Raw genomic sequence first — 54,861 nt, 5'->3', positions numbered from 1 at the left:
TAGCAAGGACGTGCAGACGGGGGGCGGCGCGCAGCAGCAGTACGGCGAGGTCCGCGCATGCTTCCACGAGGTGCTCGCAGGTGTCGAGGACCAGCAGCATGCGCTTGTCCTCAAGGTGATACCCCGTCGTCGAACTCGTTCGCCGCTTCTGCGGCTGAGCGCACGGCGATACGGGTCTTGCCGACCCCTCCGGTCCCCGTCAGGGTTACCAGCCGGGAACGGGTCCAGGCCTTGCGCAGCACAGACAGCTCGTGACGGCGGCCGATGAAGCTCGTCTCCTCCCTCTCCGTAATCGCATGTTTTCGGGGTGCTCAATGATCACGGCGCGGGGGGGCGCTCCTGCCGAGCAAAACGTCATCGCGTCGACGCAGGTCGGCGACAACTTCCGCCCCTGGAGGAACAGTTGAAGGGTTGACGGGGCCCCGACAATCAGTATGGTCTAGGCCAATGAGTCGACCGAGGCGCCCGGTTGTCTCCGTCCCCCTCATCCCCCCACCTCCGAGGGAGCAGAGATGAACAAGAAGCAGAAGCTGGCGGCCGCCCTGGGTGCGGCCTTCGCGCCCGTACTAGTGCTGACCTCCGTCACCCCGGCCGGCGCGCACGGATACGTCAACGCGCCCCCGAGCCGTCAGGCCCAGTGCGCGGCCGGCACGGTGAGCTGCGGCGAGATCACCCACGAACCGCAGAGCGTCGAGGGCCCCAAGGGTCAGACGACCTGCAGCGGCGGCAATGAGCGGTTCGCCGAGCTGGACGACGACAACAAGGGCTGGCAGACCACCGACGTCGGCTCGTCCCAGGAGTTCAGCTGGAAGCTGACGGCGGCTCACGCGACCAGCACCTGGCAGTACTTCGTCGGCGGCAACAAGATCGCCGAGGTCGACGACGGCGGCGCCAAGCCGGGCGACACCGTCACCCACACCGTCGACTTCGGCGGGCTCAGCGGCAAGCAGAAGGTGCTCGCGGTGTGGAACATCGCCGACACCTCCAACGCCTTCTACGCCTGCATCGATGTGAACATCACGGGCTGAGGAGGCCAATCCGCGCGGGGTGGTTCCCCCACACCATCCCGCGCGGTCCGCTTGGCCGGCGGACCGCAACCGGCACCGATGGCTTCGATGACTCCGAGGCGCGGCGGGAGTCCTACCTTCGACCACATGCCCGTCACAGGTTGAGAAGGTGGACGCATGGCCGATCTGCGCGAAACGCTGGAAGCACACGTCGACAAGGGCTCCGTGCCCGGAGCCGTGGGCCTGGTGGCCCGCGGTGACCGCATCGAGGTGGCGGCCGTCGGGTCCGTCGACGTCGAGGGCAGCGCCCCGATGGCCAGGGACTCGATCTTCCGTATCGCATCGATCACCAAACCGATCGTTGCCGCGGCCGTCATGATGCTGGTCGAGGACGGGCGGGTCGCGCTCGACGACCCGGTCGCCCGGTGGCTGCCCGAGCTGGCGTCACCGAGCGTCGTACGCACGCCGGCCTCGCCGGTGGACGACGTGGTCCCCGCGGTGCGGCCCATCACCGTCTTCCATCTGCTCAGCTCCCGCGCCGGATACGGCTTCGCGCCCGACTTCTCGCTGCCCGCGGTCGCGGCGCTGGCCACCGAGCTGAAGCAGGGCCCTCCCGCGCCGCAGGCCGTGGCGGCGCCCGACGACTGGATGGCCACCCTGGGGCGGATTCCGCTGCTGCACCAGCCGGGCGACGGCTGGCTGTACAACCTCAGCTCCGAACTGCAGGGCGTGCTGATCTCCCGGGTCACGGGCAGGACGCTGCCCGACTTCCTCGCCGAGCGGATCTTCGAACCGCTCGGGATGACCGACACCGCCTTCGCCGTGCCGCCCGCCAAGCTCGACAGGTTCACCGCGTACTACGGGGCCCGTCCCGAGGGAGGCCTCGACCTCCTCGACGCCGCCGACGGGCAGTGGAGCCATCCGCCCGCGTTCCCGTCCGGCGCGGGCGGCCTGGTCTCCACCGCCGACGACTGGCGCGCCTTCGGCCGGATGCTGCTGGCCCAAGGGGCGGCAGGCGACCGCCAGTTGCTCTCCCCCGCGTCGGTCCGGCACATGACGACCAATCATCTGACCGTGGCCGAGCGGGAAGCCGGCGGCTTGTTCCTCGAAGGCATGGGCTGGGGCTTCGGCGCCGCGGTCGACGTCGAGCGGGCCGAACCCTGGAGCGTGCCGGGGCGCTACGGCTGGGTCGGCGGCACCGGCACGACCGCGCACATCATCCCGGCCACCGGCACGGTCACCATCATGCTCAGCCAGCTGCAGATGGGCGGGCCGAGCTTCCCCGAGCTGATGCGGGACTTCTGGCGGTACGCGGCGGACGCCTGACGGGCAGCCACGGCGGCCGCACGGCGTCGATCATGCGCCAGGTACCGCCCGCACCAGAGAGGCCCTTCTGTGCAACGACGTGACTTCGCAGCCGCCCTGACCGCCGCCGTCGCCACCCCGGCCGTCCTCGGCGCGGCACCGGCCGTCGCGGCCGACCGCTCGGGCGGCGGGCTCGACCACCACATGCGCGCGACGCTCGCCGCGGAGCTCGACGACCGGGGCGCCACCCGCGCGCTCGTCCCGCACCTGCACGACGTGGGCTTCGAGACAGGTGATCGTGCCGTCGGGTGGCCGAGCTCCGCAAGAACCTGCCCGGCGGCACCGAGTCGGGCCAGCCCTGGAGTCGCCGCCGCGACCTGTACCTGGTGCACGACATGGCCGCCCAGTGGGCGGTCCTGCGCGACAAGCTGGTGAAGGAGGCCTGTCCGAACGGCTGAGGCCGGGCCACGGGGATGTACGTACGCAGTCGTCAGGCCAGCGGGCAGTTGGCCAGCAAGGTCGTCGGGTCCGCCCCGGTGGGGCGCGGGATCGTGTGGCTGGGTGGTGCGGCGTGGCCGGTGCGGAGCCAGTGTTCCGTGGCGGTGAACGCCGAGCGGTGGCAGGGCAGCAGTGGGCGGAGCTTGTCGGGGAAGGTGTCGAACAGCGAGTCGGTGTGCGTGGCGCCCTCTATGCGGTAGGAGCGGAACAGGTCGCCGCGGCCCGCGTCGCGGACCATGCGGGCGTACACGTCCGCGTCGCGGCTGATGGGCAGCAGCACATCGAGGGTGCCCTGCAGCGTGATCAGCGGTTTTCCGATCCTGCCGGTCAGCGCTACCCGCTGCACGGCCCGGTGGACCTCCGCCGGACGGGACGCGTAGTCGTAGTCCGCGTCGCAGGCCGGCGTGCCGGGCGCGCAATACGGGGTGCCTGCCTCTGTGGAGCCGTCGAAGTCGGGGTCGAACTCCTCTCGGTAGACGCGCTGGGTCAAGTCCCAGTACGAGCGGTGGTGGTAGGGCCACAGGAACTCCGAGCCCGCGGGGAAGCCCGCCGCAAGCATCTGCCGGTGGGCTCGGGCGACGCCGGAGCCGCCCGCCGCGTAGGCGGGGTACGCACGCAGCGCGGTCGGCAGGAAGGTCAGCAGGTTCGGTCCGTCCGCGCGCCACAGCGTGCCTTCCCAGTCCACACCGGCGTCATAGAGCTCGGGATGGTTCTCCAGCTGCCAGCGCACCAGGTAGCCGCCGTTGGAGATACCCGTGGCCAGGGTGCGGGTGGGATGCCTGCCGTAGCGCTGGGCGACGACCGTGCGGGTGGCCTTGGTGAGTTGGGTGACGCGCCGGTTCCATTCGACGACGGCGTCGCCCGGCCGCCGGCCGTCGCGATAGAAGTGGGGTCCGGTGTTGCCCTTGTCGGTGGCGGCGTAGGCATACCCGCGGGCCAGCACCCAGTCGCCGATGGCCCGGTCATTGGCGTACTGCGCCCGGTTTCCAGGGGTGCCTGCGATCACCAGGCCGCCGTTCCACCGGTCGGGCAGCCGGATGACGAACTGGGCGTCGTGGTTCCAGCCGTGGTGGGTGTTGGTCGTGGACGTGTCGGGGAAGTAGCCGTCGACCTGGATGCCGGGCACGCCGGTGGGGGTGGACAGGTCCTTGGGGGTCAGGCCCGCCCAGTCGGCCGGGTCTGTATGACCCGATCCGACGGTTCCGGCGGTGGTCAACTCATCCAGACAGGCGCCCTGTTGGCGTTCGGCGCCCGGCACTTCAAGACGGTCGAGGCGGGCGCAGCTCCCCTCCGCGGGCGCGGGCGGCACGGCTGCGCTCGGGGCGGCAGTGAGCGCAAGGAGCAGGGCCGCTCCGGTGGTGATGCGGAGCAGCAGGCGGAGGCGGAAGCGGTCTGAACTGCGATGCCCGGGTGGGATGTTGGCGTCGGCTCTATGGGGGCGCATGCGGCTGTCTCCGTGTACGGGAAAGGGATGCGGCGGGCGGAGGCGCGACGACCTGCCGGATGAAAACAGTCGGATGAGGACAGTCAGACGACGACAGTCAGCCGCCGTTGAGCCCGAAGAACTCGGTGATCCAGTGGCTGGAGCAGATCGATGCGATGAAGTGCGCGGTCCCGGTGGCGCCGCACTGCTGGGCAGCGGTGCCGGGGTCCACCGGTGTGCCGTGGCCGACGTTCGGCACCCGGTCCACCTCGACCGCGACGCTGCCGTCGGCGGCCAGGTACTGCTCACGTCGCGTGCTGTTCGGCCCGATGGCGGACGTACGGTCCGGGCTCTGCCCCAGGCCGTGCACGGCCGTCCACTGATCGCGCAGGGCGTCCGCGTTCTTCGGTACGACCGTGGTGTCCCGGTCGCCGTGCCAGATGGCCACCCGCGGCCAGGGGCCGGTGTGGCCGGGGGCGGCGTCCGTCACGTTCTTCGCCCAGGCCGCGGGGGTCCGGGTCACCCCCGGGTTCATGCAGGTGTACGCGGAGACGACGTCGGTGGCGCAACGGTGGGGCAGGCCCGCGACCACCGCCCCGGCCTGGAAGACGTCCGGGTAGGTGGCGAGCATGGCCGCGGTCATCGCACCGCCCGCCGAGAGGCCCGTGACGTAGGTCCGGGCGGGATCGCCGCCATAGGCGGAGCCTGCCTTGGCGACCATCTGCCGGATCGACGCGACCTCGCCCTGGCCCCGCTGCGTGTCCCCGCTCTGGAACCAGTTGAAGCACTTGTTGATGTTGTTCGACGTCGTCGTTTCGGCGAAGACCAGCAGGAATCCGTACTGATCGGCGAACTTGGTCAGCCCCGAGTTGTCGGCATAGATCTGGGCGCTCTGCGTGCAGCCGTGCAGGGCCACCACCACCGCCGGATGGGCGGGCAGCGACTCCGGCCGGTACACGTACATGTTCAGAGCGCCCGGGTTGGCCCCGAAGTCGGTCACCCGCTCCAGAGCTACCGCCGCCCGGGCCTGCGGCGCCGGGGCGAACAGGGAGGCCCCGGCGGCGAGGGCGAGAGCGGCGACCGGCAGGCCGATCCTGCGCAGCCGGCGTCTGAGCGAGGCCGCACGACGGGGCAACGGGGCCGTGTGGGTGGGGGGTTGGGCGATTCCGTCCATCATGGAAGCCTCCTACGGGCAGCGGCGCCGAGCGGCTCGCCGCCGCGGCGAAGTGCCGGTCACCCTAGGAGGCGATCCAGCCGCCGCGACATGGCGACGAACCCCACAACCACGGCGTACGCCAAGGGCGTTCGCCCTGTTGCGCGACCCGCAGCCCGCCGACCCGCAGGGGTCCGGCGCGAGCCGACCATGACCATGACTACTCTGCGAGCGTGCTGACACTGAACACGGAACCTGATGCCGAACTGGCAGTGGCGGCGGCCCGAGCCGGAGCCGCTGTCGTGCGCACCATGTACGGGGATTCGCTGCCCAGGTTCGAGAAGACGGCCGGCGACTTCGCGACGGCCGCGGACCTCGCCGCGGAGAAGGCCATCTGCGACGTCCTGCGTACCGCTCGGCCCGATGATGCCGTCACCGGCGAGGAAGGCGGTCATCAGGGCGCGGGCGACGCGGCACGCCGATGGCTGGTCGACCCCCTGTGCGGCACGCTCAACTACGCCGCGCACACCATGCTGGTCGCGGTGAATGTCGCCCTGCGGGTGGGAACGGACATCACGGTCGCCGCGTCGGCCGATCCGTTCACCGAAGAGGTGTTCTGGACCGACGGGGAACGCGCCTGCCTGCGCCGCGGTGGCGTGGACGAGGAACTGGCGCCCTCCCCCGATTCACGCCTTGTGGACGTCAACCTCGACCCGCCGTTCCCGAACGACCCTTCCTTCCGGGCGGTTCGGCTGCTCGCCGACCCGGACTTCGTCCAGGAGTTCCGGCCCCGCGTCGTCTCCACCACTCTGGCGGTGGCCTGGGTCGCGGCCGGCCGCAGGGCCGCCTACATCACCGACGGACATCTCCGCGACAGCGTGCACTTCTCCGCCGGTATCGCCCTGTGCCGCGCCGCCGGCTGCACGGTGACCGGCATCCACGGCCAGCCTCTGCACACGGGCGCGGGCGGCCTGATCGTGGCGGCCGACCGGCAGACCCATGCCGCACTGCTTGACATGATCAGCCGTCAGACCCGTCGAGCCGGGATCAGATCCGGCGATTAGCCTCTCCGCTCGACCAGCTCTTTGAGGCGGGCGATCTCGGCAGCGTGCTCGTTCAGCCGCTGGGAGGCGACGCCGCTGGTGTGAAGGACCGCTCCCGCGACGGATACCGGCACCGAAAGACCAAGGATGCCGAGCAGTTCGGGCCAGTCCCGCTGGGCGGCGCACGGATTGCGGAAGTCCGCCTGTGCGTTGGCGGTGGGGCCGTCCGTGAACAACCGCGACTCGCACGTACCGGAGCCGCCGGCGTCGTACGGCACCAGCAGGAGCACGGCGAACCACACCCACAGCGCGATGGCCACGGCCATCAGCACGAACCCCCACGCCTCTGCGTTCTTGGCGCGCTTTCGCAGACGTATGTCGAGAGGTATCGGGGTCATGACAGACGAACCTATCAAGTCCGCGATCACCGTCCGTCGGCACGGATCAGGCTTGCGGCCGCTGATGGTCCCTCAATGTCCCCGAGGACCTTTGATCGGCGTCGCGCGAAGAATGGACGCGTGCCGCCTTTCGATCAGACACGTCTCCGGCTGCCTCGTGGCGCCGGCGCCGACGCTGCACGGGCCGTCGGCACGTTCGTGCTGGTGGCGGTCGCCGAGGGACAGCGGCTGAGCCGGGGCGAGGACGGCGCGGGTATCCGGTGGCGGTGGGCTGGTTCACGGTGCTGGCCATCGGGGCGTACTACCTCCCAGGGCCGGATGCAGGCCGCCATCGCCATGGCGGCGACGATGGTGATCGGCCACAACATCTCGATGATCAACGTGCAGGCGGGTGCGGCTCTGTACCGGCTGGCGCTGTACCGGCTGAAGAAGGATCCCGCCCAGGCCGAGGAGGCGCTCGGTGCGATCAAGGCGGGCAGCCGCGAGACGCTGCGGGAGCTGCGGGCCGCCCTTGGTGTGCTGCGCCAGGTCGATGAGGAGGCACCCGCGGCGGCCGGGGCCATCGTGATCGTGGTGTTCGGCGCCTTCATGCTGAGCGCCGACCGGATCCTCCAGCAGTTCGGCCTCGGCCTCGCCGTGGCGATCCTGATGGACGCGTGCCTGGTGGCTCCCCGCCCCGCTCGCCCGGCGACTGCCCAAGGCGGCGCTCGAGCGCCTTGCGCAGATACGTGCCTGTGCTCAGGCGAGAGACAACACAGCCACGTCGTACCGCTCCCTCACAGGAACCGGTCGGGTCGTCGGCTCGTCCTCGGCGTCGGCCCGCAGCCGCCCAAGCCCTTCCTGGAATTCCGCGGCGGTGAGCTGGGCGAACTTCGACTGGGGCTGCGAGGGCATGCGGGCGTGGTAGTCGCGGAGACTGGCGGTGACGGGGCGAGCGAAGGAGATGACGGTCCGGACCGTGAATCCGGCCAGGGCGAAGTCCTCCAGCACCTCGGACCTGGAGGGAAATCGCTGTTCGTCCAACTCACGGAGGCCGGGCCAGTAGTCGTAGACCAGGGCGTCGAGCCGCTCGCGAAATGTCGTGCGGATGACGGTCGTTCCGCCGGGCCGGAGAACGCGGGCCAGCTCGTGGGCGACCCGGACGCGGTCGGGCAGATGGTGGATCACGCGCGACAGCAGGGCCAGGTCGAACAGATCGGAGCGAGTGGGCACGGCCTCCGCTGTGCCCGCCAAATACTCCACCGTCGCATGGGAGTTGTGCCGCCGAGCCTCAGCAAGCATGGGCACGGAAACGTCGATCCCGATCACTCGCGAGGGGTTGAGCCGACGGGCCATCGAAGCGCAGAACATACCCGTGCCCGCCCCGATCTCCACCACCGCAGGCGACGGCCGCCCCACGAAGGAACCGATCAAGTGTGTCCAGTCGTGGAGTGACGCATCGGGCATCTCATTGCCGCCCTGATATACGCCCGCCAGCCGCTCATCGTCATAGACCCTGCCCATGCCGATCATGCTTACGGTTCTGACGCCGCAGGACAAGACCGCGACCGGCCGCCGCCCCGTGCTGCTCGCCTTGCCCGAAGGCTTTGCCCAAAGGCCTTACGCATCAGCCTTACGCAAAATCAAATTCCCCCGGCGGAACCGCTCCCCCTCGCCCGGCTCACGCAGCATCCGGCCGACTTCGACGAATCCGGCCGCGCCGGCCAGCCCCGCGAGGTCATCGATCGGCCACCGGTAGGCAGTCGCCACTCTGTGGTCGAACGGCGTGACCGGCTCCCCCTCCGACTCGAAGAAGCCGAGCAGGAGATGTCCTCCGGGTGCGAGTACCCGCTGGAACTCGGTGAAGTACGGGGGCAGTTCCTGCGGTGGGGTGTGAATGACCGAGTACCAGGACACGATGCCGTCCAGGCTGCCGTCGGACACGTCCAAGGCGTCCATGGAACCGACCTCGAAGCGCAGGTCCTGGTAGGCCGCGCGGGCGAGGTCGATCATCACCGGCGAGAGGTCTACGCCGAAGACGTCGAGCCCCAGGTCCCGCAGGTACGCGGTCGTCTGCCCCGGACCGCATCCCAACTCGGCGACGAGCCCCCCATCGGCGCTCCGCACGATGTCGGCGAACGCGGTGAGCACCGCGCGATCCAGCGGAAGCGCGTCAAGCGAGTTGCGGGCGAACTCCGCGTAGATGACGGCCATGGCGTCGTAGGCGTCCGCTGTTGCACTGAGGTAGGAGGAAGGTTGAGTCACAAGCGCGGATACTAGGGGGCCTGCCCGATCGGCCCGATGGCCGCCCCTCCCGTGACAACTCCGCCCGGGTCAGGCGTCGGAACAGCACCGCAGCGTGCGGAACAGCGCGTAGCGTGGCAGTTCCCAGTCATGCGCACGGCGGGCGAAAGCGAGAACTGCGCGAGATCGGCGCTCTGGCTGGAGACGGCCCCCGGCGAGTGCTGGACCCGCAGCTACTGTCTGCTCTACCGGCAGTTGGTGCTGTGGCTCTCGCACGGCGACTCCCGGGCCGAGGAGCGGGACAGACTCGGCCGCGAGGCACTGGCCCTGAAGCAGACCGTGGACGACCGGCTCGGCGCGGCCATCGCGCTGGAACTGCTCGCCTGGTCCGCGGCGCGCGCGGGACGCGACGAACGGGCCGCCTGGCTCCTTGGAAGTGCGGACTCGATCTGGGTCAGGATCGGCGGCGTGCGGCTGTTCAACGTGGCCATACTGCACACTGAACACGACACGGCCGTCGCCAAGGTGCGGGCGGCGCCGGGAGATTCGGCGTACGCGGCTCAGCACGAGCGGGGTGCCGGGCTGAGCCTCGCGGAGTCGGTGACGCACGTGACCGAGGGCACGGACGCGCTCCCCGAAGCGGGGGGCGAGCCTTCGGCCGGGCGGCGCTCCGCGCCGGTCCCGCGGGCACGGGACCGCGCCACCGCACAGCCGGGCAGCCTCACGACCCGGGAGCGGGAGGTGGCTTCGCTGGTCGCGGAGGGGCTGACGAACCGGCAGATCGCCGAGCGTCGCGGACGCAGATCACGGACCCGGAGGCCTGACGCTGCGGAACGAGCGCCGGTAGCTGTGCGGCGGCACCCCGACGACCCGCTTGAACTGGCGCCGCAGGGTCGTGCCGGTGCCCATGCCGGTGGCCAGTGCGATCGACTCGATGCTCTCGTCGGTGGCTTCAAGCAACTCCTGGGCGCGGCGTACCCGCTGGATCAGGAGCCACTGGAGTGGCGTCTGCCCGATCACCGACCGGAACTGCCGTCCGAGATGGCGCGGGCTCGTGTTGGCCTTCCGCGCCATGTCCGTCACGGTCAGCGGCTTGTCGAGGCGCTCCTGTACCCAGGCGAGCAGGTGGGACAGCGTGTGGTCGCCCGTGACCTGTACCGGCGTCGACACGAACTGAGCCTGGCCGCCGGGCCGATGGGGCGGCACGACGAGGCGGCGCGCGACGGAGTTGGCGACGGCGGCGCCGTGGTCGAGGTGGACCAGATGAAGGCAGAGATCGACGGCGGCTGCCTTGCCTGCGGCCGTAAGCACGCTGCCGTTGTCCGTGTACAGCACGTCCGGATCGACCATGGCGCGCGGATGGCGTGCGCTCAGCTCCGCGGCGTGAGCCCAGTGGGTGGTGGCCAGTCGGCCGTCCAGCAGGCCCGCGGCGCCGAGCACGAACGCCCCGGTGCACAGGGAGGCGACCCGGGCGCCCGCCTCGTGAGCCGCCCGCACGGCGTCGATCAGCTCCCCCGGCAGCGGATCGTCGATGTCGGCGCACGCGGGCACGATCACGGTGTCGGCATCGGCCAGCCGCTCGAGACCGTGATCGGGCTCGACCGTGAACGGGCCGACCCGCACCGGTCCCGGCCCGCAGAGCAGTACGTCGTACCAGCCCTGGGTGGCCTCGCGCGGAGGGTTGCCGAAGATCTCGTAGGCCACCGCCAGTTCGAAGTGCAGCAGGTGACCGGCGGCCGGCAGCGCGACAGTGGGCATGTCCGAAAGTGTATGGGTGTTGTCGTTCCGGACCATCACGGTCGGGCCGCATCGGCGGCAACACTGGACCCATCAGCACATCGCGAGCGGGGGAACCATGCGTACAGCAGGAGCAGTTGTGGTTTACGGCGCGACCGGGCACACCGGCCGCTTCATCGTCGCCGAGCTGCGAAGACGCGACTTCAGCACGATCGCCTCCGGTCGCAGCGCGGTCCAATTGGACGCGCTGTACGCCGAGTTGGGGGACGTGGACGTGCGGCCGGCCACCGTGGACGACGCGGGCTCGCTGGACCGGGCCCTTGCCGGGGCGGCGGCGGTCATCAACTGCGCGGGGCCGTTCGCGGTGACGGGAGGCCCGGTGGTCGAGGCGGCGCTGCGCGCGGGGATCCCGTACATCGACGTCGCGGCGGAGATCGAGGCGAACGTCGCGATGTTCGCCGACCATGCGGAAGCGGCCCGGAAGGCGGACGTACCCGTGGTGCCCGCGATGGCCTTCTTCGGCGGTCTCGGCGACCTGTTGGTGACCGCGGCGATGGGCGAGTGGTCCGCCGCCGACGAGGCGCATGTCGCCTACGGGTTGACCAGCTGGCATCCCACGGCGGGCACCCGGGCCGCGGGCGAGGTGTCGCACGACCGGCGCGGGGGCCGTCGGGTGCGGTTCGCGGGCGGGGCGCTGGAGTACCACGACGACAAGCTGCCGGAGCAGGACTGGGACTTCCCCGAGCCGCTGGGCCAGCGAGCGGTGATCGCGGAGTTCACCATGGCCGATGTCGTCACCGTCCCCAGCCATGTGGCCGTACCCGAAGTCCGTACCTATATGGCCGCCGACGCCGCGCGGGACCTGGCCGACGAGGACACGCCCGCGCCGGAGCCGGTCGACGGCCTGGGGCGATCGGACCAGACGTTCGTCGTCGACGTCCTGGTTCGCGCCGACGGCGTCGAGCGGCGCGCCACGGCCCGTGGCCAGGACATCTACGCCGTCACCGCTCCCCTGGCTGTGGAGGCCGTGCGGCGCGTCCTGGCCGGGCGGACCCGCACCACGGGGGTGGCTTCGGCCGGCGCGATGTTCGACGCGGCGGACTTCCTGCGGGCACTGCACCCGCACGTGTCGGTCGAGCTTCCCCACTGACCGGCGGGGCCGGCTCACGGCGGCGTCTTGGCTGGTCAGCGCCTACACTGCTGCGGTGAGCGAGAACCTTCCCCCCTGCCCCGAGTGCGCCGGCGCCTACACCTACGAGATGGGCGCACTCCTGGTCTGCCCGGAGTGCGGGCACGAGTGGTCCCCGGCAGCCGCCGAGACCCCCGACACCGACGGTGGAACCGCCGTCATCAAGGACTCGGTCGGAAACGTGCTCGCCGACGGCGACACGGTGACCGTGGTCAAGACCCTGAAGGTCAAGGGCAGCCCCAGCGGGATCAAGGCGGGCACCAAGGTCCGCAACATCCGCCTCGTGGAGGACGGCGTGGACGGCCACGACATCGACTGCAAGATCGATGGATTCGGCCCCATGCAGCTCAAGTCCAGCGTGGTCAAGAAGGCGTAGTGGTCCAGAAGGCGTAGTGGTCCAGAAGGCGTAGTGGTCCAGAAGGCTCAGGGGCCGGCGCGTCCAGCGCCGCCGGCCCCAGGGCCCCCGCTGCACGGCCTCAGCGCGCGGTGCGCACCTTCGCCTCCGCTTCGCGCAGCATCCCCGGCACCAGTCGGCGGTGGACGGCGGACAGCGGGGGCCACAGCCATCGGCCCAACCACCGGTCGTAGCGCAGGAACGTCCCCAGCGACACCCGCCCATCGGCCGCCTCCACGAGAAGGTTGCCGGTCAGGAACCAGGAGGCGGCCTCGAGCCGTATCCAGTCCTCGCCGCGTTCGGCGATCCGCCAGCCGGCCACGGTCTGCGGCGATCGCCCCCGGCTGAGCCGGATCCCGAGCAGACCGCGCCAGATGAACCGCTCGGCAGGGCTGGGGACGTCGCCGAACATGGCACGGGCCCACTGCTCCGGGGAGGCTACGGCGTCCGTGGCGAGGGCGAAGCGGTCGACGTAGTCGATGACCGGCAGTGAACTCAGCGCACAGAAGGCCTCGGGGAGACGGCGCACTCCCACCGCACCGTCGATCTCACGCGTAATCACGGCAGTCCCCTACTTCTACTTCGACACGAGGGGGTGGACCTGGCGGGGCTTGCGTTCGCGTTCGTCGAAGGCGACGGCGTCCAGGTCGCGGGCCGCCGCGAGCGCCGCCCGGTGGGCCTCATCGGACTCGAACGTGCCGATCGTGACGACGGCGTCGCCGTCGGGGGTGGCCCAGACATCGACGGACAGGCACCCCGAGCTGGCTCGCAACACGTCGCCCACCTGGTGCGCGCGGCCGACGAATTCCTCGAAGTGCTCAGGGTGCGGGTAGTGGAAGGCGACAAAGCCGACGGTCATCTCGCTGTCTCCGTTCACTTATACGGTGGCGTATAAGGCGACGATAGCCCGTTTATACGGTGGCGTACACGCGGCGGGAAGTGAGGTGGGGCACATCATGGGCGCGACACGCATGCCGCGTGCGGCGAGGTCGAGGCCCGCAGCCTGCTCGCCTTCTGCGCGGCGATCGGCGAACACGTCCTCGCCGCCGACCACGGCGACCGCAGCCGCGCCCAAGTGCTAGGGCCTGTCCGATGGGTCCTGCCGGGGTCGCGACCCCTGGCACGCCCATCTGCCGCGTTGTCGTCGGTTGCCAACGCTCCGCGTTGTCGCCCTCCTCCGCCTTGCAGCTGCACGCACCAGGGCCCGCTCGGCCCTGCTGAATCGGCACCCGGCGCAAAGACCGGCCCGACCCATCGGACAGGCCCTAGGCCGTGCCACGGATCTGCTGCTCGACCGCCACCCCGATGACAGCGGCCGCCGGCGGCCGTCCCGCAGGTGATCCGCGGCGGCGGTTCCTGCCAGGATGGCTGCCGACAACCGCTGTTGTCCGTGACCACCGCCGGTGTGCGCCTGCCCGCATCCGGCCCTGCCGTCACGGCCCGCCCCGACGAGCAGGATGATTCCGATGGCCCCGCACCCCGCGCCCTCGTCCTCCGACGACGAGTCGGCCGCCGCTCCTCATGACGCCTTCCACCCCGACCTCCCCGGCCATGCGTCCGGCGCACCACCGCTGAACTCCCGCCTGCATCACATCCGCGCCGATGCCCTCGACGGGGAGACGGCGCAGACGGGCGGCATGCGGCGGTTCGCCGCGATCAGCGGGCGGAGCGTCGGTTCGGAGCGCATCTGGATGGGTCAGACGCACGTCGCCCCGAGCACCGCATCCTCCGACCACCATCACGGCGCGTCCGAGACGGCCATCCATGTCATCAAGGGCCACCCGGAGTTCGTCTTCCTCGACGACTCCGACGGGACCCCGCAGGAGATCCGGATCCGCACGGCACCGGGCGACTACGTCTTCGTCCCCCCGTACGTCCCGCACCGCGAGGAGAACCCGAGCCCCGACGAAGAGGCGGTCGTGGTCATCGCCCGCAGCACGCAGGAGGCCGTCGTGGTCAACCTGCCGGAGCTGTACGTCCTGGGCGGCGAGCCCGGCGCAGGGCGGGCGGAGGGCTGATGCTCAACCGCCCGTGCTCTCCCTGACCCCCCCGTTCGTACAGGGCGGCTGTTCTACGGCCTGTACCGGCAGACCGGCGGCAGGTTCCTACTGCCGGAGGGCGGGCCCGCCGAGGTCGACGTGGACCGCATGGCCGAGGTCATCGCCTTCATGGCCAGGCTGCTCGACGGCCGGGTCAACCCCCGGCGGCTCAACTCCGGGCCGAGGTCTATACGAACTGGCAGATCAGCGGAAGGCGCCCTCGCCCGTGAGGGCCTTGCCGATCACCAGCGTGTGGACCTCGCTGGTGCCCTCGTAGGTGAGGACCGACTCGAGGTTGTTGGCGTGGCGGATCACCGGGTATTCGAGGGTGATGCCGTTGGCCCCGAGCAGAGTGCGGCACTCGCGGGCGATCGCGATGGCCTCGCGTACGTTGTTGAGCTTGCCGAGGCTGATCCGCTCGGGCGTCAGCTGCCCCGCGTCCTTGAGGCGGCCCAGTTGCAGCGCGAGCAGCATGCCCTTGCCGAGTTCGAGCGTCATGTCGGCGAGCTTCTGCTGGGTGAGCTGGTAGGAGGCGAGGGCGCGGCCGAAGACGGTGCGGTCGCCGACGTAGGAGATCGCCGTCTCCAGGCAGTCGCGGGCGGCGCCCAGTGCGCCGAAGACGATGCCGAAGCGGGCTTCGTTGAGGCAGCCGAGCGGGCCGGAGAGCCCGCGCGCTGACGGCAGCATGGCCTCGGCGGGCAGGCGGACGTCCTCAAGGACCAGCTCGCTGGTGACGCTCGCGCGCAGCGACAGCTTCCGCTTGATCTCGGGGGCGGAGAAGCCGGGGGTGCCGGTGGGGACGACGAAGCCGCGCACGCCCTCGTCGGTGCGGGCCCACACGACGGCGACGTCGGCCACCGAGCCATTGGTGATCCACATCTTGGTGCCGTTCAGGATCCAGTCGGTGCCGTCCCGGCGGGCTGTGGTGCGCATGGAGCCGGGGTCGGAGCCCGCGTCGGGCTCGGTCAGGCCGAAGCAGCCGATCTTCTCGCCCGCGGCCATCCCGGGCAGCCATTCCCGCTTGTGCTCCTCGGAGCCGTATTTCCAGATCGCGTACATGGCGAGGGAGCCCTGGACGGACACCAGGCTGCGCAGTCCGGAGTCGACGGCCTCCAGTTCGAGGCAGGCGAGGCCGTAGGACAGGGCGCTCGTGCCGGCGCAGCCGTACCCCTCCAGGTGCATGCCGAGAACCCCCAACTTGCCCAGTTCGCGGGCGAGTTCACGGGCAGGGATGGCACCGTCCTCGAACCACTGCGCGACCTGCGGGCGCAGTTCGCGCTCGCCCATGGTGCGGACGGTGCGCTGGATCTCTCGCTCCTCCTCGGTGAGCAGGCCATCGATGGCGAACAGGTCGAAGGGATGGGTGCGCATGGGCGGCCTCCGGATCGGGGTGTGCGGGGCAGGTGGGGCATAGGCTAGCCCCAGATCGGATTTTGGATCCAGTATTGATTATCCGCTCTCCGGTGCGTACGTTCTCGGGCCGGAGGACCATGCGTACGTTCTCCGGCCGGAGGACCAGAGGAAGGGAGCCGCCATGCCGGGCCGGCTCAGCCCCGCGCCCCCGGGGGCACTGTCAGGGATCGTCGTCGCCGACTTCGGGCGGGTGCTCGCGGCGCCGTACATGACCATGCTCCTTGCCGATCTCGGCGCCGAGGTGATCAAGATCGAGCGGCCGGGCACGGGGGACGACACCCGGGCCTGGGGCCCGCCCTTCGCCGACGGGGAGGCCACGTACTTCCTGGGCGTCAACCGCAACAAGCGCTCGGTCACGCTCGACCTCGGGCAGCAGGCGGGGCAGGAGGCTGCCCGCGCGATCGTGGCCCGGGCTGACGTACTGGTCGAGAACTTCCGGCCCGGCACGATGGACCGCCTCGGCCTCGGTTACGAGGAGATGCGGACCCTCAACCCCGGCCTTGTGTACTGCTCGGTGAACGGGTTCGGCACCGACGCCGGGGCCCGGCTGCCCGGCTACGACCTCCTCGTCCAGGCCATGGGCGGCCTGATGAGCGTCACCGGGGAGCCCGGCGGGCAGGGCACCAAGACGGGCGTGGCCCTGGTGGACGTGATCACCGGACTCCACGCCGGCCTGGGCATCCTTGCCGCGCTGCGGCACCGCGAGCACACCGGCGTCGGCCAGAAGGTGGAGGTGTCCCTGCTCTCCTCGCTCCTGTCGGCGCTGACCAACCAGGCTTCCGCGTACGTCGGTGCGGGGGTGGTGCCCCAGGCGATGGGCAACCGGCACCCGAGCATCGTCCCGTACGAAGTGATCGCGGCGAAGGACCGGCCGCTGGTCCTCGCGGTCGGCAACGACCGGCAGTTCACCACCCTGTGCACGTGCGTCGGCCGGGCGGACCTCGCGGACGACGAGCGGTTCGCGACGAACAGAGCGCGGGTCGCCCACCGCGAGGAGCTCCTGCCCGAGCTTGCCGCGGCGCTCGCCGCGCGGACCGCGGACGAGTGGTTCGAGGACCTGACCGCTGCGGGGGTGCCCTGCGGCCCGATCAACGACCTGGCCGCGGCCTTCGACCTGGCCGAGCGCCTGGGGCTCGACCCGCGGACGGCCATCGACGACCCGCGCGGGGAAGCACCCGCCGACCAGGTGGCCAACCCCATCCGGCTCGGCGCCACGCCCGCCGCCTATCGCACCGCGCCACCACGCCTCGGGGAGGACACCGCGGCGCTCCTCGCCGAGCTCGGCCTTGAGCAGGACGGGGCCGCGGACGCACCGGAGGCGGCCGGATAGGAAGATGGACGCGGCGTGACCGAGGACCGGGCGCCGGAGAAGAAGAGGTGACGGGTGATGAGCAGCACGGCACAGCGGCGGCGGCCACCGACCGCCCAGCAGTTCGTCCTGGACGAACTGCGGCGCGCCATCACCAGCGGCGAGCTGAAACCGGGCACCGCGATCCGCCAGGACGCGCTCGCCGAGCGGCTCGAGGTGAGCCGGGTGCCGCTGCGGGAGGCGCTGAAGATCCTCGAGGGCGAAGGCATGGTCGTGCACCGGGTGCACCGCGGCTATTTCGTCACGCAGTTGTCCCTCGACGACCTGCGCGAGGTGTACCGCATCCGCGAGCTCCTCGAGGCCGAGGCCGTCCGCGAGGCCTGCACGCGGCTCTCCCCCACGCTCCTCGACGCGCTCGACGAGGCCGAGCGCGCCGTGGAGGAGGCGAGCGAGGCCGGCGACGTCAGCGCGATGGCCGCCGCCAACCGACGCTTCCACTTCGCCCTCATCGAGGCGTCCGGCATGCCCCGGCTGATCCGGCTGATCTCCACGCTGTGGGACGCGACGGACGCCTACCGCTCCCTGTACTACGTGGCGTCCCCCAACCGTGAGCGCGTCGTCCACGAGCACCGGGCCATCGTCGAGGCGCTGCGGGCCGGTGACACCGAGACCGCCGTCCGGCACCTGGACGAGCACCGCGCGCACGCCGTCGACACGCTGCGCGAGATCCTCGAGGAGAAGTGAAACGGGCCGCGGGTCCCGCCCGGCGGACCGTCCTGGGCGCCACCGCGGCCGCCCTTCCCTGGCTCGCCGCCGCATCCGGATGCCTGCCGGGAGGGTCCGAAGGACCGACCGCCCGACTCACCCTGGCGACAGGTGCCCAGGGCGGCCCCTTCGCCCGCTTCGGGGAGCGTCTCGCCCACGAGCTCGGCACCCGGGAGCCGGGGCTGAAAGCCCACGTCCTGCACACCTCGGCCAGCGTGGCGAACCTGCGTCTCCTCGCGACCGGCGATGCCGACCTCGCCCTGTCCCTGGGCGACACCGCCGCGGACGCACAGGCGGGCGCGGGCGGCTTCCGGTCCCCCGTCCCAGTGCGGGCATTGGCCAGGATCTACCTCAACTACCTCCACCTGACCGTCCCCGCGGACTCCCCTCTGCGGAGCCTGACGGACCTGGCCGGTCGCCGGGTCGCCGTGGGCGCGGCGGGCTCGGGCACCGCAGTGGTGGCCGAACGGGTGCTCGCCGCCGCCCGCCTGCCCCGCCCGGTGCGGGAGGTACGGCTCGACCTCGACGCGTCCACGCGGGCCCTCGCGCGCGGCGACGTCGCGGCCCTCTTCTGGTGCGGCACCATCCCCACCGCGGCGATCACCCGCCTCGCGGCCGGGACACCGGTACGTCTGCTGCCGCTCGACGGCCAGGCGTCGGCGCTGCGCGAACGCCACGCTGCGCCATACGTCCCGGTAGAGGTGCCGGCCGGCACCTACGGGGTTCCGCACGCGGTGCCCACGGTGGGCGTCCCCAGCTATCTGGTGGCCCGCCGTGGCCTCTCCGCGGAGGTGGCGGAGGCGGTGACCCGTGTGATGTTCGAGGCCAGGGAGCAGCTGCCGGGCCCCGAGGTGCCGGGCGGCTATCTCGACGAGCGGTACGCGATCGGCACGGGCAGCGTGCCACTGCACCGAGGGGCCGTCGCCTACTACCGCGCCGCTTACGGCTGAAGCTGCCGAGACCCATGCCGTCCACGTTGCAGTACCTGCCGAACACCGCACGCGATCGGCACCGGCAGCATGCCACTGCGCCCAAGGCCCGTCGCCTACTATCCGCACCGCCTACAGCTGACACTGCCGAGACCCATACCGTCCACGTTGCAGTACCTGCCGAACACCGCACGCGATCGGCACCGGCAGCGTGCCACTGCGCCCAGGGGCCGTCGCCTGCTATCCGCGCCGCCTACGGCTGAAGCTGCGGGCTACGACTGAAGCGGCAGCCGCAGCCGCGTAACCAGGCCGTGCGGCTCGTGCGACAGCAGGTCCAGGCTGCCCCCGCTCGCGCGGGCCAGCTCGTCGGCGAGGGCGAGGCCGAGGCCGCTGCCGTCGATGTTGGAGTGGCGGGGCGAGCGCCAGAACCGGTCCATGGCCACGGCCAGTTCGTCGGGCGTGAGCCCCGGCCCGTCGTCGGCGACCCGCAGCAGCGCCTGCCCCTCGGCCGCGGCCACGGTCACATCGACCCGCCCTCCGGCCGGGGTGAACTTCAGCGCGTTGTCCACGGCAACGTCCAGGACGCGTCCTGCGGTCTGCGGCACACAGCGGGCGGTCAGCTCCGCAGGCAGCAGGACCGCGAAGTCGATCCCGCGTGCCTCGGCCACCTCCGCCCAGGCGTCGAGCCTCGGCCGCACCTCGCCCACCACGTCCACGGGTTCCACCGCGGCGGGCGTGCCGCTCTCCACCTGGGCGAGGGCGAGGAGGTCGTCGAGCAGGGCGCTGAGCCGGTCGATCTCGTCGAGGGCGCGCTCGTAGTCCTGCGAGCCGGGGTCGGTCAGCTCCGACCGCAGGTTCTCCACCCGCAGCGTCAGCACGGCAAGCGGCGTACGCAGCTCGTGCGAGGCATCCGCGACGAACGCCCGCTGCCGCTCCACCACCGCGGCCACGGTGTCGGCCATCGCGTTGAACCGCTCCTCAAGGCGCCGCAGCTCCGACGGCCCGGAGCCGCCGACCGGCGCCCGCGCATGCAACTGCCCGGCGGCGATCGCCTCTGTCGCGGCGTCCAGCTCCGCCACCGGCCGCAGCGTCCACCGCGCAAGGCGCCCCGCCGCCACATAGGCCGCGGCGAACATCGCGATGGCGCCCGCGGCGAGCGCCGCCCACACCAGGGCGACGTCCCGGCGCGCCGCGTCCGCCGGGGCGACCAGCAGGACCGTGCCGACGACCTGGGCGTCCCGTCCCGCGGGTTCGGCCACCGTCACCCGCCCCGGCCCGAACGGCGTCACCAGCGGCAGTCGTTCCGTGGTCCGCCCGGCAAGGGCACCGTGCCGGGCATCGCCCACACCGTCGCCGACCCCGCCGCTCGCCACGAGGACCGCTCCGGTGGCGTCCCTGACCTCGGCCCCGGCGCCGTAGAGCCAGGTGTACCGGCGGACCTCCGCCGCCAGGTCCGCTTCGGCCGGCCCGCCTTCCCGTACCGCCTGTTCCGCGAGACCGGCCAGGTGGGTGGCGTCCGCGCGGCGGTCCAGGAGCAGTTGGTGCGTGCGCTGCTGTGCGTAGGCAAGACCCAGCGGGACGGCAAGCGCACCGAGCAGCGCGCCGATCAGGAGGACATACGTCAGGCGCAGGCGGCGGCGCATCAGCCCTCGGCAAGGCAGTAGCCGGTGCCGCGCAGGGTGCGGATCAGGCCCGGGCAGCCGGTCTTGGCGCGGATCCCGGCTATGTGTACGTCGAGCGACCGCGACACCGCCAAGTAGGCGTCGCCCCACACCGCGTCCAGGATCTCCTCGCGCGCCCGCACCACACCCGGCTCGCGGGCAAGCAGCGCCAGGACGTCGAACTCGCGCCGGGTCAGGGCGACGGGCCGGCCTGCCACGGTCACCTCCCGGGCGCGCAGGTCGACCGCCACGTCGCCGACCCGGACGGTCTCCGGTGCGGGCGCAGGCCCTGAGCCGGTCCGTCCGGTGCGGCGCATCACCGCGTCCATCCGGGCAAGGAGTTCCTCGATACGGAACGGCTTGACCAGGTAGTCGTCGGCCCCCGACCGCAGTCCCTGGAGCACCGTGCCCTCGTCCGAGCGGGCAGTGATCACGATGACGGGTACGGCGGACACCTTGCGCAGCTTGCGCAGCAGCTGCAGCCCGTCCAGGTCCGGAAGCCCGAGGTCGAGCAGCACGAAGTCCATGCCCTGCTTCAGCCGCAGCGCGTCGTCGGCCCGACCGGCCCGCACGGTGCGGTGCCCGCGCGCGGCCAGCGCCTGGCCCAGGACCTCGGCGAGCCGGTCGTCGTCCTCGACGAGCAGCACCTGCATCCGTCACCCCTCGATTCGGCGTACCCCGCCCCCTTGACCCCGGACAGGGTACGCCGCCCCTGATCAGGCCTTACGGCCCGCGACCCGGGTCATCGCCCGGCCGGCTCGGCCACCGTCTCCGCCGACTTCCCCTCCCCCGCCGCGGCTTCCCGCTCCGACCGCTTGAGCGCGATGTCCCGCGTCTCGCGCATCGCCAGGTACACGACGAACGACACCGCGGCGCAGCCCGACACGTACCAGTAGAAGCCCGATTCGATCCCGGCGTTCTTGAACCACAGCGCCACATACTCGGCGGTGCCGCCGAACAGCGCCTGCGCCAGCGCGTAGGGCAGCGCGACACCAAGGGCCCGGATATGGGTGGGGAACAGCTCGGCCTTCACCGCCGCATTGATCGACGTATAGCCGGTGACGATCACCAGGGCGATCAGCATCAGCCCGAAGGCCTGCCAGAACCCGTCCACGCCGCCGAGCGCCGAGAGCAGCGGCACGCTCCCGAACATCGATCCGGCCCCGAACGCGATCAGCAGGGGACGCCGCCCGATCCGGTCCGACAGCATGCCGCCCAGCGGCTGCAGACACATGAACACCGTCAGCGCGCAGAAGCTCACCAGCGTGGCGTCCTGCTTGGCAAGGCCCGCGGTGTTCGACAGGTATTTGGTCAGATACGTGGTGTACGTGTAGTAGGACACCGAACCGCCCAGCGTCAGGGCGAGGACCAGTACCAACTCCCGCTTGTACGGGGCCAGTGCGCGCAGCGTGCCGCGGCCGTTGCGGGCGTCCGCGGCCACGTCCTCCTCTTCCTCGTAGGCCTCGGTCTCCAGGAGATTGCGGCGCAGGTAGAAGACGACCGCGGCGCCGAGCGCGCCGACGAAGAACGGGATCCGCCACCCCCACGAGGTGAGCGTGTCCGGGTCCATGGTCCGCTGCAGCACCATCTGCAGGGCAAGGCCGCACAGTTGGCCCAGCGTCATCGACACGTACTGGAAGCTGGATGCGAAGCCGCGCCGGCCGGGAGCCGAGGCTTCCGTCAGATAGGTGGCGCTGGCCGCGTACTCGCCGCCCACCGAGAGTCCCTGCAGCAGCCGGGCGACCAGCAGCACCACGACGCCGAGGTATCCGGCCTGGTCGTACGTCGGCGCGATCGCGATAAGGAGTGCGCTCGCCGACATCAGGCTCACGGTCGCGGTCAGCGCCGCCTTGCGCCCCTTGCGGTCGCCGAGCCGGCCGAGCAGCCACCCGCCGACCGGCCGCATCAGGAACCCGACGGCGAAGATGCCCATGGTGTTCAGGAGCTGCGCCGTGGAGTTTCCCTCGGGGAAGAACGACGAGGCGAAGTACACGGCGAAGCTGGAGTAGACGAACCAGTCGTACCACTCGACCAGATTGCCGATCGAGCCGCCGACCAGCGCCTTCCAGGGGCTCCTCGCGGGTGGGGGCGGGCTGTCGACGGTGCCGGGAAGTGACGTTGTCACCGGGCATCTCCTCACACGTTGCGGGCATTTCGCCCGCAGGCAGAGCAGCAGGCCCCCGCAGGTTCACCGTGCGAAGGATCATCCGACAACGGTCGGGTCCGAGATCTAACATGCGGCTAACGTTCGCCCCGGCGGATCACCTGCCGATCACCGGCTGCTCACCGTCCGCAGAGCGCCTTCCAGTCGTCCTCGAGAATCGAGTACTGGACGATGTCGTGCCACACACCGCCCACATGGCCGTAGTGCCGCAAGACCCCCTCCCGGACCATGCCGGCCTTCTCGATGGCCCGCTGCGCGGCGATGTTGGACGGCATGAATCCCGACCAGACGCGGTGCAGTCCGAGCCGGTCGAAGCCGAGGACACCCAGCAGGAAGCCGATCTCGACGCTGTGGCCGAAGCTCACCCGGTCGGCGCGCAGCGCCAGACCCACCTCGGCGCTGCGGTAGCCGACGCGGACCATTCCGCCCTCGCCCGACTGGTCCTCGACGATCAGCTTCGCCGAGCCGATCAGCTCGCCCGTGGCGATCTCGCTGACGCCGAGCCGGTAGTGCGTGCGCGGAGTCCGCGCGGCGCCGGCCCTGGCCTGCTCGACCAGCGCCGCGGCATCGGCGCGCTCGAAGGGCGGCATGCCGAACTCGCGGGTGGTGCGCGGGTCTCCGAAAATGCCGAGTACGCCGTCGACATCGCCGGGCAGGAACTCCCGCAGCCGCAGCGTGGCCCCTTCGACGAGAACGGAACGCTGCTCCGACACGGGCGGCGGCCGTTCGTCGACCCGCGTCCCACTCGGCCCCTCGCTCGGCTCCCGCGGCGCGCAAAGCCCGCCATACTCCCGCTCGACTTGCAGGCGATCCGTCATCTGTTGACTCCTTGGTGATGTTCCGTCAGGCCGAAAGACACACGCGTCACCCAGAGGGGCTTTCGCGTGCGGATCGCGGGAAGAAGGTTGGCCAGTGGCAGCAGCCACCCACAGAGGAAGCCCCGGCCCCGTGGCTCCCGAACCGCTCGTACGGCGGCGATGTTCGGATGCACCGCGTTCAGCTTCCGCTGGTGCGCCGGTGTCATCCCCCAAAGCATCGGCGGCGGCCGGTATCCGGCGGGGTACTTCCACCGCCCCCGTGCGGTGCGGGCGGCCATCCAGTCGGGCGGGGTGTCGAAGACCAGCTCCGCTCCGGGGAAACGGGCGGCGCACGCCTCGATGAGCCGGTGCACCACGTCCAGCGGGAGATACATCAGCATCCCCTGGGCGATGATCAGCACCCCGCGCGAGGCGTCGACCTCGTCCATCCACCGTGCGTCGGTGGCCGAGCAGGACAGCGTGCGGTGGCGTGGCGCGTCCGGCAGCAACCGCCGCCGCAGCTCGGCGACTTCGGGCAGATCGACCCCGAGCCAGCGCACCCTGCCGTTGTCCACCCGCCAGAACTGCGTCTCCAGACCCTCCCCGAGCGAGACGACCGTGCCGTCCGGGTGGTCCTTCAGGAAGCGCCGCACCTCTCGGTCGTAACAGCGTGCCCGTACCGCCATCCCCTGCGCCAAGCCCCAGTTGCCGGTGCCGAACCGCTGCTCAAAGGGGTAGTCGACGGCGTCGATCACCTCGATCGCCTTCGGGTCCTTCAGGGCCGAGCCGGGCTTCCTCGCGGCCAGAGCGCGGTGGTGCAACGTCCATAGCGTCGTCTCTGCGACGCCGTCCAGCTTGGCATTCCGCTTCCGTCCGTCCATCGGGCGATGGTCACAACACGGTCGGCGCCCCAGCAAGGAGCATCACTCCTCTGCGCAGATAGTCACTCATCAGTGGGATTTCCCTCCGCGGAGGCCGTCCCCGCCCCGCTTTCATGATTCCCGCCCTTCATCTAGTCTAGGTAGACCTACCTACCCAGTTTGGACTGTGATGAGCGAGACCGCGGATGCGAGTACGCCCGCGCCGGAGCGGGGGCGGCGGCGTCCGGCCCGGGAGCGGCTGCTCGCGACCGCTGCCCGACGCTTCTATGCGGACGGTGTGGCGACGACCGGCATCGACACGATCACGGCCGAGGCCGGCGTGGCGAAGATGAGTCTGTACAACAACTTCTCCTCCAAGGCCGACCTGGTCCGGGCCTACCTGGACGCCCGCCACGAGGAGTGGCTCGGCCTGTACCGGGCACGGCTTGCGCAGGCCAAGGGCCCGCGCGACGGGGTTCTGGCGGTCTTCGACGCCTATGCCGACCACGCGGCCTTCGCGTACGAGCACGGCTTCCGCGGCTGCGGTCTGCTCAACGCCGCCGCCGAACTCCCGGCCGGTGACGACGGCCGGGCCGTGGTGCGCGCCCACAAGGAGGAGGTCGAGCGCCTGATCGCCGGCCACCTGGAGGAACTGCTGCCCGAGCGCCCCGACGAGGCGCACGCGACGGCCGAGCACCTCGCCTTCCTGCTGGAGGGCGCGATGGCCCGCGCCGGCCTGGAAGGCGACGGCGGCCGACTCCAGCACGCCCGCGCCATGGCGGCCGGTCTCCTGGACGGGATGTGAAGCGGCCCGACGGACACGTCCGCTCCGCAGGGACAGGCGCGCTGTGCGTGCTGGCGGCCTCCGTTCTGTGGGGTACGACGGGCACGGCCGCGACGTTCGCCCCGGACGTGGGCCCGCTCGCCATCGGCGCCGTAGCCATGGGCCTCGGCGGGCTGCTCCAAGCCCTCGTCGCCGCGCCTCAGATCGTCCGCCACGCGGCCCGGTTGCGCGCCCGGCGCGGCACGGTACTGCTCGGCGCGCTCGCGGTGGCCGTCTATCCGCTGGCGTTCTACAGCTCCATGCACCTGGCCGGGGTCGCTGTCGGCACCGTGGTGTCGCTCGGCACCGCCCCGCTCGCCTCGGCCCTGATCGAGCGGATCATGGACCGCCGACGGCTCACGCGCCGCTGGATGGTCGCGGCGACCCTCGGCCTGCTCGGCACCGTCCTGCTGTGCGTCGCCGAAGCCGCCCAGGCCGCCGACGGCGCGGGGCGGTCGTCCGTGGCCGACACGCTGCTCGGTGTGAGCCTCGGCCTGGTCGCCGCCGTGACCTACGCCCTCTACTCCTGGGCCGCGCACCGTCTCATCACCCGCGAGATCCCCTCCCGCGCGGCGATGGGCTCCGTCTTCGGACTTGGCGGACTGCTCCTCCTGCCCGTCCTGCTTGCCACCGGGGCGCCGCTCATCAGCTCCTGGTCCAACGCGGCCGTCGGCACCTACATGGCGCTCGTCCCCATGTTCGCCGGGTACGTCCTGTTCGGCTGGGGTCTCGCACACGTGCCCGCAAGCACCGCGACCACTCTGACCCTGCTCGAACCGGCCGTCGCCGCCGTGCTCGCCGTCCTGGTCGTCGGCGAACGCCTCCCGACCACGGGCTGGACCGGCATCGCCCTGGTGATCGCCTGCCTCGCCGTCCTCACAAGCCCGGCCTCCGCCACCCGCCGCCGAAAGCCGCCGCTGGGCCCGGTCGCGGGAGACGACGCGGGCGATGCGGGTGATGCGGCGCGAGACGATCTCGTACGTCCCGGGGCCTGAGGTTCCTCAGGGCCGTGGGATGCGCCCCTTGCTCTCCATCGCCGCAGGCACGCGCTGCTCGGCCCATGCCCGTCCCGCCGTGTGCGGGGTGACGTCGCGGCGGGGCGCACCTGGCGCAGGGCGGGCGGCAGGATCTCGGCGGCGGCCGTGGCGAACAGGCCGACGGTCAGGGTGCCGGAGACCGCGCCACAGCCGCGCTCGAGCTCCTCGACGGCCTCGGCCTCCGTCGCCAGGATCCGCTCGGCGTGCCGGGCCAGCGTCGTCCCGGCGTCGGTGAGCTCCACCCGGCGTCCCGCGCGGCGCAGCAGCGGCGTGCCCGCGGCCTTCTCCAGGGCGGCGATCTGCTGGGAGACGCCGCCGGGCGTGTAGCCCAGGGCCTGCGCGACGGCGGTGATGGTGCCGCGCCGGGTCAGCTCGACCAGGGAGCGCAGCTGGGAGCTGGTCCAATCCATGCGCAGACCCTATGGAGATCGCGCCCGACCATATAGGGATCGTCAAAGATCAGCAGCAGAAACTGTTCATGGACGTCAACGGTCGGGTTGCGCCACGATGACGGGCAGCTAGCTGATCAGCGTCCCGCAAGTTTCTGATGGCCCATGCCGTGCGCCCGTTAACTGCCGCCCCGTCAGGCGCAGTTGGACCGGGCACCGGCCTCTGGAAGGGATCGGTCTCTTGTCCTCATCGCCCGGTTCGCCCAGCGCCCCCGTCTTCCGCAGCCTCCCGCCGAGCGCCGACGTCGTGATCGTCGGCGGCGGCGTGATGGGTGCCTCCATCGCCTTCCACCTCGCCGAGGCCGGGGTGCGCGACATCGTCGTCCTCGAACGCGGCGAACTCGCCTGCGGCAGCTCCGGCAAGCCGATCGGCGGCGTCCGCGCCCACTTCTCCGACCCCCTCAACATCGAACTCGGCCACCGCAGTCTGCGGGCCTTCCAGGACTTTCCGCACCGGCCCGGCGCCGACATCCGCCTGGACACCGTGGGCTATCTCTTTCTGCTCACCGGTGAGAAACAGGCCACGGAGTTCGAGGAAAGCGTCCGGCTCCAGAACGGCATGGGCGTGCCGAGCCGCATGGTCGACGCGGCCGAGGCGCGGCGCCTGTGTCCCTATGTGAGCGCCGACGGCCTGGTGGCCGCCGTCCACTCCCCCACCGACGGGCACGCCCGCCCCGGCCTTGTCGTGCACGGGTACGCCGACGCGGCGGCACGGGCGGGCGTCCGGTTCGCCACGCAGACCCGCGTGACCGGCATGGACACCGCCGGCGGCCGCGTCAGCGCCGTGCACACCGACCGCGGCACCGTCGCCTGCGCCACCGTGATCTGTACGGCGGGCGCCTGGTCCGGGCAGATCGGCGCCATGGCCGGTGTCGACCTGCCGGTCCGGCCGGTGCGCCGCCAACTGGCCTTCACCGAACCGCTGTCGCCGTCGGCGCCGCGGATCCCCTTCACGATCGACTTCACGTCGTCGGCGTACTTCCACAACAGCGACGACGGGCTGCTGTTCGGCCTCGCCGACCCCGGCCAGCCGGACGGCTTCGACACCACGTGGAGCGCGGAGTGGCTCGACCTGTTCCGGGACGTCGTACGCCATCGCGCCCCCGCGCTGGCCGCGATGCCGATCGCCGACGGTTGGGCGGGCCTGTACGAGGTCACCCCCGATCACAACGCACTGATCGGCCGCTCCGGCGAAGTGCCCAACTTCCTTTACGCCACCGGGTTTTCGGGCCACGGGTTTCTCCAGGCCCCCGCCGTCGGCGAGATCGTGCGCGATCTGCACCTGGAGCGGGAGCCGTGCGTCGACATCGCGCCGATGAGCGCCGACCGGTTCCGGGCAGGGGCGGCGATCCGTCCCGAGGCACACGTCGTATGACTCCTCTCCCCGCTTCGACAGTTCGAAAGGCAGACCTTCCATGATCAGCCAGTGGCGGCTGCGGGCCGCCTTCGCCGCCCGGCTCTCCGAGATGTACGGCCGGGAAGTCCCCGCCTACACGACGCTCGTGGACGTCTCGCGCGAGGTCAACGAGGACGTCCTGCGCGCGCGGGGCGCCGCAGCGGAACGGCTTGGCTCCATCGGCCGGGTCACCGCGGAGCGGCACGGCGCGATCCGCGTGGGCACCCCCACCGAACTGCGCGACGTGGCACGGATCTTCGGCGCGTTGGGCATGCGTCCGGTCGGCTTCTACGACCTGCGGGAGGCGGCCGCGAGCGCGGTGCCCGTCGTGTCGACGGCGTTCCGTCCCGTGGACGCCGATGAGCTGGCGCGCAATCCCTTCCGGGTCTTCACCTCCCTGCTCACGCCCGCGGACCCGCGCTTCTTCGACGCCGACCTGCGCTCCCGCCTGGAGACGTTCCTGGCCGGGCGCGAGCTGTTCCCGCCGGAGCTGCTCGCCCTGGCCGACCGGGCGGAGGCCGGGCGTGAGCTGCCCGACGACGAGGCCGAGCGCTTCCTCCAACTGGCCGTCCAGGCCTTCGAGTTGTCCGCCGAGCCGATCGACCGTGCCTGGTACGAGGAGCTGGAGAAGGTCTCCGCGGTCGCCGCGGACATCGGCGGCGTCGGCTCCACCCACATCAACCACCTCACCCCGCGCGTCCTGGACATCGACGAGCTGTACCGGCGCATGACCGACCGGAGCATCGAGATGATCGACGCGATCCAGGGCCCGCCGGGCTGGGAGGGGCCCGACCTGCTGCTGCGCCAGACGTCCTTCCGTGCCCTGGCCGAACCGCGCGCCCTGCGCCAGGCGGACGGCACCGTCACGCGCGGCGCGCTGCGGGTGCGGTTCGGTGAGGTCGAGGCCCGCGGCATCGCCCTCACGCCGGCCGGTCGCGCGCTCTACGACCGCCTGCTCACCCTCGTCGACAGCCAGGCGGTCGCCCGCCCGGCGGCGGACCGCAGCGCACTGGCCCGCGCCCTGTGGGCCGAGCACGTCCCCGGCAGCGAGCGCGAACTCGCCCCCCAGGAGCTGGCCTACTTCACCTACCACGTCGCCCCGGACCAGGCCCGCAAGAGCGACCAACCCCCTGCCACCATCGGCGAGTTGGTGGATCAGGGCTGGCTGCGGGCCGAACCCGTGGTCTACGAGGACTTCCTGCCGCGCTCCGCCGCCGGCATCTTCCAGTCCAACCTCAGCGGCGAGGGCTCCCGGCACACCGACCAGGAAGGCACCGCGTACGACAGCGGCTGGCTCTCCGGTGCGATCGGCCGCGAGGTCCTCGACCCGTTCGCGCTGTACGAGCACCGCCGGAGCAGCTCGATCACCCAGGTCGGCCGCGAACTGGGTCTGGACCTCGACGGCACGCACGCCTGAAACCCCTCCGCCCCACCCGCACACCTCACCCCCAGGGAGCACCATGACCGGCACCACCCCCCTGCCCACCACCGACGACCTGCGTGCCCGCGCCCGCGCGAGCCTGGAGCGCATCGGCGTCACCGTCCCGGACGGCGCCGACTTCCAGGCCCGGACGCCCATCACCGGCGAGGACCTGTTCGGCCTGACCGCGGCGACCGCCGGCGAAGTCGACGATGCCGTCGCCGCCGCCCGCGGGGCGTTCCTCGCCTGGCGCACCACACCGGCCCCGCGCCGGGGTGAACTCGTGCGCCGCCTGGGCGAGTTGCTGCGCGACCACAAGAGCGACCTGGCCGATCTGATCACCGTCGAGGCGGGCAAGATCCGCTCGGAGGCGCTCGGTGAGGTCCAGGAGATGATCGACGTCTGTGACTTCGCGGTCGGCCTCTCCCGGCAGCTCTACGGCCGCACCATCGCCTCCGAACGGCCCGGCCACCGTCTCGCCGAGACCTGGCACCCGCTGGGCGTGGTCGGCGTGATCTCCGCGTTCAACTTCCCCGCCGCGGTGTGGTCGTGGAACACGGCCGTGGCGCTGGCCTGCGGCGACACCGTGGTCTGGAAACCGTCCGAGCTGACCCCGCTGATCTCCCTGGCCTGCGACCGGCTCCTTGCCCAGGCAGCGGAGGAGGTCGGCGCGCCCCGCGACGTACACCGTCTGCTGCTCGGCGACCGCACCGTGGGCGAACGCCTTGTGGACGACCCGCGCGTCGCGCTCGTCAGCGCCACCGGCTCCACCCGCATGGGGCGTGAGGTCGGCCCCCGCGTGGCCGAGCGCTTCGGGCGCTCGCTGCTCGAACTCGGCGGGAACAACGCCGCGGTGGTGGCGCCGTCGGCCGACCTCGACCTCGCGGTGCAGGGCATCGTCTTCGCGGCCGCGGGCACGGCGGGCCAGCGCTGCACCACGCTGCGCCGCCTGATCGTCCACCGCGACATCGCGGACACGCTCGTCGCACGGCTGACGGCCGCGTACACCAAGCTCCCCATGGGCGACCCGTTCGACGAGAACACCCTGGTCGGCCCGCTCATCTCCCCGGCCGCCCTCGACGGCATGCGGGACGCGCTCGCCCGCGTCCAGGCGCAGGGCGGCAAGATCCTCGCGGGCGGCAACCGGCGCCTGGCCGAGGCGGCGCCGCAGGCCGCGTACGCCGAACCTGTCATCGTCCGTGTCGACGAACAGACCGACGTCGTACGGCAGGAAACCTTCGCCCCCATCCTGTACGTCCTCACCTACGACACCCTGGAGGAGGCCATCGCCCTGCACAACGACGTCCCGCAGGGCCTGTCCTCCAGCATCTTCACCCGCGACCAGCAGGAGGCCGAGCTCTTCCTGTCCTCCGAGGGCTCCGACTGCGGCATCGCCAACGTGAACATCGGCACGTCCGGTGCCGAGATCGGCGGGGCGTTCGGCGGCGAGAAGGAGACCGGCGGCGGCCGCGAGTCCGGCTCCGACGCCTGGCGCGCGTACATGCGCCCGGCCACGAACACCATCAACTACTCCAGCCGGCTCGCCCTCGCGCAGAACGTCAGCTTCCTCTAGACGCCCGCCCGCACCGGCCGGCAGCTCGTGCGGCACTTCCCTGTCGTACGGCTCCGGCCGTCACGGGCGTCTCACCTCCCGGGCCCTCCCTTGACAGCCCCTCCCCTTCCCCCACAGGATCACCCCGTGAACCTGTCAGACAGCCAGACAGGTGGCTGGGTGCCGCGGCGCGTCAGTGCCATGGAAGCGGTGCTCGGTCATCTGCGATCTGCCATCGAGCGCGGCGACTACGCCGTGGGAGACAAGCTGCCCTCCGAGGCGGAGCTCTGCCGTCGCCTGGAGGTCAGCCGACCCGTGCTGCGGGAGGCCCTGCGGGCCCTGCAGACCATGGGTCTCACCGTCTCCCGTACCGGCAAAGGCACCTTCGTCGTGTCCAACGGTCCTGACGAGGACCCCACCTTCGGCGACTACGCGGCCAGCGACCTGCTCGAGGTCCGGCGGCACGTCGAGATCCCGGTGGCGGGGTACGCCGCGGCGCGCCGGACGCCCGAGGACCTCGACCACCTCGCCCACCTCCTGGAGCGGATGGAGCGCGAGACCGACACCACCGCCTGGGTGGCCATGGACACGCTCTTCCACCTCGCCGTCGCGCAGGCCGCCCAGAACCCGGTCTTCCGCCGCGTGATCGAGGAGATCCGGGACGCGCTGGCCCGCCAGTCGGCGTTCCTCAACGAACTCGGCGGGCGCCGCGAGCAGTCCAACCGCGAGCACCGCGCCATCGTCGAGGCCCTGATCGACGGCAGCGAGCACGACGCCACCGACGCCATGGCCCACCACCTCGACCGCGTCGAGACGACCCTCACCGCGATCGTGCGCCCCGAGCCCACGGATCGCGCGGACACCCCAACGGAAGGCGGAGCCACAACGTGAGCGAGCAGTCTCTCGACGAGCAGACCGGGCGGATACGGAAGGCGGGCGCGCATGTCGACGCCGGTGACGCGGGGTACAGCAAGTCCCTGAAGTCCCGGCACGTCAACATGATCGCCATCGGCGGCGCCATCGGGACGGGGCTCTTCCTCGGCGCGGGCGGCCGCCTTGCCGACGCCGGGCCCTCGCTGTTCATCGCGTACGCCGTCTGCGGTCTCTTCGCCTTCCTGGTCGTCCGCGCCCTCGGCGAACTCGTCCTGTACCGGCCGTCGTCCGGCGCGTTCGTGTCGTACGCACGGGAGTTCCTCGGCGAGAAGGGCGCCTACACGGCGGGCTGGATGTACTTCCTGAACTGGGCGACCACCGGCATCGCCGACATCACCGCGGTCGCCACCTACACCCACTACTGGGGCATGTTCTCCGACATCCCCCAGTGGGTGATCGCCCTGATCGCGCTGGCGGTGGTCCTCACCGTGAACCTCATCTCCGTGAAGATCTTCGGGGAGCTCGAGTTCTGGTTCGCGATCGTCAAGGTCAGCGCGCTTGTGCTCTTCATGCTGATCGGGATCTTCCTGCTCGTCACCCAGCAGCCCGTGGACGGCCACTCCCCCGGCCCGTCCCTCGTCACCGACAACGGCGGGATCTTCCCCAACGGCCTGCTGCCGATGCTGCTGATCATCCAGGGCGTCGTCTTCGCGTACGCCTCGGTCGAGCTGGTGGGCGTCGCGGCGGGCGAGACCGAGAACCCCGAGAAGATCATGCCGAAGGCCATCAACTCGATCATGTGGCGCGTCGGTCTCTTCTACGTCGGCTCCGTGCTGCTGCTCTCGATGCTGCTGCCGTGGAACAAGTACACCTCCGGCGAGAGCCCCTTCGTCACCGTGCTCTCCAACATCGGCATCCCGGCGGCCGGCGGCGTGATGAACCTCGTCGTGCTGACCGCGGCCATGTCGTCGCTGAACTCGGGCCTGTACTCCACCGGCCGCATCCTGCGCTCCATGGCGATGTCCGGCTCCGCGCCCCGGTTCACCGGAGTGATGAGCCGCAGCCAGGTCCCGTACGGCGGCATCCTGCTCACCAGCGGCATCTGTGTGCTCGGCGTCGGGCTCAACTTCGTGGTCCCCGCCGACGCGTTCGAGATCGTCCTCAACTTCGCGGCCCTCGGCATCCTCGCCACCTGGGGCATGATCATGCTGTGCCATCTGCAGTTCTGGCGGAAGACCCAGGACGGCGAGCTCGAGCGCCCGGACTACCGGCTGCCCGGCTCCCCCTGGACCGAGCTGGTCACCCTCTTCTTCCTGGCATCCGTCCTGGTCCTGATGTACGCGGACGGGGGCGCGGGACGCACGACGGTGCTGTGCCTGCCGCTGATCGCGGCGGTGCTTGTGGCGGGTTGGTACGGCGTGCGGGGCCGGGTGGCGGCCGTGCGCAGGTCCGGGGCGGACGCGTGAGCCGTCTCGACGCACCTTCCGTGTACGGCCGTTCGCTCACCGAGGCGCCTTCCGTCCGGGAACCGCTGCATGCGCCCGTCGCCCAGCTCGTACGCGGGGGTGTCATCGAAGGCATCCACTACGGCTCGGTCGTCGTGCTCGGCGCGGACGGCCGCGTGGAGCTGCAGATCGGTGACATCGAGGCGGCCTTCTATCCGCGCTCGGCGCTCAAGCCCGTGCAGGCCGTGGCGCTGCTGCGGGCCGGTCTTCCGCTCGACGGCGAGCTGCTCGCGCTGACCGCGGCCAGCCACTCCGGCGAGGAGCGTCATCTCGCCGGGACCCGGCGGATCCTGGAGCTCGCCGGGCTCGACGAGGCGGATCTGCGCAACGTCACGGACCTGCCCTTCGACCCGGTGGTCCGCGAGGACTGGATACGAGCGGGCCTGCTGCCGTCCCGGCTCGCGCAGAACTGCTCGGGCAAGCACGCCGCGATGCTCTACGCGGCGCGGCTGAACGACTGGTCGCTCGCCGACTACCTCGACCAGGACCATCCACTGCAGCAGACGATCGCGCGGACCGTCGAGGACCTCACCGGGCAGGCCATCGCCCGGGTGACGGTCGACGGCTGCGGCGCGCCGCTCTTCTCCGTCTCCCTGCACGGCCTCGCGCGCGCCGCCGCCCGCATCACGACGGCGCCGCCCGGCACCCCCGAGGCGCGGGTGGCCGACGCGATGCGCGCACACGCCGAGATGGCGTCGGGCTCCGGCCGCGACGTCGCCGCGCTGATACGGGCCGTGCCGGGGCTGCTGGCCAAGGACGGCTTCGAAGGCGTGCAGGTCGCGGCGCTGCCGGACGGCAGGGCTGTCGCCGTGAAGATCGCCGACGGCGCGGACCGGGCGCGTGTGCCGGTGACCGCGGCGGCGCTCGCGCACTGCGGTGTCGCCCCTGCCGCGCTCGCCGAGTTCGCCGGGGCGCCGCTGCTCGGGGGCGGCGCGGTGGTCGGCAGCATCCGCCCGGCGCGAGCGCTCAGGCCGCTGACGGCGGCGCCGGATCACGCCTGACCGCCCCCTCCCCCGTACGACCAACTCCCCCTCACCAGAAGGAAGATCCACACCACCATGTCCGTCCGCAGCGAGCACGACCTGCTCGGCCACCGTGATGTCCCAGCCGATGCGTACTGGGGTGTCCACTCCCTGCGCGCCAAGGAGAACTTCCCCATCACGGGGACGCCGATCTCCGCGTACCCGCACCTGATCGACGCACTGGCCGCCGTCAAGGAGGCCGCGGCCCGCGCCAACGAGGAGCTGGGCCTCCTGGAGCCGCGCAAGGCGGCCGCCATCGTCGAGGCCTGCCGGGAGATCCGCGACGGCAAGCTGCACGACCAGTTCGTCGTGGACGTCATCCAGGGCGGTGCCGGGACCTCGACCAACATGAACGCCAACGAGGTCGTCGCCAACCGTGCCCTCGAGCTGCTCGGCCACGCCAAGGGCGAGTACGCCTTCCTGCACCCGAACGAGGACGTCAACCTCGGGCAGTCCACCAACGACGTCTACCCGACGGCCGTCAAGATCGGCACGGTCTTCGCGGTGCGCGGCCTCCTCCAGGCCATGGCCGTGCTGCAGGACGCGTTCGCGGCGAAGGCGATCGAGTTCCGTGACGTCCTGAAGATGGGGCGTACGCAGTTGCAGGACGCCGTGCCGATGACGCTGGGCCAGGAGTTCTCCGCGTACGCGGTGATGCTCGACGAGGACCGCAGCCGACTCGCCGAGGCGGTCGAGCTGATCCACGAGATCAACCTGGGCGCGACGGCGATCGGCACGGGCCTCAACGCACCTGCCGGATACGCCGAGTCCGCGCGCCGGCACCTGGCCGAGATCACCGGCCTCCCGCTGGTCACCGCCGCGAACCTGGTCGAGGCCACGCAGGACTGCGGGGCGTTCGTGCAGATGTCGGGGGTCCTGAAGCGGATCGCGGTGAAGCTCTCCAAGAGCTGCAACGACCTGCGTCTCCTGTCGTCCGGTCCGCGCGCGGGCCTGAACGAGATCAACCTGCCGCCGGTGCAGGCCGGTTCGAGCATCATGCCCGGCAAGGTGAACCCGGTGATCCCCGAGGTCGTCAACCAGGTCGCCTTCGAGGTGATCGGCAACGACGTCACGATCACCATGGCGGCGGAGGCGGGCCAGCTCCAGCTGAACGCCTTCGAGCCGATCATCCTGCACTCCCTCTCCGAGAGCATCACGCACCTGCGCACCGCCTGCCTGACGCTCGCCGAACGGTGCGTCGTCGGGATCACGGCCAACACGGAGGGGCTGCGCGCGGCGGTGGAGAACTCCATCGGCCTGGTGACCGCGCTCAACCCGCACATCGGCTACGAGGCGGCCACCACGATCGCCAAGGAGGCACTGGCCACGGGGCGGGGCGTGGCCGAACTCGTCCTGGACAAGGGCTTGTTGCCCGCGGATCGCCTGGCGGCGCTGCTGCGTCCGGAGGTGCTTGCGGGATCGCAGGGCGGCTGATGGGGGGCGCGTGATCCGGTCGGCCGTCCAGACCGGACCGCTGCTCACCTATGGCGCGATGGCGACATTCCGCCACCCGTGGGATTATTTGTATGAAGCGACAACAGGCACGACGAAGGCAATCAAGAGGCCAAAATGTCTGCCATCAAGGAATCCATCGACATTTCCCGCAGCCCCGAGGAGGTCTTCTCCTACGTGACCGACCCGGCCCACCTGCCCGACTGGCAGGAGAGCGCCGTCTCGGTCCGCCTCCTGGGCGACGCGCCCATCACTGTCGGCTCGAAGGTCGCCGTGACGCGGCGGATGGGGCGTCGGGAGATGGTCACCACCATGCAGGTCATCGACCTCGATCCGCCGAGGAGCTGGCACATCCACGGCATCGACGGTCCGGTGCGCGGCGATGTCCAGGGCACGATCGAGCCGATCGACAACGGCGAGCATTCACGTCTGACGCTGGCCCTCGACTTCGAGGGCCACGGCATCGGCAAGGCGCTGGTCCCCCTCGTGGTACGCCCGCACGTACGCAAGGAGATGCCCAGGGACGAGCAGGCCCTGAAGGGCATTCTGGAGGCGGGGGCACCTCAGTGAGGCTTCGCTGATCTCGTACACGCGCCCCGTTGGAGGGCTCGGCACCCGTGGGGCCCTCCGCTCGTGGTGGGCTGTGCTCCCAAGGGCACAATGGCGATCATGACCTCGCCCCTGACCTTTCAGCCCGTCCTGGACCGCATCGCCGCCGAGATCGAGGAGACCCCGGGGCGCGGCCGCCCCGCCGGTTACATCCCGGCGCTCGCCGCACGCGACCCGCACCGCTTCGGCATGGCCGTCGCGGAGCTTGACGGCACCGTGTACGGGGTGGGCGACTGGCGGGAGCCGTTCTCCACGCAGTCCATCACCAAGGTCTTCACCCTCGCGCTCGACCTGGCGCGCGAGGGTGACGCACTGTGGGAGCACGTCGGGCGCGAGCCCTCCGGCAACCCCTTCAACTCGCTGGTGCAGCTGGAGTACGAGAACGGCATCCCGCGCAATCCCTTCATCAACGCGGGCGCGCTCGTCGTCACCGACCGGCTGCAGACCCAGACCGGCGACGCGGCGGGCACCCTGCTGCGCTTCCTGCGCGCCGAGAGCGGCAACGAGCGGCTTGCCATCAACCATGACGTCGCCGCCTCCGAGTCCGCCCACGGCGACCGCAACGCCGCCCTCGGCCACTTCATGGCGTCGTACGAGAACATCGACAACCAGGTGCCTGTGCTGCTCGACCAGTACTTCCGCCAGTGCTCCATCGAGGCCTCCTGCGCCGACCTCGCCCTCGCCACCGGCTTCCTCGCCCGCCACGGCATCCGCGCCGACGGCTCCCGCCTGCTCAGCCGCAGCCAGGCCAAACAGGTCAACGCGATCATGCTCACCTGCGGCACGTACGACGCGGCGGGCGACTTCGCCTACCGCGTTGGCCTGCCCGGCAAGAGCGGCGTCGGCGGCGGCATCATCGCCGTCGTCCCCGGCCACTGCACGCTGTGCGTCTGGAGTCCGGGCCTGGACCAGCGCGGCAACTCCGTGGCGGGGGTCGCCGCGCTTGACCGGTTCACGACACTGACGGGGTTGTCGGTGTTCTGAGGCGCACCCGTGGGTCAGCGGCCCACCGACGCCGGGGCCGCCGCGCCGTCGGACGCCTTGCCGGTGTCCTCCGTACGCATCCAGACGGTGCGCTGCGGGAAGGGGATGTCGATGCCGGCCGCGTCGAGGGATTCCTTGACGCGGCGGCGCAGTTCGCGGGTGACGGCCCACTGCTTGAGCGGGGCGGTCTTGACGACGAGGCGTACGACGATGCCGTCGACGTCCAGCGACTGCACGCCCCAGACCTCGGGGTCCTCCAGGAGGACCTTCTCGAACTGCGGGTCCTCGCGCAGCGCGTGGCCGGTCTCCCCCAGGACGCCGAACAGGGTCTCCAGGTTGGTGTCGTAGGCCACGGAGACGTCGAGGACCGCGCGCGCCCAGTCCTGGCTGTCGTTGCGCACCCGCAGGATCTCGCCGTTGCGGATGTGCCACAGGCCACCGTTGATGTCCCGGACCTGGGTGAGCCGCAGGCCCACGTGCTCGACCTCGCCGACGGCCTCCCCGAGGTCGACGGAGTCGCCCACGCCGTACTGGTCCTCGAGCATGATCAGCATGCCGGACAGGTAGTCCGCGACCAGGCTCTGCGCGCCGAAGCCGATCGCCAGGCCCACCACGCCCGCGCTGGCGAGCAACGGGCCGAGCGCGATGCCGATCTGATCGAGGATCATGGCAAGGCCCATGACCGCGATGACGACGGTCACGATGCTGCTGAGCACCGAGCCGATGGTGCGTGCCCGCTGCTCGCGCCGCTCGTCGGCCCGCGACGGGTCGCGCTGCAGGACGGCCGGGCCGCGGGTGGAGCGGCGCGGTCCGTTCTCCGCTTCGGCGGGCTGCAGGATGCGTTCCACGACCCGGGTGATGGCCCGCTTGGCCAGCGCGCGGACGAGCATCGCGGCCAGGACGATCACGAGGATCCGCAGCGGGATGCCTATCACGGCGCCGAGATTGTCCTCGAGCCAGTCCGGGGCGGCACTGTGGATCAGGAGAGGCGACGCGGACGCGTCGGTGGGTGACACGGGAAATGCTCCACTCACTTGGTGTGCGTGCTGATCGGCGCGCCGAACGTAGTTCCGGTTCTTGACGCCGGTCAAAAGATGTGGCGAGCACGTGTGAGCGACGTGAACGACGTGCGGGCCCCATGCTGTTACGGGCCCCGCCGTGCGGGGTGCGGCTCAGGCCGTGACGGCCGTCAGGAGTACGGCGGCGTCCGTGACCGCGGTAAGGCCATGGCGTTCCGGCCCGATCGGGTGGAGCTGCCCCGCGACGAGGGTCACGTCCCCGGATGCGGCCGTCAGCCGCACTGTGCCCCGCAGCACCTGGAGAGTCGCGGCGACAGGCGTGTAGTGCTCGTCCAGCGCGTTGCCCGCCGTCAGGGCGATCACGCTCTGCCGCAGCGGATCCTCGCGCAGCAGCAGATGGGCGCTGCGCCCATGCGCCGACTTCTGTGCGAGGGCGAGGTGCTCGTCGGCCAGCACTTGCAGGTCGTACGTCGTGGTCATGCGGTCAAGACTGTCGCGCGGGCCGTGGCCCCGCGATCCCCCGGGTCCGAACGGGTCGCGGACGGACATCAGGAGCCGTGACGCGAACCGATCCGCAGCTGCAGCCAGCAGGAGAGCCGGTCGTCGGGTGTGTCGAGGTCGAGCCCGAAGATCTCCCGGGTGCGCCGGAGCCGGTACTTGAGGGTGTTCGGGTGGATGCCGAGCCGGCGCGCCGCATCGCCGACGTTCCCGACGGCGTCCAGCCAGGCCGTCACCGAGGCGGCGTACCACGTGTGATGGGTGCGGTCGTGGTCGAGCATCGCCTCGATGCCGGGGTGGCGCAGCCGCGGCCGGTGGTCCAGTGCGTCCGCGAGGTGGGCGATGAGCACTTGGGCATGTACGTCGGTCAGCGCGGCGACGTCGGGGCGGTCGGGGTCGCCGGTGGTGACCCGCAGGACGTCGTCGGCTTCGGCGCGCAGCGCGGACAGTTCCGTCAGCTCCGTGGTGAGCCGGCTGACGGCGGCGCGCGGCGGCCGGGTGCGCGGTCGGGAGACGGCGGCGAGTGCCTGGGCGGCAAGACGCCGGGCCGCTTCCAGGTCGTCGGCGGGCAGCAGGGCGTACACGGAGCGAGGGCCGGTGGAGACCGCGGCCGCGGGACGTACCGCCGAGAAGTGCCGACCGAGGTCGGCTCCGAGGCGCGCAAGGAGCGTCCCCGCCTCCGGGGCCGGGCGCATCGGGGCGAAGGCGAGCACGGTGACCTGCGTTCCCGTCGGCAGGCCGAGGCGGTGAGCCGTCTCCCGCACCGGCGCTGTGCCGTCGAGCGCGGCGCGCAGAACCTGGTCGCGGGCGTGCAGTTCCAGGGCGGCTGCGCTTCGGCGGCGCAGCAGATGCAGGGCCGCGGTCCCGGCCCCCTCAAGGAGGGCCCGTTGCCCGGCCTCGTCGAGGGGTGTCCGGTCCACGATCGCCCAGATCGTGCCGAGGGGCAGGTCTCCCGCGCGGATGGCGACGGCGGCGCGCGGCAGTTCGCCTTCGGCAAGGCCCGGCAGCGGCAGGACACCGGGGGCGGCGAGGACGTCCCGGTACTGGCGCTGCTGCCGGGCGGCCTGAGCGGGCGGCTGGTCGGGGACCTGGCGGCCGAGGATGCCCTGGCGGCGCAGCTCGTCGATGCGCTGGCCCGGCAGTGTGGAGTGGGCGAGCACCCGGGTGTCCAGGTCCTCGATGGCCACCGATCCCCCGATGACCGCCGCGATGGCGTCGGCGAGCGCGAACAGCTCCTCGCCGCTGCCGTCGCCGCCTTCGCCGATTGGCGATCCCGACCATTCCATGGCCGGATCCTAGGCGATCCCGACAATGCAGCGGGAGTGGGGCGGGCTCCAGCATGGTGCGACCGGTCCCCGGCTCGGGGAGACCGCAGCGCATGTACGGAGGAAGACCATGGCCGTCCCGGTCGCACCGACCGCCCAGCCGCACCCGTCGCCGGAAGCCACGGAGACCTCGGAGACATCGCAGGCCTCGGAGGCATCGCAGGCGGCACTGCTCGGGCTGTTCCCGCCGGGGTCGGCGCTCGCCGAGGACGGCGGCCTGGTGATCGGCGGCTGCCGGGCGACCGACCTGGCGGAGCGCTTCGGCACGCCCGCGCTGATCGTCGACGAGTCGGCGCTGCGCGACCGCGCACGGCGGTACGCGCGGGGGCTCGCCGCACGGTGGGCCAATTCGAGGGTGGCGTTCGCGTCCAAGGCGTTCCCGTGCACCGCCGTGTACCGGCTGCTCGCCGAAGAGGGGCTGAGCATCGACGTCGCGAGCGGCGGTGAGCTGACCCTGGCCCTTGCGGGCGGGGTCGACCCGGCTTCGCTGGTCGTGCACGGGAACGCCAAGACGGACGCCGAGCTGCGGATGGCCGTGGAGGCCGGGGCGGGCCTTGTCGTCATCGACAACTTCGACGACATCGACCGCCTCGAGCGGATCGTCCCCGGCTCCGCCGAGCAGCCCGTTCTCGTCCGGGTCACTCCCGGCATCCGCCCCGACACCCACGCGGCGGTCGCCACCGGACAGGAGGGATCGAAGTTCGGCCTGACGCTGCCGCAGGCCCGGAAGGCGATCGCCCGGCTGCGCGGAAGCGACCGGCTGCGCCTCGACGGCGTACATGTCCACATCGGGTCCCAGATACTCGACACCGACCCGTTCGCCCGGGCGGTGGAGGCGGTGGCGGGTCTCGGAGCCTTCGCCGTCTACGACCTCGGTGGCGGCCTGGGCGCGCGCTACACCTACGACGATCACCCGCCCAGCGTCGAGGAGTACCTCGACACCCTGGTGGGTGCCGCACGCCGGGTACTGCCCGCCGACGCGCAGATCGTGATCGAGCCCGGCCGGTCCATGGTGGCCGAGGCCGGGGTGACGCTCTACCGCGTCGTCACCGTCAAGCGGGGCGAGCCGACGTTCGTCGCCGTCGACGGCGGGATGGGCGACAACCTCGAAGTCGCGCTGTACGGACAGCGTTTCGAGGCAACCGTCGTCACGCGCGTGGGCGGCGGCGACCCCTGCCACCTGGTGGGCAGGCACTGCGAGTCCGGCGACAGCCTGAGCACGGGGGTGCGGCTGCGCGACCCCCGTCCAGGCGACGTGATCGCGGTGCCGGCCACCGGCGCGTACTGCTTCTCGCTCAGCAACAACTACAACGGCGCGCTGCGGCCGCCGGTTGTCTTCTGCGCCGACGGCGATGCGCGCGCCGTGGTGCGCCGGGAGACGTACGACGACCTGCTGCGCCGCGACATCGCCTGAGCCAACCCGTCCGTGGGCCACGGCATCCGGTGAGCCGTGGCCGCAGGCCCGCCCTTCCCTCTCCCCCGTAGGAGCCTCGATGCCCGTTCGGCCGACGCTGCGTCAACAAGCCCTGAGACGCAAGCCGTTGCACACCTTCACCACGGAGTCGGACGGGGGCGGCGGCCTTCGCCGCACCATCGGTCCCTTCCAGCTCACGATGATCGGCGTCGGCGCCACCATCGGCACCGGGATCTTCTTCCTCCTGGGCAGCGCGGTGCCGGAGGCGGGCCCTGCGGTCGTGGTGTCCTTCGTCCTCGCGGCGGCCGCCGCGGCGCTCACCGCGCTCTGCTATGCCGAACTGGCATCGGCGGTACCGGTGTCCGGCTCCTCCTACTCCTACGCGTACGCCACGCTCGGCGAGTTCGCGGCCTGGGCGGTGGGCTGGTGTCTGCTCCTCGAGTACGCGGTCTCGGGCGCCGCGATCGCGGTGAGCTGGGGGCAGTACCTCAACGACTTCACCGAGCGGCTCTTCGGGTTCCGGATGCCCGAGGCGATATCGGCGCCGCCCGGCGCGGGTGGATTGATCAACCTGCCCGGGGTGGTCCTGGTGGGCCTGTGCTGTCTGCTGCTTGTGCGCGGCGCCAAGGAGTCGGCGGTGTTCAACACCGTGATGGTGCTGGTCAAGCTGGCGGTGCTCGCCCTGTTCGTGGTGGTGGGGATCACCGGCTTCGACGCCGGCCACTTCCAGCCGTTCGCTCCCCTGGGCGTGGCCGGCATCGGCACGGCATCCGCCACCGTGTTCTTCGCCTTCATCGGCCTGGACGCGGTCTCCACCGCGGGCGAGGAGGTCCGCGACCCGCGGCGCACCCTGCCGCTGGCCATCGTCGGAGCCCTGGTCGTGGTCACTCTCACCTACATCCTGGTGGCGGTGGTGGGCGTGGGCGCGCAGCCCTGGACGGCGTTCGATGGGCAGCAGGCCGGGCTCTCCGCCATCCTCGCCGCGGTCACCGGAGCGGGCTGGCCCGCCGTGCTGCTCTCCGCGGGGGCGGTCCTTTCCATCGTCAGCGTCACCCTGGTCGTGCTGTACGGCCAGAGCCGCATTCTGTACACGATGGGCCGCGACGGCATGCTGCCCGCCGCGTTTCGCCGGGTGAGCCCGCGCACCGGCACTCCGGTGTTCAGTACGCTCCTGACCGGCGGCTTCGTCGCCCTCCTTGCGGCGGTCTTCCCGCTGGACCTGCTCGCCGATCTCACCAGCATGGGCACCCTGGCGGCCTTCGCTGTGGTCTCCCTCGGCGTGATGATCCTGCGCCGTACGGCCCCGTCCCTCGACCGCGGTTTCCGGGTCCCCGGCTATCCGGTGGTGCCGCTGCTCTCCCTCCTGGCCTGCGGCTATCTGATCTACGAACTGCCGCTCGGCACCTACCTGTTGTTCGGCGGCTGGCTGGGCCTGGCCCTGGCCGTCTACCTCTTCTACAGCCGCCGCCACTCACGCCTGGAGGCGACCGCCGAGGCCGCCGCCGGACAGGTCCCGGCATGACGTCGTAGCGCGGCTGCGCCCCGCCGGTCCGGCGGGGCGCAGCCGCGCTACATGTGGGTCTGCATCGGGCGTGCTCGCCCCGTCGTCACACGAGTTCGGCGGCGGGTTCCGATGCCGCGGGCCGGTCCGTGCGCACCGCGACGGCTCGCGGCGCGTGCGCCGCCTTGAGGCCGATGAGGGCGACGGCCACCACCAGGGCGAAGGCCGCTCCGGCGATGGCGAAGCTCAGCGTGAACTGGCTCTCCTGGGGCAGCGCGGGCATGCCCTTCGGCAGCGCGATGGTCTTCGACGCGAGGAGCGAGGTGATCATCGCGCTCGCCACGGCGCTGCCGACGGAGCGGGAGATGGAGTTGATGCCGTTGGCGATGCCGGTCTGGTGGGCCGGGACACTGGCGACGATGAGCGCCGGCATCGAGGCGTAGCCGAAGCTGATCGCCAGGCCGATGACCATGCCCGCGCCGATCACCGAGCCGGTGGTGCCGTGCGCGGCGGTCAGCCAGGCGAAGCCCGCCACCCCGAAGGCGGCGCCGGCGGCCAGCGTGAAGCGTGCCCCGATCCGGCGCACGAGCAGCCCGCCGAACTGGGCGCCCACCAGCGAGACGAGGGTGGTCGGCAGCAGGTAGACGACGGCCGCGTCGAGGACCGAGGCGCCGAATCCGTACCCCGTGAGCTGTTCGGGCATCTGCACGAGGTACGAGACGCCGATGAACTGGGCGAACATCGCGAAGCCGAGGAGCAGCCCCGCCAGGTTCGTGAAGAGGACGGGCCGGTGGACGAACATCTTCATGTCCACCATCGGCTCCTTGACCCGCAGCTCGGTGAGGACCCACACCCCGGTCATGACGATCGCACCGGCAAAGGCGCCGAGCGTCCGGCCGGAGGTCCAGCCCCACTCGTGGCCCTGCGAGATGGGCAGAAGCAGCAGCACGAGCAGCAGCGCGAGGGTGAGGGCGCCCAGCCAGTCGGTCCGTCCGCCGGTCTTCGCGCGGGAGGCGGGCACCACGAACAGCACTCCGGCGAGCGCCACGACGGCGAGCACCACCGCGAGCCAGAAGACCCGGTGGTAGTCGGGGTCGGAGCCCTGTGTGAGGAGTCCGGCACCGACGAGCGCGAGCCCGCTGCCGAAGGCAAGGGTGCCGCTGACCAGGGCCATGGCTCCGGGCAGCTTGGCCGGCTTGACCTCTTCGCGCAGGACGGAGAGGGCGAGCGGGAAGATCGCGGTCGCGGCGCCCTGCATGACACGGCCGATGATCAGCCAGGTGAGCGAGCTGGTGGTGGCGGCGAGGACCGAGCCCGCGATCATCACCAGGAGGACGCCGACGAGGGTGGGCTTCTTGCCGTGCTGGTCGCCGAAGCGGCCGAGCAGCGGGGTGAAGACGGCTGCCGAGAGCAGCGTGGCGGTGGTCACCCAACTGACGTTCGCCGTGGTGGCGTCGAGGTCGGCCTGGATGATGCTCAGCACCGGGACGACCAGGGTCTGCATCATCGAGACGACCATGGCGGCAAGACCGAGCGCCAGGACGAGCAGGGTCTGCCCGGAGGCGCGCGGGGGCGCGGCGCGATGTGCGTGAGACACGGCGATTCTCTCTCAGTTCTCTCTCGGTTACTTGACAACCTTGATGCTTGAGATTCTCAAGCAATGAGTAGAAGGTAAACGCCGATATTTGAGATAGTCAACTTTCACGACGTAAAGTGAGACGGCTCACCACCCAGGAACCGGGAAAACCAGAAAATGGGTGGCCCTTGGCAGCACCCTGTACGTCTCTTGAGTCCCCACTGACCAGTGCTCCGCAAGTCTGGGGGCACTCCCGCCGCAGAAGACGCTGACGGCGGAAGTGACCGCTACCGCACTGGAGTTGAGATGAACCGCAAGAGCCGCATACGTGCCGCAGTCGTCACCACCACCGCCCTCGCCGCGGCCGTCACGATAACCGTGGGAGTCGCCGTGGCCACGTCCGACGGCGCCGCCGACGGGGCAGCACCCAGATCCTCGTACGCCAAGCCCCCCAAGCCCGCCGAGAAGCAGATCGCCGCACTCTTCGACGGATGGAACAAGGCCCTGCAGTGCGGCGACGCCGAGACCGTCGCCGCGCGGTACGCGAAGGACGCGGTGCTGCTGCCCACCGCCTCGCCGCAGATCCGCACCGACCATGCCGGGATCGTCGACTACTTCGAGCACTTCCAGCAGAACAAGCCCCGGGGCGAAAAGGTCCGCGGCATCATCAACATCCTCGACTCGGACTCGGCGATCGACGCGGGCCTGTACAGATTCCACCTCACCGATGCGAAGACCGGCGAAAAGCGCACCGTCGAGGCCCGTTACACCTTCGAATACGAGAAGCGGGGCGGCCGGTGGCTGATCGTCAACCACCACTCTTCGGTGGTGCCGCCCGCGAACTGACGCCGAGTTCGGCCTGGTAGTCGGGCAGGGCCAGGGTGCTGACCTTCTCGCCCTGCCTGAGCATCCAGTTCAGCAGCGGGCGCCTGCTCAGCAGGGCGTTTCGGACGCGGAGGCCGGTCGCGGTGGCGGGGGCGAGGAACTTTCCGGTGCGGTCGCCGCCCTTCTGGCAGCCCTGGGCGTAGTCGCGCACTCTGTTCTCGTACCGGGTGAAGGCGGCACGGTGGTCTCCGTCGGCCAGCGCCAGTTCACCGGCCAGTACGTAGGCGGCGACCACGCCGGTTCCGGTGCCCATGCCGCCTATGGTCGCGCCGCAGGCGGCGTCCCCGACGAGGGCGATCCGCCCCCTGGACCAGGTGTCCACGTCCGCCCGGCTGATCGAGTCGAAGTACAGCTCCGGTGCCTGCCGCAGGGAGTCGAGGAGCCGCGGGACCTCCCAGCCGAGCCCGGAGAACGCATCGGCGATCAGGGCCTTCTGCCGCTCCGGGTCGGAGCGGTACGTCAGTTGGGGAGAGGCGAAGACGAAGAAGGCACCGGCCTTGGGCGTGTCCCGGTGGTCGCTGCCGACGGCGGCGAACCGGCCGGGCGTGTTGTATCCGACCGAACCTCGCCCGACGCCAAGGTAGTTGGGCAGCTGCCAGGTGGCCGCGTAGTAGCCGAGATGGCGTACGAAGCTCTCCTCCGGGCCGAAGGCGATCCGGCGTACGTTGGAGTGCAGCCCGTCCGCGCCGATCACGAGGTCGAACTCCCGAGGCGCGCCGTGCCGGAAGGTGACCTGCACCCCTTCGGCGGTCTCGGTGAGGCCGACGATCGAGTCACCGAAGACGTACTCGGTGTGCGGCAGGCTCTGCCCGTAGAGCACCTGGGACAGGTCTCCGCGGAGCACCTCCACGTCGCCGCCGGCGAACTCGGCCGGAAGGTGCAGCAGTTGCCGCCCTTGCTCGTCGACGAAGCGCATCGGGCTGCCGCCGGTCTGGATCCGGCGCAGCTTGTCGAGTACGCCCATGCGTTCCAGCACGGTCAGGTGCGTCTCGCCGCGGAAGTCGACGGCCTGGCCGCCGCCGCGCAGGGCCGGTGCCGGCTCGACGACTGTGGGTCTGAACCCGTGGCGACCGAGCCAGTAGGCCAGCGCCGGGCCCGCGATACCGGCACCGGAGATGAGGACGTTCTTGGTCATGGACAGCACTCCCCGCAAAACTGTGTCCAGTGGACACTGATTATTAGTGTGTACCGTAGACACAGTTTTGAGGACCTGCAAGGGCGCAGATGGGAGCGGTGGGATGAGCGACGAGCGGAGCCGGACGGCGCGACTGCTCTGGGACCAGCCGCCGAAACCCAGGCGAGGCCCCAAGCCGGCGCTCAGCCTGGACCGCATCGCGCGGGCCGGCAGCGAGATCGCCGACACGGAGGGCCTGGCCGCCGTGTCCATGCAACGGATCGCCGGGCTGCTCGACGTGACCAAGATGGCGCTGTACCGGTACGTGCCGGGAAAGGCCGAGCTGGTCGCGCTGATGGTGGAGGCCACCATCGGCGAGGCCCCTCTGCCGGACGGGCCTCGCGGCGACTGGCGGCAACAACTCGACGACTGGGCCCGGCAGTTGGCCACCGTCTTCCACCGGCACCCATGGCTGCTCGACGCGACCGTCGGCCCGAGGATCATGGGGCCCGGGGAGCTGGCCTGGATGGAACAGGCCCTCGCCGCACTGGACGGCACCGGCCTCACGGGCGCCGAGCGGATGGATGCGGTCGTCCTGCTGTCCGGCCACGTACGCGAGATCACCCAGCAGGCCCGCGCGGCGGGTCCTGCGGGCGCTGCCGAAGCTCAACTCAGCGACACACTGGGCGAGTTGATGCGGACGCACGGCGAGTGCTATCCCGCCCTCACCGCCGCGCTGACCTCGGCGGCGCAGCACGGCGGACAGGACCAGGCACTGGAGTTCGGCCTGCAACGCATCCTGGACGGCCTGGGTCAGCTCATCGACCGGCGTGCGAGCTGACCGGGGCGCCACATCAAGCCGGGCGACGCTCCTCGCCCCGGGGCCGCTTCAGATCGGCGAAGAGACCGTCGAGGGCCTTGTGGAGAGCGTCGGCGTTGGCCGGGTCGAACCATGTGGTGCGGATGCGTTCGTTGTTCCCCTTCGGCGATTCGTGCTCGGCCGCGAGCCGGCTCAGCGAGCGCGTCTCGTCACTCAAGGAGCGGCCGACGCCCTGGAAGAGGCTGCGGACGTAACGGTCCGCGTCATCGGCGGCTATGCCCTGGCCGACAGCCCACTCCGTGAGCGTGGCCAGGTACCAGTAGTGGGTGGTCAGCGTCCCCGTCAGCGCGGAGTAGACGTCGAAAGCCGCCTCGTCCGCGACCGGCTGCGCCCCGCCCAGCAGGTCGAAAAGCTCGTCCACCACCGGGTGGGACGGAAACGTCACCGTCACGGAGCGGCGTTCGCGCGCGGTGGGCAGCGGGATGGCCCGTACCACCGCGGCGTCGGTGCCAAGTATCCGGCGCATCTCGTCGTTGCCGACGCCGGACATCACGTTGACCACCGTCTTGTCGCCATCCACCGCAAGACCGGCGAGCGCCTCGTGCCGACTCGGACCGGGTACGGCGATGATCACCACCTCGGAGCGGTCCACCACCTCCTGATTGTCGGCACACACTTGTACGCCCTCGTAGCGCGCGGACAGCTCCGCGGCCGTGCGGGCTCCCCGCGGGGAGAGGAACACCTCCGGCGAAGGCGACGCGCCACCCCCGCCACACAGGCCCATCACGATGGCCCGGCCGATCTCGCCCACTCCGATGATGCCGATGCGTTTCACTGCGTCTTCCTCCCGTGGTGTGTGGTGCGCGCGGTGAGGGAGGCCCGAAGGAATTCGAGGATCTCCGTCCGCGCGGTCTCGGCCTGCTCCACCAGGCCCGGCATGCTGAGGAACGCGTGCACCGCTCCGGGGTATTCGGTGAGCCGAGTCGGTGTCCCGGCGGCTTGCAGTCGTTCGGCGTAGCGGCGGCCGTGATCGGCCACCGCGTCGCGGGTCGGAACCACCACGAGCGCCGGGGCGAGCCCGTTCAGGTCGTCTGCGTACAGCGGCGAGAGCGCGCGGGGGTCGGTGCCCTCCGGAACGGCGAGCCGCTGGAACAGGCGCAGTTGGGGCTCGGCGAGCGTCGGGCTGAGTGCGTACTCGGCGACCGAGGGGTAGTCGAACATCGTCTCGGTCACATCGACAGCGGGGTTGACCAGCACCTGCGCCTGGAGGTGCGGTCCTGCCCCCTTGGCCCGGATCGCCGCCAGGGCGCTGATCAACGCGCCGCAGCTCTCGCCGAACACAGCAACGCGCGCCGGGTCGATGCCCCACTGCGCGGCGTGCCGCACCACGTGCTGGAGCACGTCCCAGCCGTCGTCGACGGCCGCCGACAGCGGGGTCCGCGGGTCGAGGAGACGGTGCTCGACCGAGACGACGACCGCGGGCAGTTGGGCGGCGAGGTGGCTGGTGACCCAGTCGCACTGCACCGCCGTACCCACGAATCCGCCTCCGTGTACGTGGAGCACTAAGGGCAGTTCGGCCCGGCCAGCGCCTTCGCCGTCGCGGTCGCGGTCGCGGTCGGGGGCCGGTCGGTACACCCGGACCGGGAGTTCGCGGCCGGGCAGCGCCACGTCCTGCCATTGAATCGCGGCACCGGGATCCGGTTCCCCGAGGAACGCCCGCGCCGCACTGGACGCCCGGAAGCGGTTCTCCGCGTCGCGGTAGGCGGCCAGCTCCTCGGCCGTGATCGCCAACCAGTCCGGCTCCGGCGGTCGTTGGGGGGCGGTGATCTCACTCATGCCTTCTCCTCATTCAGGGGTTCCGCGACCTAAGGTATCGAAACCTAAGGTAGCGAAACCAGGTATCGTGTGGATATGGCATCGCCCACATCCGCCAGGCCGCCCGGCCGCCCGCGCGCCGGCGTCAACGACGTGGTGTTCGCCGCCACGCTGAGCACGGTCCACGAACTCGGCTACGCGCGCGCCACCGTTGAACGCATCGCCGCCGCGGCCGGCGTCGCGAAGTCGACGGTCTATCGGCGCTGGCCGTCGAAGGGCGCGCTGATCGTGGACTGCCTCCTGGACGCGTTCGGCCCGGCGCCGCTGGAGGGCGCCGGTCGAGCCGAGCTGATGTCCTCGACCATCCGCTGGATCGCCGCGAAGGTCGGCGAGCCCGGGGTGGGTGACGCGTTCGCCGGAGTGTTCAGCGACGCCGTCAGCGACCCGGCCCTGCGCGAGATCCTGTCCACGCGGCTACAGGATCCGTACCGGCTCGCGCTCCAGGACGCGCTCGGCGAGCCGGAGAACCGGGTCCTGTTCTTCATCGACGTAGTGGTCGGAGTCCTGCTCCACCGGATGGGCATGACCGGCGCACCGATGGCCGATGCCGACGTCGACGCACTGGTCGAGATGGTTCTGGCGCACTTTGGTGACGCCGCCGGCCGCGATTAGGCCCGCGCTGTCGGTGCCGAACGAGGCACATGTTCCTGGTGAGTTCGACGCCATCGATGCGGAATGGCAGCGGCGCAACTGGAGTTGGGGGCACGATCCCTCCATGGACGCACTCCTCGCCGCACTGGCCGACCCCGCCCGCTGGCGGCTCGTGAGCCTGCTGGCCGAGCGGCCCCGCTCGGTCGGTGTCCTCGCCCAGCTCGCCGAGGCGCGCCAGCCGCAGACGACCAAGCACCTGCAGACCCTTGAGCGCGCCGGAATCGTCAGCTCCCAACGCACCGGCCAGCGCCGCATCTACGCGCTCCGGCCCGCTCCCCTGCGGGACCTGGCAGCCGCGCTCAACCGGCTCGCCGACACCGCGGACCAGGTCGACGATGCGCGCGCGACCTACGACCGATACGGGCTCAGCCTCCACGCAGAGCGCATCGCAGCGGAGAAGTCGGGGTGGGCCGACGGCCGCTCCTTCACGTTCCTGCGGTCGTTGGCGGGGCGCCCCGAGCTGGTGTGGCGCCACCTGACCGAGGCCACCCTGCTCGCCCGATGGTGGACGCCCGACGACCTCCGCGTCTCCGAGCTCGTCTTCGAGGCGCGCCCGGGCGGGCGGATCGTCAACGAGTACCGCGATGCCGAGGACGCCGACGGCTCGGACGTGGTCGCCGGACGCGCGGAAGGCGTCGTGGACGACGTACTCCCCGGTGAGCGTCTCACCTACCGGCTCTCCCCGCTCCTGCCCGACGGCAGCCTTGCCTTCACCGCCCACGTCGATCTGGGCCTGCGGCCCACCGAAACGGGCACGGACCTCGACGTCCACTGGCGGATCACCGACAGCACGGTGGACTCCGCGGACTTCATCGCGGGCATCGAGATCGGCTTCGGCCAGAGCCTCGACAAGCTCGCGGCGGCACTCACCGCAGACGCGCACGACAGCGTCGGCACCGACACCGATACCGACGACACCAACATCGGCACCGACACCAGGAGCGCGAAATGAGCGAGCAGCAGCTGACCGCCGGCCGGCGAGTCGTCACCAACATGAGCCTCTCCCTCGACGGCCGCTACGCCGCGCCGGACAACCCGCTGGACATGAGCTGGGTGATGCCGTACGCCGTGACCGACGTCGCCCGCGACCATCTGGCCGGCCTTCGGGAGTCGGCGACGACGGCGCTGCTCGGTCGGGTCAACGCCGAGGGGTTCCTCGCCTTCTGGCCCACCGTCATCGGCATGGAGGGTGCCGACCCGCGCGACGAGGCCTTCGCCCAGTGGCTCGTCGACACCGACAAGGTGGTGCTCTCCTCCACCCTGGGCGAGGCGCCCTGGGAGCGGGCCACGATCGTCGACAAGCCGACCGCCGAGGTGGCAGCGGACCTCAAGGCCACCGAAGGCGGCGACATCCTCGTGCTCTCCAGCGCGAGCATCATCAAGGCACTGCTGGCAGCCGACCAGGTCGACCGGCTTGCGCTCACGATCTTTCCGGTCTTCCTCGGCGGCGGGCCGCGCCTCTTCGACGACGGCCTGCCCGCCGGACAGTGGGAGCTCGTCAGCCAGGCCGCGGGCGAGCACGGCACGCTGGCTCTCGTCTACGACCGCGTCCGCTGATACCGGCTCAGCGCGAACCGCTGACGCGCCAAAGGGCGGCGCAGGTCAGGTGGCGAAGACCTGGGAGTCGTCGGCGAAGGCCTTGAACTCGAGGGCGTTGCCCGCCGGGTCGAGGAGGAACATCGTCCACTGCTCGCCGGTCCGGCCCTCGAAGCGGACGTAGGGCTCGATGACGAACTCGACGTCCGCGTCCGCCGCGCGCAGCCGTTCTGCGAGCTCTTTGAACGCGGGGATCGTCAGAATCAAGCCGAAGTGCGGGACCGGGACGTCGTGACCGTCGACCGGGTTGTGTACGCGTTGCGCGAGCTCCGGTGCGAGGTGGGTGACGAACTGGTGGCCGTGCAGATTCCAGTCCACCCAGGTGTCCGCGCTGCGTCCTTGCTCCAGGCCCAGTACGTCGCCGTAGAAGCGGCGCGCGGCGGTCAGGTCGTCGACCGGCACAGCCAGGTGGAATCGAGGGATCGGAGAGTCGAGAACGGTCATGACACTGCCTTCCTGCCGGTTGCCGGGTGCCGGTGAACGTAGCGTGCGACGTCACGAGTTGGGGCCCGCACCTTCTGCTTCAGGTGCGGGCCCCAACTGCAAAGCGCATGACGGTCAGAGGCCGAACTCCTGCGGGGACACGCCCAGCGCCGCGCACGCTTCGCGCAGGACCTGCTCCTCGGCCGGGGCGATGTACCCGTCCGCGCCGGCGACCACGAAGCCGGTCTGGACGACCGCCTTGGCCTCCATCGGCTTCTTCGCCGCCTTGGCGATCTCCTGCATGACCTGGGTCTTGCCCTGCTGGAAGTTGAACGTCAACTGGTCGACGTGCTTGTTGAAGCGCTGCCGCAGCTGGTCCGGCGGGAAGTTCTGCAGGACGTCGTTCTGCAGGATCAGAGACTCGACGTGCTGCCGCTCGGCCGGGTCGACCGACCCGTCGGCGGCCGCGACCAGGGCGCACATGGCCATGCTGGCGTCCCGGTAGGCACCGCTCTTGAGTTCCGTCTTGAGGGAGCCGAGCTGGGACTTGAGCACGCCCACGAGCTGAGCCTTCGACCCGCCGCCGGACCCCGAACCCGACCGTCCGTGACCACCGGAGCCCCGTGCGCCCTGCGACTGCTGCTGCAGACCCTTGGCCTGGTCCTTGATCCGGTCCCACATCGCCATCCGTGCCACCTCGGCTAACCGTTCGCTCGTCCGCGCGCCTTCCGCGCGTCCCTCTGCCAACGCCTTCCCACCCGTCGAAGTTCCATGGCCGCGCACGACCGGGGGAAACCTATATCTGTGCGACGTCCTTCACGAACACGATCCCCTCGCTGTCCCCCAGCTGGGCCGGGTCGAGCGGGGCATAGCCGAACCAGGGGGATACGCGGGGCGCGGGCCGCGTGGCGCCGAGGGTGGCGGCAAGCCGAGGGGCGTCGATGACGCAGGGGTCGTCCGGGAGCGCGTACAGGAGGCCTTCGACGGTGTCCGGCGGCGGCGTGTCCACTCCCTGGTGCCGGATCGTGCCGAGGGCCGTCGCCACGAAGGCGTACGCCTCGCCGAGCTGGGCGCTCACCAACGCGCCGGCGCTCCACCACTCCAGCGGCATCCCGCCCATCCGCATCGAGCTCTTCGCCCTCTGGAGATGGGAGTTGTGGGCGTGGACGAGTGCCGGGCCCCGGGCGGCGAGGGCGAGGAGGTTCTGGGCCATCATCTGGTCCCGCAGGCCCACAAGACGGGTCAAGCGGGCCGGTGAGGTGTCGGCCATCCAGTGGTGGTAGCGCAGCAGGCCGGTCGCGGTGCGCCCGTACAAGCACGCACGGTCCCAGTCGTCCCGCGAGGTCGCAGCGAGCAGGTGCGGCGTCTGCGCTTCGAGCAGCGCCACCAGATCGTCGGCGAGCAGCCTCAACTCCCCCGCCTCGGCCGACTGCCCCACGGACTTGGCCGGGTCCATCATCGCGGCGGGATCGGTCCACCGGTCGTCCGCGCCGAGCAGGCGGTCGAGTGCTTCCGCGGTGCAGGGGAGCAGGTCCGCGTCCACCTGGTCCGCGAGGTAGCCGTGGAGTGCGGTGAGGGCCTGCCGGGGGCTCGCCGCGCCGGTGATCTCCAGCGGGCCGTCGACACCGGCGAAGCGGAGCCGCTCGGACGCGGGCAGGCCGTCGTTGTACGCGCGCATCCGGCGCACGAGCTCGCGGTTGGCCGCGGAGGCGCCCCAGCCGTGGCTGAATCCGTGCTCCATGACCTCGTCGAGGGTGCCGGTGCCCGTGGTGACGTAGTCGTCCACGACCAGGCCCATCATGCAGTCGCTCTCGATCGCGATCGTCCGGTAGCCCTCCTGCTCGACGAGTTGCCGGAAGATCTCGTTGCGCAGGTCGAGCAGAGTGTCCTCGCCGTGGGTCGGCTCGCCAAGGGCAAGCAGCCGGGGCCGGGTCGGGAGCAGTTTCATGACGGCTGTGGCTTCGACGGCATGGGCGATGTCTTTGATGTCAGTAGCCATGCCTTCAACGCTATCGTTGAACCTCTTGTTGAAACTTTTCTGCTATTTCGACAGCGCCATGGGACGAAACCTTCAAATCGGGGAGCAGCCCAGGCCGATCGGCCTGGGGGCCGCCGAGCTGCAGGCGTCCCTCCGCGAGCGCGAATGAGATCCCGGGAATCACCCGTCGGTCAGGTCAGTTGATCCTTGAGCGGCCCTGATTCGGCACGCTGCAGCGGCTGTTGGCAGAGGCACCTTCGGCAAGGAGAGTTCGTTGAGCAGTCTTGACCCTCGGTTCATCACCTTCGACATGTACGGAACTCTGACGGACTTCGCCATCGGGTCCGCCGCCCGCGAAGTGATCAAGGACGTAGTGCCGCCCGAGACGCTGGATGCCTTTCTCCACCGGTTCAGCTGCTATCAACTCGATGAAGTGATGGGCGATTGGCGGCCGTACGACGAGGTCGTTTCTCGAGCCTTCGAGCGGGCGTGCCGGAGTACTGGCGTCGAGTTCCAGCCGAGCGATCCCGCCAAGATTTTCGCGGCGATCCCGGAGTGGGGGCCGCACCCCGACGTCCCGGGGCCCCTCGCGAAGCTCGCCGAGCATTTCCCTCTCGTCATCATCTCCAACGCCGCGGACAGGCACGCCGATCAGAACGTCGCGAAGCTCGGCGCATCGTTCCACGCGGTGTACACGGCGGAGATGGCGCAGGCCTACAAGCCGAGGCTGCGTGCGTTTGAGTTCATGTACGAGCAG

General features: G+C 71.0%; 53 protein-coding genes and 4 pseudogenes (1 of these 57 cut by a window edge). 32 read left to right on the top strand and 25 right to left on the bottom strand.

Annotated features, from left to right (window positions below; translation table 11 throughout):
- The first annotated feature begins 512 nt into the window (after positions 1 to 512).
- The 3 genes from AB0O76_RS29250 (at position 513) to AB0O76_RS29240 (ending at position 2,770) form a co-directional block, all read left to right on the top strand.
- Positions 513 to 1,028 (top strand): lytic polysaccharide monooxygenase auxiliary activity family 9 protein, encoded by a 516-nt coding sequence (locus tag AB0O76_RS29250; RefSeq protein WP_365497023.1) that lies wholly within the window; start codon positions 513 to 515, stop codon positions 1,026 to 1,028.
- Between the two features lie 156 nt (positions 1,029 to 1,184).
- Positions 1,185 to 2,333 (top strand): serine hydrolase domain-containing protein, encoded by a 1,149-nt coding sequence (locus AB0O76_RS29245; RefSeq protein ID WP_365497021.1) that lies wholly within the window; start codon positions 1,185 to 1,187, stop codon positions 2,331 to 2,333.
- Between the two features lie 287 nt (positions 2,334 to 2,620).
- Positions 2,621 to 2,770 carry a hypothetical protein gene (locus AB0O76_RS29240; protein WP_365497019.1) on the top strand — a complete coding sequence of 50 codons (150 nt, stop codon included), beginning with the start codon at positions 2,621 to 2,623 and terminating at the stop codon, positions 2,768 to 2,770.
- Positions 2,771 to 2,802: 32 nt separating this feature from the next.
- Here the strand turns inward: AB0O76_RS29240 and AB0O76_RS29235 are convergent, their stop codons facing one another.
- Together AB0O76_RS29235 and AB0O76_RS29230 are read right to left on the bottom strand one after the other, a co-directional pair.
- Positions 2,803 to 4,254 carry a tannase/feruloyl esterase family alpha/beta hydrolase gene (locus AB0O76_RS29235; protein ID WP_365497017.1) on the bottom strand — a complete coding sequence of 484 codons (1,452 nt, stop codon included), beginning with the start codon at positions 4,252 to 4,254 and terminating at the stop codon, positions 2,803 to 2,805.
- A 103-nt stretch (positions 4,255 to 4,357) separates the two neighbouring features.
- Positions 4,358 to 5,335: pseudogene (locus tag AB0O76_RS29230) on the bottom strand (PHB depolymerase family esterase); the annotation flags it as partial.
- Positions 5,336 to 5,619: 284 nt separating this feature from the next.
- On the opposite strand from AB0O76_RS29230, the gene AB0O76_RS29225 reads away from it, so the two are divergent.
- On the top strand, positions 5,620 to 6,450 hold the full coding sequence (locus AB0O76_RS29225) for an inositol monophosphatase family protein (RefSeq protein WP_365497015.1): 831 nt from the start codon (positions 5,620 to 5,622) through the stop codon (positions 6,448 to 6,450).
- Here AB0O76_RS29225 and AB0O76_RS29220 read toward each other — a convergent pair.
- Positions 6,447 to 6,827 (bottom strand): hypothetical protein, encoded by a 381-nt coding sequence (locus AB0O76_RS29220; protein ID WP_365497013.1) that lies wholly within the window; start codon positions 6,825 to 6,827, stop codon positions 6,447 to 6,449. The genes AB0O76_RS29225 and AB0O76_RS29220 overlap by 4 nt on opposite strands.
- Before the next feature lie 351 nt (positions 6,828 to 7,178).
- Here AB0O76_RS29220 and AB0O76_RS29215 point away from each other — a divergent pair.
- Positions 7,179 to 7,379: pseudogene (locus AB0O76_RS29215) on the top strand (histidine kinase dimerization/phosphoacceptor domain-containing protein); the annotation flags it as partial.
- Between the two features lie 186 nt (positions 7,380 to 7,565).
- Here the strand turns inward: AB0O76_RS29215 and AB0O76_RS29210 are convergent.
- The 3 genes from AB0O76_RS29210 to AB0O76_RS29200 all read right to left on the bottom strand — a co-directional run bounded on the left by AB0O76_RS29210 (position 7,566) and on the right by AB0O76_RS29200 (position 10,808).
- Positions 7,566 to 8,330, bottom strand: a complete 765-nt coding sequence (locus AB0O76_RS29210; RefSeq protein WP_365497011.1) for a class I SAM-dependent methyltransferase — start codon at positions 8,328 to 8,330, stop codon at positions 7,566 to 7,568.
- A 96-nt stretch (positions 8,331 to 8,426) separates the two neighbouring features.
- On the bottom strand, positions 8,427 to 9,071 hold the full coding sequence (locus tag AB0O76_RS29205; RefSeq protein WP_365497010.1) for a class I SAM-dependent methyltransferase: 645 nt from the start codon (positions 9,069 to 9,071) through the stop codon (positions 8,427 to 8,429).
- A gap of 783 nt (positions 9,072 to 9,854) precedes the next feature.
- Positions 9,855 to 10,808 (bottom strand): helix-turn-helix domain-containing protein, encoded by a 954-nt coding sequence (locus AB0O76_RS29200; protein WP_365497008.1) that lies wholly within the window; start codon positions 10,806 to 10,808, stop codon positions 9,855 to 9,857.
- Between the two features lie 97 nt (positions 10,809 to 10,905).
- Between AB0O76_RS29200 and AB0O76_RS29195 the strand changes: the two genes are divergently transcribed.
- Positions 10,906 to 11,937 (top strand): saccharopine dehydrogenase NADP-binding domain-containing protein, encoded by a 1,032-nt coding sequence (locus AB0O76_RS29195; protein WP_365497006.1) that lies wholly within the window; start codon positions 10,906 to 10,908, stop codon positions 11,935 to 11,937.
- A gap of 55 nt (positions 11,938 to 11,992) precedes the next feature.
- Complete coding sequence (locus tag AB0O76_RS29190) at positions 11,993 to 12,352, top strand: zinc ribbon domain-containing protein YjdM (RefSeq protein ID WP_365497004.1); 360 nt, start codon at positions 11,993 to 11,995, stop codon at positions 12,350 to 12,352.
- A 100-nt stretch (positions 12,353 to 12,452) separates the two neighbouring features.
- Here the strand turns inward: AB0O76_RS29190 and AB0O76_RS29185 are convergent, their stop codons facing one another.
- Both AB0O76_RS29185 and AB0O76_RS29180 read right to left on the bottom strand, forming a co-directional pair.
- Entirely contained in the window at positions 12,453 to 12,932 is a 480-nt protein-coding gene (locus tag AB0O76_RS29185; protein WP_365497002.1) for a hypothetical protein, read from the bottom strand.
- Between the two features lie 15 nt (positions 12,933 to 12,947).
- Complete coding sequence (locus AB0O76_RS29180; protein WP_365497000.1) at positions 12,948 to 13,229, bottom strand: antibiotic biosynthesis monooxygenase; 282 nt, start codon at positions 13,227 to 13,229, stop codon at positions 12,948 to 12,950.
- Positions 13,230 to 13,355: 126 nt separating this feature from the next.
- On the opposite strand from AB0O76_RS29180, the pseudogene AB0O76_RS29175 reads away from it, so the two are divergent.
- Positions 13,356 to 13,451: pseudogene (locus AB0O76_RS29175) on the top strand (TetR/AcrR family transcriptional regulator); the annotation flags it as partial.
- 385 nt (positions 13,452 to 13,836) lie between these two features.
- Positions 13,837 to 14,388, top strand: coding sequence for a cupin domain-containing protein (locus AB0O76_RS29170; RefSeq protein ID WP_365496998.1), 552 nt, complete (start codon positions 13,837 to 13,839; stop codon positions 14,386 to 14,388).
- Positions 14,389 to 14,613: 225 nt separating this feature from the next.
- Here AB0O76_RS29170 and AB0O76_RS29165 read toward each other — a convergent pair whose 3' ends face one another.
- Positions 14,614 to 15,780 (bottom strand): acyl-CoA dehydrogenase family protein, encoded by a 1,167-nt coding sequence (locus AB0O76_RS29165; RefSeq protein ID WP_365496996.1) that lies wholly within the window; start codon positions 15,778 to 15,780, stop codon positions 14,614 to 14,616.
- Between the two features lie 163 nt (positions 15,781 to 15,943).
- Between AB0O76_RS29165 and AB0O76_RS29160 the strand changes: the two genes are divergently transcribed.
- From AB0O76_RS29160 to AB0O76_RS29150, 3 genes are read left to right on the top strand one after another with little or no spacing between them, the layout of a single operon-like run.
- Positions 15,944 to 17,152, top strand: coding sequence for a CoA transferase (locus AB0O76_RS29160; RefSeq protein WP_365496994.1), 1,209 nt, complete (start codon positions 15,944 to 15,946; stop codon positions 17,150 to 17,152).
- Positions 17,153 to 17,209: 57 nt separating this feature from the next.
- Entirely contained in the window at positions 17,210 to 17,875 is a 666-nt protein-coding gene (locus tag AB0O76_RS29155) for a GntR family transcriptional regulator (protein ID WP_365496992.1), read from the top strand.
- Positions 17,872 to 18,846 (top strand): TAXI family TRAP transporter solute-binding subunit, encoded by a 975-nt coding sequence (locus tag AB0O76_RS29150; RefSeq protein ID WP_365496990.1) that lies wholly within the window; start codon positions 17,872 to 17,874, stop codon positions 18,844 to 18,846. Before AB0O76_RS29155 ends, AB0O76_RS29150 begins: the two co-directional genes overlap by 4 nt.
- Before the next feature lie 251 nt (positions 18,847 to 19,097).
- On the opposite strand, the gene AB0O76_RS29145 is transcribed toward AB0O76_RS29150, so the two are convergent.
- The 5 genes from AB0O76_RS29145 to AB0O76_RS29125 form a co-directional block, all read right to left on the bottom strand.
- A complete protein-coding gene (locus AB0O76_RS29145; protein WP_365496988.1) occupies positions 19,098 to 20,468 on the bottom strand; it encodes a HAMP domain-containing sensor histidine kinase in 1,371 nt (456 codons plus the stop codon).
- On the bottom strand, positions 20,468 to 21,139 hold the full coding sequence (locus AB0O76_RS29140; RefSeq protein WP_365496986.1) for a response regulator transcription factor: 672 nt from the start codon (positions 21,137 to 21,139) through the stop codon (positions 20,468 to 20,470). Before AB0O76_RS29140 ends, AB0O76_RS29145 begins: the two co-directional genes overlap by 1 nt.
- Before the next feature lie 89 nt (positions 21,140 to 21,228).
- Positions 21,229 to 22,521 carry an MFS transporter gene (locus AB0O76_RS29135; protein ID WP_365497120.1) on the bottom strand — a complete coding sequence of 431 codons (1,293 nt, stop codon included), beginning with the start codon at positions 22,519 to 22,521 and terminating at the stop codon, positions 21,229 to 21,231.
- Between the two features lie 248 nt (positions 22,522 to 22,769).
- Positions 22,770 to 23,468, bottom strand: coding sequence for a GNAT family protein (locus tag AB0O76_RS29130; RefSeq protein ID WP_365496984.1), 699 nt, complete (start codon positions 23,466 to 23,468; stop codon positions 22,770 to 22,772).
- Positions 23,465 to 24,328, bottom strand: coding sequence for a class I SAM-dependent methyltransferase (locus AB0O76_RS29125; protein ID WP_365496982.1), 864 nt, complete (start codon positions 24,326 to 24,328; stop codon positions 23,465 to 23,467). The genes AB0O76_RS29130 and AB0O76_RS29125 overlap by 4 nt, the downstream gene beginning before the upstream one ends.
- A gap of 169 nt (positions 24,329 to 24,497) precedes the next feature.
- On the opposite strand from AB0O76_RS29125, the gene AB0O76_RS29120 reads away from it, so the two are divergent.
- The 3 genes from AB0O76_RS29120 (at position 24,498) to AB0O76_RS29110 (ending at position 26,494) form a co-directional block, all read left to right on the top strand.
- Positions 24,498 to 25,112 carry a TetR/AcrR family transcriptional regulator gene (locus AB0O76_RS29120; protein WP_365496980.1) on the top strand — a complete coding sequence of 205 codons (615 nt, stop codon included), beginning with the start codon at positions 24,498 to 24,500 and terminating at the stop codon, positions 25,110 to 25,112.
- On the top strand, positions 25,109 to 26,125 hold the full coding sequence (locus AB0O76_RS29115) for a DMT family transporter (protein ID WP_365496978.1): 1,017 nt from the start codon (positions 25,109 to 25,111) through the stop codon (positions 26,123 to 26,125). Before AB0O76_RS29120 ends, AB0O76_RS29115 begins: the two co-directional genes overlap by 4 nt.
- Positions 26,126 to 26,206: 81 nt before the next feature.
- The gene (locus AB0O76_RS29110) at positions 26,207 to 26,494 is read left to right on the top strand and encodes a hypothetical protein (RefSeq protein WP_365497127.1); all 288 of its coding nucleotides are present in this window, start codon (positions 26,207 to 26,209) and stop codon (positions 26,492 to 26,494) included.
- On the opposite strand, the pseudogene AB0O76_RS29105 reads toward AB0O76_RS29110, so the two are convergent.
- A pseudogene (locus AB0O76_RS29105) lies at positions 26,449 to 26,577 on the bottom strand (LysR family transcriptional regulator); the annotation flags it as partial. The gene AB0O76_RS29110 and the pseudogene AB0O76_RS29105 sit on opposite strands and share 46 nt — an antisense overlap.
- Positions 26,578 to 26,797: 220 nt before the next feature.
- Here AB0O76_RS29105 and AB0O76_RS29100 point away from each other — a divergent pair.
- The 9 genes from AB0O76_RS29100 to AB0O76_RS29060 all read left to right on the top strand — a co-directional run bounded on the left by AB0O76_RS29100 (position 26,798) and on the right by AB0O76_RS29060 (position 37,429).
- Entirely contained in the window at positions 26,798 to 27,991 is a 1,194-nt protein-coding gene (locus tag AB0O76_RS29100) for an FAD-binding oxidoreductase (RefSeq protein ID WP_365496976.1), read from the top strand.
- 40 nt (positions 27,992 to 28,031) lie between these two features.
- A complete protein-coding gene (locus AB0O76_RS29095; protein WP_365496974.1) occupies positions 28,032 to 29,429 on the top strand; it encodes a VOC family protein in 1,398 nt (465 codons plus the stop codon).
- 43 nt (positions 29,430 to 29,472) lie between these two features.
- Complete coding sequence (locus tag AB0O76_RS29090) at positions 29,473 to 31,005, top strand: aldehyde dehydrogenase family protein (protein WP_365496972.1); 1,533 nt, start codon at positions 29,473 to 29,475, stop codon at positions 31,003 to 31,005.
- Between the two features lie 126 nt (positions 31,006 to 31,131).
- Entirely contained in the window at positions 31,132 to 31,875 is a 744-nt protein-coding gene (locus tag AB0O76_RS29085; protein WP_365496970.1) for a FadR/GntR family transcriptional regulator, read from the top strand.
- Positions 31,872 to 33,323 carry an amino acid permease gene (locus AB0O76_RS29080; RefSeq protein WP_365496968.1) on the top strand — a complete coding sequence of 484 codons (1,452 nt, stop codon included), beginning with the start codon at positions 31,872 to 31,874 and terminating at the stop codon, positions 33,321 to 33,323. The genes AB0O76_RS29085 and AB0O76_RS29080 overlap by 4 nt, the downstream gene beginning before the upstream one ends.
- A gap of 20 nt (positions 33,324 to 33,343) precedes the next feature.
- Positions 33,344 to 34,363 carry an asparaginase gene (locus AB0O76_RS29075; protein WP_365497118.1) on the top strand — a complete coding sequence of 340 codons (1,020 nt, stop codon included), beginning with the start codon at positions 33,344 to 33,346 and terminating at the stop codon, positions 34,361 to 34,363.
- 57 nt (positions 34,364 to 34,420) lie between these two features.
- Positions 34,421 to 35,818, top strand: coding sequence for an aspartate ammonia-lyase (aspA, locus tag AB0O76_RS29070; RefSeq protein ID WP_365496966.1), 1,398 nt, complete (start codon positions 34,421 to 34,423; stop codon positions 35,816 to 35,818).
- Between the two features lie 135 nt (positions 35,819 to 35,953).
- The gene (locus AB0O76_RS29065; RefSeq protein ID WP_365496964.1) at positions 35,954 to 36,406 is read left to right on the top strand and encodes an SRPBCC family protein; all 453 of its coding nucleotides are present in this window, start codon (positions 35,954 to 35,956) and stop codon (positions 36,404 to 36,406) included.
- A 90-nt stretch (positions 36,407 to 36,496) separates the two neighbouring features.
- Positions 36,497 to 37,429, top strand: a complete 933-nt coding sequence (locus tag AB0O76_RS29060; RefSeq protein ID WP_365496962.1) for a glutaminase — start codon at positions 36,497 to 36,499, stop codon at positions 37,427 to 37,429.
- A 14-nt stretch (positions 37,430 to 37,443) separates the two neighbouring features.
- Here AB0O76_RS29060 and AB0O76_RS29055 read toward each other — a convergent pair whose 3' ends face one another.
- From AB0O76_RS29055 to AB0O76_RS29045, 3 genes are all read right to left on the bottom strand, one after another.
- The gene (locus AB0O76_RS29055) at positions 37,444 to 38,445 is read right to left on the bottom strand and encodes a mechanosensitive ion channel family protein (protein WP_365496960.1); all 1,002 of its coding nucleotides are present in this window, start codon (positions 38,443 to 38,445) and stop codon (positions 37,444 to 37,446) included.
- A 156-nt stretch (positions 38,446 to 38,601) separates the two neighbouring features.
- Complete coding sequence (locus AB0O76_RS29050) at positions 38,602 to 38,928, bottom strand: cupin (protein ID WP_365496958.1); 327 nt, start codon at positions 38,926 to 38,928, stop codon at positions 38,602 to 38,604.
- 68 nt (positions 38,929 to 38,996) lie between these two features.
- On the bottom strand, positions 38,997 to 40,232 hold the full coding sequence (locus tag AB0O76_RS29045; RefSeq protein ID WP_365496956.1) for a helix-turn-helix domain-containing protein: 1,236 nt from the start codon (positions 40,230 to 40,232) through the stop codon (positions 38,997 to 38,999).
- A 109-nt stretch (positions 40,233 to 40,341) separates the two neighbouring features.
- Here AB0O76_RS29045 and lysA point away from each other — a divergent pair, with 109 nt between their 5' ends.
- Both lysA and AB0O76_RS29035 read left to right on the top strand, forming a co-directional pair.
- Positions 40,342 to 41,685 (top strand): diaminopimelate decarboxylase, encoded by a 1,344-nt coding sequence (lysA, locus tag AB0O76_RS29040; protein ID WP_365496954.1) that lies wholly within the window; start codon positions 40,342 to 40,344, stop codon positions 41,683 to 41,685.
- 79 nt (positions 41,686 to 41,764) lie between these two features.
- Positions 41,765 to 43,207 (top strand): amino acid permease, encoded by a 1,443-nt coding sequence (locus AB0O76_RS29035; protein WP_365496952.1) that lies wholly within the window; start codon positions 41,765 to 41,767, stop codon positions 43,205 to 43,207.
- 85 nt (positions 43,208 to 43,292) lie between these two features.
- Here the strand turns inward: AB0O76_RS29035 and AB0O76_RS29030 are convergent, their stop codons facing one another.
- Positions 43,293 to 44,783, bottom strand: coding sequence for an MFS transporter (locus AB0O76_RS29030; protein ID WP_365496950.1), 1,491 nt, complete (start codon positions 44,781 to 44,783; stop codon positions 43,293 to 43,295).
- A gap of 285 nt (positions 44,784 to 45,068) precedes the next feature.
- Between AB0O76_RS29030 and AB0O76_RS29025 the strand changes: the two genes are divergently transcribed.
- Positions 45,069 to 45,608: an SgcJ/EcaC family oxidoreductase gene (locus AB0O76_RS29025; RefSeq protein ID WP_365496948.1), complete on the top strand. Its 540-nt coding sequence runs from the start codon at positions 45,069 to 45,071 to the stop codon at positions 45,606 to 45,608.
- On the opposite strand, the gene AB0O76_RS29020 is transcribed toward AB0O76_RS29025, so the two are convergent.
- The gene (locus AB0O76_RS29020) at positions 45,571 to 46,782 is read right to left on the bottom strand and encodes an FAD-dependent monooxygenase (protein WP_365496946.1); all 1,212 of its coding nucleotides are present in this window, start codon (positions 46,780 to 46,782) and stop codon (positions 45,571 to 45,573) included. The two genes, AB0O76_RS29025 and AB0O76_RS29020, sit on opposite strands and share 38 nt — an antisense overlap.
- A 103-nt stretch (positions 46,783 to 46,885) precedes the next feature.
- On the opposite strand from AB0O76_RS29020, the gene AB0O76_RS29015 reads away from it, so the two are divergent.
- The gene (locus AB0O76_RS29015) at positions 46,886 to 47,602 is read left to right on the top strand and encodes a TetR/AcrR family transcriptional regulator C-terminal domain-containing protein (protein WP_365496944.1); all 717 of its coding nucleotides are present in this window, start codon (positions 46,886 to 46,888) and stop codon (positions 47,600 to 47,602) included.
- 13 nt (positions 47,603 to 47,615) lie between these two features.
- Here the strand turns inward: AB0O76_RS29015 and AB0O76_RS29010 are convergent, their stop codons facing one another.
- Positions 47,616 to 48,416, bottom strand: a complete 801-nt coding sequence (locus tag AB0O76_RS29010; RefSeq protein ID WP_365496942.1) for an NAD(P)-binding domain-containing protein — start codon at positions 48,414 to 48,416, stop codon at positions 47,616 to 47,618.
- Positions 48,413 to 49,417: an alpha/beta hydrolase gene (locus tag AB0O76_RS29005; protein ID WP_365496940.1), complete on the bottom strand. Its 1,005-nt coding sequence runs from the start codon at positions 49,415 to 49,417 to the stop codon at positions 48,413 to 48,415. Before AB0O76_RS29005 ends, AB0O76_RS29010 begins: the two co-directional genes overlap by 4 nt.
- Before the next feature lie 75 nt (positions 49,418 to 49,492).
- On the opposite strand from AB0O76_RS29005, the gene AB0O76_RS29000 reads away from it, so the two are divergent.
- The 3 genes from AB0O76_RS29000 (at position 49,493) to AB0O76_RS28990 (ending at position 51,664) form a co-directional block, all read left to right on the top strand.
- Positions 49,493 to 50,068, top strand: coding sequence for a TetR/AcrR family transcriptional regulator (locus tag AB0O76_RS29000; RefSeq protein ID WP_365496938.1), 576 nt, complete (start codon positions 49,493 to 49,495; stop codon positions 50,066 to 50,068).
- Between the two features lie 103 nt (positions 50,069 to 50,171).
- The gene (locus AB0O76_RS28995) at positions 50,172 to 51,059 is read left to right on the top strand and encodes a metalloregulator ArsR/SmtB family transcription factor (protein WP_365496936.1); all 888 of its coding nucleotides are present in this window, start codon (positions 50,172 to 50,174) and stop codon (positions 51,057 to 51,059) included.
- Positions 51,056 to 51,664, top strand: a complete 609-nt coding sequence (locus AB0O76_RS28990) for a dihydrofolate reductase family protein (protein ID WP_365496934.1) — start codon at positions 51,056 to 51,058, stop codon at positions 51,662 to 51,664. Before AB0O76_RS28995 ends, AB0O76_RS28990 begins: the two co-directional genes overlap by 4 nt.
- A 45-nt stretch (positions 51,665 to 51,709) precedes the next feature.
- Here AB0O76_RS28990 and AB0O76_RS28985 read toward each other — a convergent pair whose 3' ends face one another.
- The 3 genes from AB0O76_RS28985 to AB0O76_RS28975 form a co-directional block, all read right to left on the bottom strand.
- Positions 51,710 to 52,147: a VOC family protein gene (locus AB0O76_RS28985; protein ID WP_365496932.1), complete on the bottom strand. Its 438-nt coding sequence runs from the start codon at positions 52,145 to 52,147 to the stop codon at positions 51,710 to 51,712.
- A gap of 114 nt (positions 52,148 to 52,261) precedes the next feature.
- A complete protein-coding gene (locus AB0O76_RS28980) occupies positions 52,262 to 52,813 on the bottom strand; it encodes a tellurite resistance TerB family protein (protein WP_365496930.1) in 552 nt (183 codons plus the stop codon).
- A 109-nt stretch (positions 52,814 to 52,922) separates the two neighbouring features.
- Positions 52,923 to 54,125: an erythromycin esterase family protein gene (locus tag AB0O76_RS28975; protein WP_365496928.1), complete on the bottom strand. Its 1,203-nt coding sequence runs from the start codon at positions 54,123 to 54,125 to the stop codon at positions 52,923 to 52,925.
- Positions 54,126 to 54,378: 253 nt separating this feature from the next.
- On the opposite strand from AB0O76_RS28975, the gene AB0O76_RS28970 reads away from it, so the two are divergent.
- A protein-coding gene (locus AB0O76_RS28970) for a haloacid dehalogenase type II (RefSeq protein ID WP_365496926.1) crosses the window boundary here: on the top strand, positions 54,379 to 54,861 show its 5' portion. 186 nt of this gene lie beyond the right edge of the window; only the first 483 of its 669 coding nucleotides appear in the window; it begins with the start codon at positions 54,379 to 54,381; its stop codon lies beyond the right edge, outside the window.

The sequence above is a fragment of the Streptomyces sp. NPDC086554 genome, assembly GCF_040686095.1.
Classification (GTDB): Bacteria; Actinomycetota; Actinomycetes; order Streptomycetales; family Streptomycetaceae; genus Streptomyces.
The sequence above is the reverse complement of the archived record's forward strand: the minus strand, read 5'-3'. Positions and strand labels throughout refer to the sequence as shown.

Excerpts from the sequence above, each read along its gene's own strand:
- AB0O76_RS29015 (WP_365496944.1), top strand. The coding sequence starts at position 46,886 with ATGAGCGACGAGCGGAGCCGGACGGCGCGACTGCTCTGGGACCAGCCG.
- aspA (WP_365496966.1), top strand. The coding sequence starts at position 34,421 with ATGTCCGTCCGCAGCGAGCACGACCTGCTCGGCCACCGTGATGTCCCA.
- AB0O76_RS29130 (WP_365496984.1), bottom strand. The coding sequence starts at position 23,468 with ATGACGGATCGCCTGCAAGTCGAGCGGGAGTATGGCGGGCTTTGCGCG.
- AB0O76_RS29235 (WP_365497017.1), bottom strand. The coding sequence starts at position 4,254 with ATGCGCCCCCATAGAGCCGACGCCAACATCCCACCCGGGCATCGCAGT.
- AB0O76_RS28995 (WP_365496936.1), top strand. The coding sequence starts at position 50,172 with ATGGACGCACTCCTCGCCGCACTGGCCGACCCCGCCCGCTGGCGGCTC.
- AB0O76_RS29245 (WP_365497021.1), top strand. The coding sequence starts at position 1,185 with ATGGCCGATCTGCGCGAAACGCTGGAAGCACACGTCGACAAGGGCTCC.
- AB0O76_RS29195 (WP_365497006.1), top strand. The coding sequence starts at position 10,906 with ATGCGTACAGCAGGAGCAGTTGTGGTTTACGGCGCGACCGGGCACACC.
- AB0O76_RS29170 (WP_365496998.1), top strand. The coding sequence starts at position 13,837 with ATGGCCCCGCACCCCGCGCCCTCGTCCTCCGACGACGAGTCGGCCGCC.
- AB0O76_RS29065 (WP_365496964.1), top strand. The coding sequence starts at position 35,954 with ATGTCTGCCATCAAGGAATCCATCGACATTTCCCGCAGCCCCGAGGAG.
- AB0O76_RS29155 (WP_365496992.1), top strand. The coding sequence starts at position 17,210 with ATGAGCAGCACGGCACAGCGGCGGCGGCCACCGACCGCCCAGCAGTTC.
- AB0O76_RS29180 (WP_365497000.1), bottom strand. The coding sequence starts at position 13,229 with ATGACCGTCGGCTTTGTCGCCTTCCACTACCCGCACCCTGAGCACTTC.
- AB0O76_RS29060 (WP_365496962.1), top strand. The coding sequence starts at position 36,497 with ATGGCGATCATGACCTCGCCCCTGACCTTTCAGCCCGTCCTGGACCGC.
- AB0O76_RS29125 (WP_365496982.1), bottom strand. The coding sequence starts at position 24,328 with ATGGACGGACGGAAGCGGAATGCCAAGCTGGACGGCGTCGCAGAGACG.
- AB0O76_RS28975 (WP_365496928.1), bottom strand. The coding sequence starts at position 54,125 with ATGGCTACTGACATCAAAGACATCGCCCATGCCGTCGAAGCCACAGCC.
- AB0O76_RS29095 (WP_365496974.1), top strand. The coding sequence starts at position 28,032 with ATGATCAGCCAGTGGCGGCTGCGGGCCGCCTTCGCCGCCCGGCTCTCC.
- AB0O76_RS29025 (WP_365496948.1), top strand. The coding sequence starts at position 45,069 with ATGAACCGCAAGAGCCGCATACGTGCCGCAGTCGTCACCACCACCGCC.
- AB0O76_RS28980 (WP_365496930.1), bottom strand. The coding sequence starts at position 52,813 with ATGGCGATGTGGGACCGGATCAAGGACCAGGCCAAGGGTCTGCAGCAG.
- AB0O76_RS29165 (WP_365496996.1), bottom strand. The coding sequence starts at position 15,780 with ATGCGCACCCATCCCTTCGACCTGTTCGCCATCGATGGCCTGCTCACC.
- AB0O76_RS29020 (WP_365496946.1), bottom strand. The coding sequence starts at position 46,782 with ATGACCAAGAACGTCCTCATCTCCGGTGCCGGTATCGCGGGCCCGGCG.
- AB0O76_RS29050 (WP_365496958.1), bottom strand. The coding sequence starts at position 38,928 with ATGACCACGACGTACGACCTGCAAGTGCTGGCCGACGAGCACCTCGCC.
- AB0O76_RS29145 (WP_365496988.1), bottom strand. The coding sequence starts at position 20,468 with ATGCGCCGCCGCCTGCGCCTGACGTATGTCCTCCTGATCGGCGCGCTG.
- AB0O76_RS29045 (WP_365496956.1), bottom strand. The coding sequence starts at position 40,232 with ATGGAATGGTCGGGATCGCCAATCGGCGAAGGCGGCGACGGCAGCGGC.
- AB0O76_RS29035 (WP_365496952.1), top strand. The coding sequence starts at position 41,765 with ATGCCCGTTCGGCCGACGCTGCGTCAACAAGCCCTGAGACGCAAGCCG.
- AB0O76_RS29140 (WP_365496986.1), bottom strand. The coding sequence starts at position 21,139 with ATGCAGGTGCTGCTCGTCGAGGACGACGACCGGCTCGCCGAGGTCCTG.
- AB0O76_RS29250 (WP_365497023.1), top strand. The coding sequence starts at position 513 with ATGAACAAGAAGCAGAAGCTGGCGGCCGCCCTGGGTGCGGCCTTCGCG.
- AB0O76_RS28985 (WP_365496932.1), bottom strand. The coding sequence starts at position 52,147 with ATGACCGTTCTCGACTCTCCGATCCCTCGATTCCACCTGGCTGTGCCG.
- AB0O76_RS29210 (WP_365497011.1), bottom strand. The coding sequence starts at position 8,330 with ATGGGCAGGGTCTATGACGATGAGCGGCTGGCGGGCGTATATCAGGGC.
- lysA (WP_365496954.1), top strand. The coding sequence starts at position 40,342 with ATGGCCGTCCCGGTCGCACCGACCGCCCAGCCGCACCCGTCGCCGGAA.
- AB0O76_RS29120 (WP_365496980.1), top strand. The coding sequence starts at position 24,498 with ATGAGCGAGACCGCGGATGCGAGTACGCCCGCGCCGGAGCGGGGGCGG.
- AB0O76_RS29000 (WP_365496938.1), top strand. The coding sequence starts at position 49,493 with ATGGCATCGCCCACATCCGCCAGGCCGCCCGGCCGCCCGCGCGCCGGC.
- AB0O76_RS29160 (WP_365496994.1), top strand. The coding sequence starts at position 15,944 with ATGCCGGGCCGGCTCAGCCCCGCGCCCCCGGGGGCACTGTCAGGGATC.
- AB0O76_RS29200 (WP_365497008.1), bottom strand. The coding sequence starts at position 10,808 with ATGCCCACTGTCGCGCTGCCGGCCGCCGGTCACCTGCTGCACTTCGAA.
- AB0O76_RS29220 (WP_365497013.1), bottom strand. The coding sequence starts at position 6,827 with ATGACCCCGATACCTCTCGACATACGTCTGCGAAAGCGCGCCAAGAAC.
- AB0O76_RS29090 (WP_365496972.1), top strand. The coding sequence starts at position 29,473 with ATGACCGGCACCACCCCCCTGCCCACCACCGACGACCTGCGTGCCCGC.
- AB0O76_RS29005 (WP_365496940.1), bottom strand. The coding sequence starts at position 49,417 with ATGAGTGAGATCACCGCCCCCCAACGACCGCCGGAGCCGGACTGGTTG.
- AB0O76_RS28990 (WP_365496934.1), top strand. The coding sequence starts at position 51,056 with ATGAGCGAGCAGCAGCTGACCGCCGGCCGGCGAGTCGTCACCAACATG.